The sequence below is a fragment of the Paenibacillus sp. NPDC101420 genome (genome assembly GCF_050277435.1).
Lineage (GTDB): Bacteria > Bacillota > Bacilli > Paenibacillales > Paenibacillaceae > Paenibacillus_AQ.
Genome location: NZ_JBNNSE010000005.1, coordinates 57,672 through 107,572, shown reverse-complemented (window position 1 = coordinate 107,572; position 49,901 = coordinate 57,672). Strand labels below are relative to the sequence as shown.

Here is a 49,901-nt window from a genome sequence, read left to right as displayed (position 1 = left end):
ACGCAGGTGTTACAGGAGCAACGGGAAGTGCAGGTGCAACAGGAGCAACGGGAAGCGCAGGAGTTACCGGAGCAACGGGAAGCGCAGGTGTAACAGGAGCAACAGGAAGCGCAGGTGTTACAGGAGCAACGGGAAGTGCAGGTGCAACAGGAGCAACGGGAAGCGCAGGTGTAACTGGAGCAACAGGAAGCGCAGGTGTAACTGGAGCGACAGGAAGCGCAGGTGCAACAGGAGCGACAGGAAGCGCAGGTGTAACTGGAGCAACGGGAAGTGGAGGCGCAACTGGAGCGACTGGAGTGACAGGAACAACCGGAGCAACGGGACCTGCTGGTTCAGGTGCAATCATTCCTTATGCTTCTGGTCTTCCTGTAGCTATGACAACTGTATTAGGAGGCTTGCTGAATACTTCAAGTATCGTAGGATTCGGAAGTAGTGCGACGAATATTAGTGCTGCTGGCGGTACGATAGATCTCACCGGAGCGGCTGGAACCTTGCTGAACTTTGCATTCTCAGTTCCACGCACCGGAACAATTACCTCTTTGGCGGCCTATTTCAGCACAACAGCAGCGCTTAGTTTATTAGGTTCTACAGTAACAATCACTGCTCAATTATACAGTTCTTCTACCCCTAACAATACCTTTACTGCAGTCCCTGGTGCTGTAGTCACATTAAATCCTCCATTTACAGGTGTCCTTTCACTTGGCACAATTAGCAGTGGTATTACTACAGGCTTGAGTATTCCTGTAACCACTGGAGAGCGGTTGCTGTTGGTCTTCACTTCAACAGTAACGGCCGGAGTCGACGTTGCGACAACCATTGCTGGATACGCTAGTGCAGGAGTTACAATCACTTAATACGATGAATTTGTAAAAGGGATATCCCAAAAGCCATTTGGCTGAAGGATATCCCTATTTTTCTCCAAACATCATTACACCTAGATCATCAGAATTTCTCGGATGTCTTGTTCTGTAAGGGTAGATAACCCTTCCTGACCTGGCTGGATCACTTCATCGATTAAGTTCCTTTTCTTCTGTTGTAGCTCATACATCTTGTCCTCCACAGTGCCTTGGGTGACGAGTCTGATCACTTGCACTACTTTTTTCTGTCCGATTCGGTGAGCCCGATCTGCAGCTTGCTGTTCGACGGCAGGGTTCCACCATAGATCGTATAGAATGACAGTGTCTGCCCCTGTTAAATTGAGTCCGGTTCCGCCAGCTTTTAAGGAGATCAGGAAAATATCCCGCTCTCCTTCATTAAATTGATTACATAAATCTACGCGCTGAGACACAGGCGTTTGACCGTCTAGGTAAAAATATGGAATACCTTGATAGCCGAGTTCACGTCCAATCAAACCGAGCATTTCTGTGAACTGGGAGAATACTAGCATTCGTTTACCTGAACTGCGGCATTCCTCTATGATTTCAAACAGCTGCTCGAACTTGGCAGAGCTTCCTTCATACCCATCCACAAATAGAGCCGGGTGACAGCATAGCTGGCGCAGACGGGTGAGACCAGCAAGGATTTTAATCCGATTATTATTACCGAAGCTATCCTGGGTCAGATGCTTAAGCGCCTCTTTTTTCAAACGGGCGAGATAAGCGACATATAACTTCTTCTGCTCAGGGAACAGCTCACAGGCTTGGAGTGATTCGATTTTCTCAGGCAATTCTTTTAACACATCACTCTTTAAGCGCCGCAGCAAAAAAGGACGTGCCCGTTTAGCGATAGTTTCCCTCGGCAAATCGTGAAAAGCCTTCTTACCTGGAAATAACCCGGGAAACACAGTGCCGAAGATGGACCATAGATCTTCTAGCGCATTCTCAACAGGAGTCCCAGTAAGTGCAAAACGATGCCGGGCTTGAAGAGCCATAACTGCTTGAGCGGTCTGCGTCGTATGGTTCTTTATGGTTTGCGCTTCATCGAGAATCAGGGTGTGAAAAGATTTCTTAGCATACAACTGAACATCTCTTCGAAGCAGCGGGTAAGAGGTGATAATTACATCCGCCTTCGCTGCATTTTTTAAAATTCGACCGCGTTCCGTTAAGCTTCCATCTGCAATAACAGCCTTAATCTCAGGCGTGAACTTTTTAAGCTCATTATGCCAGTTGTAGGTGAGAGAGGCAGGAGCGACAATAAGAGCGGGCAGACCACTCTGACGAATATCCGGAAGCTCAGAGAGCAGAAAAGCGATACTCTGCAGCGTTTTGCCAAGACCCATATCATCCGCTAAAATTCCCCCGAAACGGTAATGGGCCAGCGTCTTCAGCCACTGAAATCCATACTGCTGATAATCCCGGAGCACAGGAGCCAGACTATCTGGTATAGGGAAATCAAGGTTCTCAGGATTGTGCATATTCGCAAGTAATCGTTTAAAGGATCTGCTTAGCTTGACTGAGTCACTTTGAGAATCGGAAGAGGTTAAGTGTAACCCACGAACGACTGGTAAAGAAAATTGCACACCTTTAATCTCACCTTCTCGAATGCCCATCTCGTTCATAAAGGTGATGATTTCTTGGAGCTCCTCGCTCTCCAGAGGTAGCAGTGCCCCTTCGGGCAATCGGTAGTATTTACGTTTATCCTGAAGTGATTTTAAGACCATCACAATCTCAGATTCTGGAATACCACCCATGTCGAATTTAAAATCAAGCCAGTCGGTTTTCTCATTCCAACTAATACTCACTTTTGGTGGCGTAGTTCCCGTGAATAGTCTTTCTTTGACAGCGGTGGTCGCATAGACCGTCAATAGTGGTTCAAGCAACGGAATCGTGTGGTATAAAAAATCGTACTCACCGTCCTCATCCGTCATAATATACCCGCCTTCGGTTTTGGCGAAGGATTCATGCTCCATCAGCTCCAGAATTCGGGCCTCTCCTTCACCGTCGCGTATAAGAATCAAGTCCGTACCGCGAACATGGGCTTTTTCATCCAAAGGATTGATGATAATGTCACCATACTGAAACTCTAGCCCGGCGAGCAGTCGATCTCGCACACGGTCCAGATAGAGCCTCGCTATAAGCTTATGTTGCACAATTCGATCAGCAATAGAGTCGGCGATATGCACGTTTCCCAGTTTTTTCAGACCAGGAATAACCTTGTCCATAAAAGGCTCCATTTGTTCGGGGGCAATATCGATGCCATCTCGACGAGAGGATTCCAGCATTTTCTTCATCTCAGATAGGCGCATGCATTCCTGAGCAGTTAGCTTCAACAGCTTACCTTCAGACAGCACGAGTCCGTAATCTTCCAGAACTGAGATCTGCTCCAGTCCTTGAATATCCAGATGGTAGCCTTCGCCTTCGGCTTGCTCGAACGCAAAGCTAAGGGGCGGTGCTTCATTAGGCATATGAATGCCTTCGTACAACACCTCTTCTTGTTGCAGATATACCGACGGAACCTCTGAAAGTGCGGGCTGAAGCGTCTCCCAGAAAAAAGGAGGGATAGCCAGCAGGCGATCTCCCCCCAGGCTGCCACCATATGGAGAGTAGTTAGTGATGTTATCGCGATACATTTTTTCATTTAAGACAATTTCAATTAGCTTCTGAAGAACGATGTTATCTTCCTTCCGAAAGCTGTGAATGGCAGGGTCATAGACGAAATGCTTGGAGAATTCGAAGGTTTCTCCACGATGTACACGTTCCAGAAAACCTCTTATTCTATGAACGACATATAGTCGTTTCGAGCCGATTTTCATTTCTATTCCAAGCATGGTAGTGCTATAGCTGTAAGTGAATGGCTTGCAGATGAACTCGACATTTAAAGGGATTCTATTATCTACAAAAGCCCCAGTACCGCTCGGACGCGGCTTATGGTTGGTGAACATGCCTAGCAGGCTGCTCACAAGATGCTGGTCTCTGGACCTTCCTCCCATGTCTCGCGTAGAATCCGTAACATTACGTGGGGTTAAGACTCCAGTATCTTCAATAGTAGAATGACTGGAAGTTCCGGTACGGTCTGGCCGTTCTCCAGCAGTTTCAAGGGCATCAATGCTGATCAGTACGGCTGCGATATGTTTGCAGAAAGGCCCTCCATGCGTGTAAGCAGGACAAGTACATTCTGCCGTGACATCACCGTCGATATCGATGACAACCATGACTTCGTAGCCAATGCCCCCTTGAACGAGCGCTTCATAACGAGAGCGGGGAAGATCTGGGATGGATTCATTACGTTCTTCAACATCTATTATATCGACGCTTCCTGACTGGTAATAAGCCAATCCTTTTTCAAAAATAGACTTGCCGCACAGCAGCTTAATTACCCGTTCTGTCACACTAAAGCCCATAACATAATTCCTTCCTCGTAACTTGTTCTTCGAAAAGTCCGATTATTATATAGTCCTTATGATAACAGAACGGGCGTGCGCATCAAATAGGGGCTGCTACTCCACTAATCCCGTGCATAATAAAACGGATCGTCAGGTCAATCTCTTCCTCATCGTTCCAGTCCTTCTCCGGTTGTAGCAGCAGGCGATTAAGCAGATACCCACCAATGGATGAAATAGTGAAACGTAGAATAGCGGGTGTGGGTAATTCAATGACTTCACCTTTTGCCTTGAAGTGTTCAACAATTTCGATGACGCGCTCCAGCACCTTGCTTAGAATATTTTCTGCGAACTGTTCTCTGAGCAATGGTTGGAAAGGAATCTCCTGTATCAGAATCTTTAGCATTTTAAAATTTCTACGGGCGAACTCCAGACGATTGACGATAAATGACCGTAGGAATTCTTCGAAGCTGTCATAGGGAACATCGAGTACCCCGTTGAAATTCCGCAGTACAAAAGGAGCGAGCATACGACTCATGGTGGGGCCAATGATGGAGAGCAGTAAATCTTTTTTGGTTTTGTAATATCGGAAAATCGTCCCCTCTGCTACGCCTGCCTTTTGAGCAATTTCACTAGTCGCAGCAGCAGCGTAACCTTTTTCGGAGAACACCTCAATCGCCGCATGCAAAATGGAAATCTGCTTCGGTGTCAGTTTATCCTCTTCACTTATGGCCAGCAGCTCTTCAATCCACTGCTCTTCTATATTTCGTTCCGCAGAATCATGTTTTTTCATTACAATTATCCTCCAAACTTGGTTCATTCCGTTCAACCGATGAAAGTTCTTAGTGAGGCTACATTTTCCGGTGTTTGCGTAGTGCCAATACATTCAGCACCATGAATAATAGTGAAAACCCGATCAGCACATAGACATCCAGAGCGATTGAATTCCATCCTTTGCCACGGATCATGATGTTCATAAGCGCTTCTGATCCATAATAAATTGGGGTTGCGTAGCCGATGCGCTGTAGCCATAGCGGTAGGGTGTCGAGTGGGAACAGTCCGCTGAGGAAGACTTGTGGCACGATAATAAGCGGGATGAACTGAATCATCTGTAGCTCGTTGGCTGCAAAAGCAGATAGTAGCGTGCCCAGCGTCAAAGCTGTCATCGACAGGAGTAATGTGATCAGCATTACGTAACCAAAGCTTCCCGTCATCATAATGCCAAGAATCTGAATGGAAAACCACGAGATCAATAGCGCTTGGAATACGGTAAAAATTCCGAAACCACATACATACCCGAGTACAATCTCCCATCTTTTTAAAGGAGTGGAAAGTAAACGTTCAAGGGTGCCTGTGGTCCGCTCTCGCAGGAATGAAACACCGGCAATCAGGAATACGAAAAAGAAAACAAATACGCCAATCATAATCGGGCCGAAGCGGTCAATCGTCTTCATATTCTCAGAACCGTATAAGTAGCTGATCTGGGGCTGTAATTGCAGCTGTTTCTCTGTACTTGGAAGAAGCTTCTGAGAAAGCTTTTGAAGCGTCATAATTACTGCCTTGTTGGCTGTAGGATTGCTACCCTCTAACAACACTTGAGGGATGACTCCTGAATTCCCAACGTTTCCGTCCAAAGTGATTAAAGCGTCAATCTTTCCTTCTACTAGAGCACTTTTCCCTAGCTCTTCGCTGGCATACTCTTTAATTGTGGTATTTTCTTCTTTTAACGCAGCTGAGATATTTAGTGGCACACCGGATACTCCGATTTTTGGCTCATAGGCGTCCCCGTTGAAGACCAAGCTCATTAAACTTAGAACGATAAGCGGTGCAATGAACATTAAGGCCATCGTTCTTTTATCATGAATAAATTGTCGCAAAATCCGTAAGGTGATCGCTCGGATTCTCATGAACGGACACCTCCATAATATAGAAAGGCTTCTTCAATAGAAGCTGAGCCAGTGGCTTCAAGCAGTCCGGCAGGTGTGTCGGCGGCAAGCAGCTTGCCATCACGGATCATTCCAAGGCGATCACATTTCTCAGCTTCATCCATGACATGCGTAGTGAGTACAATCGTGGTACCTTTCTCGTTCAGAGCCTTTAGTTCTTTCCAGATGGATAGTCGGAGTACAGGATCGATACCTACTGTTGGTTCATCAAGAAGAAGTAGCGGAGGCTCATGGAGCAGCGCAATCGCCAGGGATAGGCGGCGTTTCATTCCGCCAGAGTATTGATCTACTCTTTTGCGCAGATGCTCCTGAAGATCTACTAGTTCCATAACAGCTTTGATGCGTTTTCCGCGCTCCGCACCTTTTAGTCCATATAGCGCAGCGAAGAACTCCAGATTTTCTTTTGCGCTGAGTTCCGTATATAGGGCATCAGATTGAGCCATGTATCCAATTTGCTGCAGCATGGATAACTTAGGCATGGTGACACCAAGCACCTTTACCTCACCTGAGGTCACCTCATCGATACCTGTAAGCAGCTTTACTAGCGTTGTTTTTCCGGAGCCAGAGGGCCCTAATATGCCGAAGGTTTCCGCACGCTCCACTTGAAGTGAAATATCTTCGAGCACCTGTTTGTCTCCAAAGGCTTTACTAACATGGCTCACTGAAATGACTGGAGCTTCCGAACCCATATTCATCTCCTCGATTCTGAATAGTCTGGGATACAAAGTGGTGTTACTGAGTGCTCTGCACAACAATAATGAGTGAGCGCTCACTCATTATTGTGCTCCGGAATCCAGTAAATGTAAAGTGTTAGATTTCCGCTACTGAAACTAACTTACAATTAGGTGTAAATCGCAAAGTAGCGGCATTTTTGCACAAGATGCGAATACCTGCTCACGAACCAACTTGATATGATGTTAATAAGGAATACAGCTGGGATGATGTTCGACAACTCAATGATGCAAATGCCATTGCTTCCGAAATTGATTAGGCGTTGTGCCGAAATGGGTTTTGAACAATTTGCAAAAATGAGAGCAATTTGTAATCCCCACTTCCTCGGCGATGTGTGCAACCGTGTATTTGCTTGAAGTCAGAAGATGAACGGCTTCCTGCATTCTTTTGACCGTTAAATAATCGGAAATACTGCTGCCTGTACATTCCTTGAACAAGTGGGATAAATGATGGGGTGAAAGATGCAGATCCTTGCTCATTTGATCAAGCCGCAAAGGTTCCTTGTAATGCAACTGCAGCCATTCCATAATACGTTCTGCCTGATGTGGTTTACGAAGCAATTGTTCCATGGAGGCCGGCTTCTGCTGTGTATCCCAAAGCGGCTTTAAAGTACGTAGGAACGTGATGAGAAACAATGAGACCTCTTCCATGAAATCATTTTTGTGCAAAGTTGGAAGCGCTTTATCCAGATCCTTCAGAAGAGCTATCAGGGATTGCAGGTCCTGCTGTTCATACCATCGAGGTGAGGCAGAATTGCCGCTGTGAATATGATTGAAAAAGCTCTGTAGGATGGGCCACTTTTCAAAATAAGCTTTAAATATGCTGGGCTCATAATGCACGATCGAACGCACGAACGGAACCGCCTCATTAATTTCAATTTGAATATGATGCAGTTGATACGGCTGGAAAATACAAATCATCCCTGGCTTTATTTCATAGCTATTTTGATCAATAATCAGCGTCCCTTTACCTTCATGAACAATAAGAATTTCAACACCCTGATGAGCATGGAATGTACCTTGATAGTCGTCTGTATTTGTACTTGTTCTTTTATATACAAAATAGAGATGGAACGGTTGTAAGTCCTGCTGCTCATGGTACGTCACATTCGTGTTCCTCCTATTAGTAGGGATGCGGATAACCTATCGTTTACAAAAGTATAAGAGAACCATTGCACAGCTAGCAACATCTAGATTAAAAAGTCTTACTCACTAATGGAGGACACCGAATTATGGCAGAACAAAAGACAGAATTACATAACGCAGGGTATAAAGCTTGGCTCGAATATCCATATATTCAATCGAGTGCAGTAAGAGAGTGCTATTCTCCTTGGTGCTATAACATTTTGACAGTCAAACAAGATCATCCAGTGATCAAAAGTGCTGTGCAAGAACTAACACGTGGCATACTAGGAATGCTCGATATAGAAGCTACCATTGCTGAATCTCAGGATAAAGATAAACAAGCTTGTATTGCAATCGGTACGTTTGATAGTAATCATCCGTTGATTACACATACCTTTAGCGAGGCTACAAGGACAGCAATTGGATCAGAAGGATATGCCATTCGAACAAACACGGAGAAAGACTGTATTGCAATAGGTGCTTCCACACCCGTGGGATTACTGTACGGTGTATTTGCATTCTTACGCTTGCTTGGAACGGGTCAATCGATTAAGGCGTTGGATATGTTGGAACAGCCGGTAAATACGCTCCGCATGATGAATCAATGGGATAACATCGATGGAAGCATCGAACGTGGTTACGCAGGGAAGTCCATATTCTACTCAGACAACGAAATCACTAAGGACTTTGCTCGATTGGAAGATTATGCGAGAATGCTCGCTTCGATAGGAATCAATGCGATTGCTATTAACAATGTCAATGTACATCGGTTTGAAACGATGTTTATTACGGAGCGCTATCTGCCTGACATCGCGAGGATTGCCGATATCTTCCGTACCTACGGGGTGAAGCTATTCCTAAGTATTAACTATGCTAGCCCGATCGAAATCGGTGGATTGAATACAGCTGATCCGTTAGATTCTGATGTACGCCAATGGTGGAAGGCAAAGGCGGTAGTAATTTATAAATTGATTCCAGATTTCGGCGGTTTCCTCGTAAAAGCTGATTCAGAGAATCGTCCAGGTCCATTCACTTATGATCGTGATCATGCAGAAGGTTCGAACATGCTGGCTGAAGCTTTATTGCCTTTAGGGGGAATCGTCATCTGGCGCTGCTTCGTTTACAATTGCAAACAGGATTGGCGTGATCGCTCCACCGATCGTGCACGAGCGGCATATGATCACTTTAAACCGCTAGATGGTCGATTCATGGATAATGTTATTTTGCAGGTGAAGAATGGACCGATGGATTTTCAAGTACGGGAAGGTGTGTCTCCGTTGTTCGGTGCCATGAAGCATACGAATATGATGATAGAATTTCAGGTTACACAGGAATACACAGGCCAACAGCGCCATGTCTGCTACCTCATTCCTCAATGGAAGGAAGTTCTTGATTTTAATACTTACGCAACGAATTCGGAGTCATCGGTGAAACGGGTCGTCGATGGATCCATGTACGGTTATAAATATAGCGGCTTCGCTGCTGTTTCAAATATTGGCAATGATCATAACTGGACGGGGCATTTGTTAGCGCAGGCCAATCTATATGGTTACGGGCGTCTCGCTTGGAATCCGGAATTAAGTGCAGCGCAAATCGCGAAGGAATGGACAATGCTCACGTTCAGTGCAGAGGATGAGCAGTTAATAGATACGATTCGTGAGATCTTGTTAACCTCCTGGAATATCTATGAATCTTATACTTCGCCGCTTGGCGTAGGCTGGATGGTCAATCCAGATCATCATTACGGTCCAAATGTGGATGGATATGAATATTCGAAATGGGGAACGTATCATTTTGCAGACTTACAAGGGATTGGCGTAGACCGGACAACAAAGACGGGTACGGGATATGTTGCTCAGTATCAAGGAGCGAATGTAGATTTTTATGAATCGGTAGCTACTTGTCCAGATGAGCTATTACTGTTCTTTCATCATGTACCGTATACGCATACTCTTAAATCTGGTAAAACGGTCATCCAGCATATTTATGATACGCATTTTGATGGCGTGGATCGCGCAGCAGGGCTGAAAGAGAAGTGGCAATCCCTTGAGGGGAAAATGGATGGCAGCAGGTTTGGACAGGTGGCAGACCGTCTGCACGAACAGGTACTACATGCCCGCGAGTGGAGAGATATCATCAATACGTATTTCTATCGAAAAAGCGGTATCTCAGACCAGCATCAACGTACAATATACTAAATATTAGCAATAGGAGGAGTGTGTCCAGCAGGGCTACTCCTTCTATTGCTCCATCCCTTTGTTTCATAATCCTATGAGAAGAAAGGAAGATACACCTTGAATCAGAAAAGATTATTTAATGAGGGCTGGGAATTCGCCAAGAGTACTTTAGAAGTGACGAATGCTGAGTCCTTGGATTTCCATCCCGTCGATCTCCCACATGATTGGTTGATTTATAACACGTTAGACTTATATGAGAATAGTATTGGCTGGTATCGAAAGTGTTTTATAAATACGAAGAACGATGAGCAGCTATTGCTGTGTTTTGATGGTATTTATATGGACTCCACGATTTATGTGAATCATCAAAGGGCTGGGGAGTGGAAATACGGTTATTCTTCCTTTGAATATGAGATTACAGATATGCTCATAGACGGGGAAAATGAAATTCTAGTGAAGGTTGTGCATCAGAGTCCGAATAGTAGATGGTATTCAGGAGCGGGTATCTACCGGAATGTATGGCTCAAGACAAGAGATTGCAATCATATCGTGACAGATGGAATTTACATTCATACGGTACAAAAAAATGACGTTTGGCGAGTGGAGATCGACACCGATGTGAGCATTACAGGAGATATGCGGCTTTCCCAAACCGTTCTACACAAGGATCGAGAGATAAAGACCAGTGTTGAGAAGATCTCCGCAGTAGGATTAACACAAGTTACCTCACGTGTAAGTCAGGTGCTAACTGTAGAGAATCCTTTATTATGGAGCCCCGGTGAGCCGCATTTATATCAGCTAAAAACGGAATTGCAGCATAAGGCACCTGATCAGGGCTCTGATGAAGTGTGGACAACAATAGAAGAAGTAATACAGTGTATAGGCTTTCGAACGATTGTACTGGATCCGCAAGAGGGAATGCTTCTGAATGGGGTAAAGATCAAGCTTAACGGAGTTTGTGAGCATCATGATCTTGGAGCATTGGGTTCGGCGTTTCATACAGCAGCATTGCAAAGAAGACTTGAAATCTTAAAGGACATGGGCGTAAATGCAATACGCACCGCTCATAATATGCCTGCTGCAGAGCTTATGAATCTGGCGGACGAAATGGGGCTGCTTGTGGTTTCAGAAGCCTTTGATATGTGGGAGCGATCGAAGACCACATATGATTACGCAAGATTTTTCAAGGACTGGGCGTTAAAAGATGTGAGAAGCTGGGTCATGCGAGATCGTAATCATCCAAGCTTGTTCATGTGGAGTATGGGCAATGAAATTTATGATACGCATGCTGACAAGCGAGGGCAAGAATTGACGAGCATGTTGATGGAATCCGTGCTTCAATATGATCCGAAAGGCAACGGGAAAGTGAGCATTGGATCGAACTATATGCCATGGGAGAATGCTCAAAAATGTGCGGACATCGTAAAGGTGGCAGGTTACAATTATGCGGAAAAATATTACCATCAGCATCACGCGGAACATCCTGACTGGATTATCTATGGTAGTGAAACCGCCTCTATTGTGCAGAGCAGGGGAATATATCATTTCCCATTCGAGCAATCCATCCTGGCTGATGACGATGAGCAGTGCTCTGCACTAGGTAATAGCTCTACAAGCTGGGGAGCGAAGTCAGCAGAAGCGTGTATTATCGCGGAGCGAGATGCAGCGTTCTCATTAGGGCAATTTATATGGACGGGTTTTGACTATATTGGTGAACCTACACCGTATCACACGAAGAATTCGTATTTTGGGCAGATTGATACAGCGACCTTTAAAAAGGATTCATATTACATCTATCAATCGGCTTGGACAAATTACAAGGAGAATCCCATGGTGCATATTTTTCCCTGTTGGGATTTCAATCCCGGTCAAAAGATCGATGTTCGAGTCTGCTCGAATGCTCCCAAGATAGAATTGCAGTTCAATGGTGAGACTGTTGGGACCTATGAAATCGATCATGTGCATGGAACGCAGCTAGCGGGCTGGTGGAAGATTCCTTATGAACCAGGCGAGCTCAAGGCAATCGCTTATGATGAGGCTGGCCAAATCATTGCAGTAGACATTAGGAAATCGTTCGGGGATGCGAGTCGAATCTGCTTAAAGGCTGATAAGGGTACACTCCTTGCGAACGGCACAGATTTAATCTTCGTCGAAATTACGATGAAGGATGAGCGCGGGAATGCCGTTGAGAATGCAAACAATCGCGTTCAGGTTCAGGTGGGCGGAGCAGGCCGTTTGATCGGTTTAGATAATGGAGACAGCACGGACTATGATCCATACAAAGGAACGAGTAGACGCTTGTTCAGCGGCAAGCTTATGGCGATTGTTGCTGCGAGTTTAGAAGCGGGTACGATAACAGTTGAGGTTACCTCGAAAGGTGTAGTAGGTAGTAAGCTACAGCTTCAATCGCTCCCTGTGGCAGATCGTGGAATAGGCATTTCAGCTAACACTAGAAATCTAGCGTTGCCCTGTGTGATGGGAAATGTAGAAGAAATTCCTTTACGAAAGATAGAAATTATAAGTCATTCTGGACAACAGTTTAATGAAAATAGAAGAGAAATGAATGTACACGCCATCCTTTACCCTAAAGACACTTCCTATACTGAAGTGGAGTGGAGTATTGTAAATGATGCAGGGATTGAGTCTAATCTAGCGCGTATCGAACAATCGGGACAAGAAGCCAAGATCACGGCGTTAGGAGATGGGAGTTTCCGCGTTCGCTGTATGAGTAAGAACGGTACGGAAAAGACAAAGCTGATTTCACAGTTGGAATTTACAGCGAGCGGTCTGGGGACGGCTTACAAGGATCCGTATGGATTTATATCTGGCGGTCTATATGACGAGGTTAAAGGCGAAGTCGGGAACGGAAATGAACGAGGCGTAGCAACGAGTCGAGATGGTGAGACGCAGGTTGCTTATCGCGAGATTGACTTTGGAACTTACGGCTCGGATTTGATAACGATTCCCCTATTCGCATTGTCTAGCGAAGCCTACGAGCTCCAGATTTGGGAAGGCATGCCGGACGAAGAGAACAGTGAGCTTTTGGCAGACGTTATTTATCAGAAGGAATCGCAATGGAATGTTTATCAGGAGGCAACCTATCTATTATCCAAGAGACTCACGGGTATCAGCTCTATTTGTTTCGTATTACAGAAGAAGGTGCACATTAAAGGCTTCTCATTTGTGAAAAAGAACCGAGCGTTCGAACAGAATAGGGCTGTGGATTGTGATCGCATTTATGGTGATACGTTCACCATCGCGGAACAGGGTGTTGAAGGAATCGGGAATAACGTATCTCTCGTGTTCGAGCAGATGGATTTTACGATGGAAGGTACTTCAAAGCTTGTCATTTGTGGGAGATCTCCGATCGATAAGAATACCATTCATCTTCGCTTCGAAGAGGGTGAAGCATCTAACAATCAACTGATCGAATTTACACAGTCAGATGGATATGTAGAGCGAGTATTTGAGTTGGAGAAAGTGACAGGGGAGCAGAAGGTAACGTTTATCTTCTTGCCTGGAAGTCAGTTCGATTTCGGTTGGTTTCGGTTTGAATGATCGAATGTCCTTTCAACTACTACGATAAATGAGGTGCGTGTACATGTTAACAGGTAAGATGAATGCTGCAATAATGGATGAGCAATTATCGATTTCTGTGAAGCAAATAGATATTCCTGTTCCTAAGGATAATGAAGCGCTAATTAAGGTGTATTGTATCGGAATTTGCGGGTCAGATGTTCATTACTATGAGCATGGAAGAATCGGTCGTTATGTAGTAAAGGAACCGATCATATTAGGCCATGAGCTGGCTGGTGAAGTCGTTGAGGTTGGTAAGCAGGTATCAAATATAGCTGTAGGTGACCGAGTAGCGGTTGAGCCAGGCGTGACCTGTGGACAATGCGACTATTGTAAATCAGGACGTTATAATTTGTGCCCAGATGTGGTCTTTCTTGCAACACCCCCAGTAAATGGGGCTTGGGCAGAATACATTGTCATGCCAAGCGATTATCTATTTAAACTTCCGGATTCTATGAGTTATGAGGAAGGTGCAATGCTGGAGCCATTGTCGGTTGGTTTTCACGCAATGATGCGTGGTAAGGTTCAACCGTTTGATCGAGTGCTAATAACGGGTCTTGGTCCGATCGGACTGCTTGCAGGACAAGCAGCAAAGCTATTTGGCGTTTCTGAAATTTATGGTACGGATGTCGTACCTTTTCGGCGTCAACTTGCAATGGAGATGGGCTTCACTGCAGCATTAGATCCAGTAAAAGAGAATGTTGGACAGCGACTCAATGAGTTAACGAACGGATTTGGAGTTACACTCGTCGTAGAATCATCGGGTAACGCAAGGGCGATGGCGGATACAATTAAGTGGGTTCGCCGTGGCGGGAGAATTGTATTTGTCGGTTTACCAGCCGATAGTGCTATTCCGATGGACATGGGACAATTTATCGATGGTGAGATCGATGCTTATGGTGTTTTTCGTTACGCGAATACCTATCCGGCTGCGATCCAAGCGTTGCAGCATTCTTCATTAGATATTGAGAAAATAGTTACGCATCGCTTTGCGCTTACAGATACTCAAGAGGCTCTTGAAGTAGCACGTAAAGAGAAGGATACAAGTATTAAGGTAATGATCTATCCGAATATGCCTTAATGCGTGTTATATAAAAAGAGACCGTCCCAAAAGCCATGAAAATGGCTGCTTGAGGCGGTCTTTTTGTGTTTACGTAGGAGCAACTATTGCTTTTTATATGGACGCTCCGCGAACGGACCGTTGTTCCAATCGCTGTGGTCTCCAGATTTAATTTATTTTCCCTACGCGGTAAAAATCCGGAGACCAAGGCGAACGCTATCGCTTTTCCACAATCAGTCCGTCCTCTCCGCTGTTTTAGAGGGGGAAGTTTCAACAAAAACAACGAGTCCGAAGACACATAGATATGCCAAGTTGGACAAATCTTTCTACAGTAGGACAGCCTCTTCGCGTATTACGCTTTAATATAATCTGCAAAATTCTCCAGTAAGTATAAGGAGTTCATATCTTCACGCAAATGATGCTGGACTAGCTCATCCACTTTGTCTGGTTCATGGTTTGTCATACAATCCAGGATCATGTGATGCTCGCTCAAAATTTTCTTCAGCTTTTCTTGCTTTAGCGTATGCAGGCGTCGATATCTTTCATAATGCACATGGGAGAACTTAATTTGCTCCCACAAAAATTCATGTCCTGCTAAGGTGAATAACGTCTTATGATAGGCGTCATCCAAAGCAAAAAAGTGCTCAATGGCATGTTCTTGATGTATAGCATTTCTTTGTTCTTCTAGGTTCTTCTTAAGTTCTATAATTCCTTTAAGAGTAAGGCTGCCGCATAGACCTTTGATAATGTCTTTTTCCAAAACGCTTCTTAAATAGATCATTTGCTCGACAGATTCCAAATCAATGTATGAAACCAGATTCCCTTTCTTCGGATACACATCAATATAGGACTCGAGGGATAGCTGCTTTAGTACATCGCGCAAAGGTGTTCTGGATATCTGAAACCGTTCGGATAACACGGTCTCACTTAGAATGGTTCCAGGCTTTAGCGTTAAATTAAGAATTTCGTGCTTTAATAGGTTCAAAATATCATTTTTGGTGGACATGAGGTTGCGTCTCCATTGCCGTTGAATTTGTAATGCGGATATCTGAAACGGGATCCTGAAATAAGATAGTGATTTCATTATATAATTTTTTAATCTTGTATACAAGATCGGTGAATATTGATTTTATGTCATTGACAAAAGGTGTTATTTAAATCTAATATTTGAGTATATTATCTTGTATACAAGATCTCGACATATGAAGTTATAGGAGGTTTTATCTAGATGAACATGACATGGAGATGGTATGGAGAAGGCAATGACAACATTACGCTTGATCATATCCGGCAAATTCCGGGGGTAATGGGTATTGTCTGGTCACTACATCATAAGGTAGCGGGTGAAGTGTGGGAAATGGATGACATTCAAAAGGTTGCGGATCAAATTACGAGCAAAGGGTTTAGCACTGCCGTAGTAGAGAGTGTGAACGTTCATGATGATATCAAGATTGGACTCCCGACGCGTGATAAATATATCGATATTTACATAGACACCATACGGAAGCTAGCCAAGGTCGGTACTAAAGTGATCTGTTACAATTTCATGCCTATCTTTGACTGGACTCGGACGGAGCTGTACAAGGAATTGCCAGATGGCTCGAATGCTCTTTTTTATGAAAATGCGGCCATTAATGAGAACCCGCGCGACATGGTGAATCGTATTCTCGAGGGGGCAGGTGAATTTACGATGCCTGGCTGGGAGCCGGAGCGTCTTGCGAAGCTCGATGAGCTATTCGCCGCTTATGCAGATGTAACGGAAGAGAAGCTGTTCGAGAACTTGGTCTATTTTCTGAAGCGCATTATTCCTGTCTGTGAAGAAGTCGATATCAAAATGGCTATTCATCCCGATGATCCTGCTTGGCCGATCTTTGGCTTGCCCCGCATTGTCCGCAGCCGTGATACGATCCGTCGTTTACTTGACGCAGTAGATAGTCCGTATAATGGATTAACCTTCTGCACTGGGTCGCTCGGTACGAATCCGAAGAACGATCTGCCGGCTATGATTCGGGAATTCTGTAATCGTATTCATTTTGCTCATATTCGAAATGTTAAGGTTTTTGAGAACGGAGATTTTATTGAGGTCTCTCATCGTGGACGGGATGGCAGTGTGGATGTGGCAGAGGTTGTTAAAGCGTATCATGAGAATGGATATACGGGGTATGTGCGTCCAGATCATGGTCGACATTTGTGGGGGGAAGAGAAGACTTGCCGCCCGGGGTACGGGCTGTACGATAGAGCAATGGGGATCATGTATTTACTTGGTGTGTGGGATAGTCTCGACAATACGATGGGGGTGAAGTGAATGCTGCTTCTGACAAGAGAGAGTATTCAATCATATGCAGAGGCGTGGAAGGACGCTGACGTGGAGCTTCCTCAGTTTGATTATGAGCAGGTGGCGGAGAATACGCGCGTTAGGCCGGAATGGGTTCATTTTGGAGCGGGAAATATTTTTCGGGGATTTGTTGCGAATGTTCACCAGAAGCTGTTGGAGCTTGGAAAAGCAGATACAGGTATTATTGCCGCTACCTCCTCTGACTACGAGCTGATTGACAAAATTTATAAACCGCATGATCATTTAACACTTCTCGTACTAATGAATGCGAGTGGCGAGTTTACGAAAAAGGTCATTAGCAGCATTACCGAAGCTATTATGGCAAACAAGAATCGAGCGCAGGATTACTGCCGTTTGGTTGAAATTTTTGAAAACCCGAGCCTGCAGATGGCCAGCTTCACCGTTACAGAGAAAGGTTATACCTTGACCGGTCCTGATGGAATGTACCTTGATATCGTGAAGAAGGATATGGAGCAAGGGCCAGAGCAGCCATCCCACAGCATGAGTGTGATCGCTTCTCTAGCGTACCGTCGATATCTAAAAGGCCAGTATCCGATGACTTTTGTCAGTATGGATAACTGTTCGCACAATGGGGATATGTTGAAAAATAGCGTGATTACAATCGCCAAGGCATGGGCTGTGAAAGGGATTGTGGAGGAAGGTTTTGTTGCGTACCTCGAAGACGAGAGTCGCATAACATTCCCCTTGTCGATGATCGATAAAATCACACCACGTCCATCCGAGGTAGTACGTAATGCTTTACAGGAGCAAGGGATTGGCGGCATGGATATACTTATTACCTCGAGGAACGCTCATACCGCGCCTTTTGTTAACGCAGAAGTTAGTGAATATCTGGTCATTGAGGATAAGTTTACGAATGGGCGACCTTTATTAGAAGAAGCCGGCATTATATTCACAGATCGTGAGACCGTGAACAGGGTAGAAACGATGAAAGTTACCACCTGTCTAAACCCCTTACATACTGCGTTAGCGGTCACTGGCTGTCTACTAGGCTACACACAAATTTCGGATGAGATGCAGGATCAGACTCTTCGTACATTAGTCGAGCGGATTGGGTATAAGGAAGGATTGCCTGTAGTTGTAGATCCTATCATTCTACGTCCACAGCAGTTTTTGGATGAAGTGCTGCAAGAGCGCTTGGCGAATCCATTTATTCCGGACACCCCGCAGCGAATTGCGACAGATACGTCGCAGAAGATAGGCATACGTTATGGGGAAACGATTAAATCCTATGTACAACGCGAAGATCTTCATCCAGCTGAATTGACGGCGATTCCACTAGCAATTGCTGCTTGGTGCCGCTATTTGATCGGAGTGGATGATGAAGGAAATTCATTTGAGCTAAGTCCCGATCCGTTAATGGAGTCGCTTCAAGCGCATCTGCAGGGAGTGACTTTGGGAGATTCGACCTCTAATGTGCATAGGATTCTAGATAATGAGAAGATCTTTGGTGTACCGTTATATGAAATCGGTCTGGGTAGCAAGATTGAAAGCTACTTCTATGAGATGCTGAAAGGCCCGGGAGCTGTACGGAGAACGTTGGAAAAGCATTTAAATGAAGAGTTAGTGTAGATCACATTTACAAAAAGCCTCATGGAGTAAAAGCTACTGCACCCCGCAGAGCTATCCCCCATGAGGCTTTTTCGTGTCTAGTCCATTTGGTTTATCTGAATTTAGCAGTCTAGTACGCTAATATACCTACTTTTTCAAAAAAATAATTATAGTTAATATTTCCATAACATTCCTCTGCAACAGAGTTGACAATTGTAGACGAAAATGACATTAGCAGTTACCTATACGAAAAGGGTGAATCTAATTGAAAAACAGTAAATGGATTAGCGCAACGTTGGCTTCAGCACTTCTTGCAACAGTAGGCGTTGGGAGTGTATCTGCAGCTAGCATCGGCAGTAATGTAAAATCTGTGGCTACCAATCAAACCGCTGCAAAAACAGCAGTTAAAGAAGGTACAGCTACTTGGAATGTAAATGGTACGCCGATTGTGTTTAACACCATTAATAGCAGTGGTTACAAGCTGTACTCGCTGAATCAGGTAGCTGGTGAAATTGGAGCTAAGTTAGTACTTGGAGCTGGCGGGTTTGAACTTAATGACAGCAAAGGATTACATAATGTGAAGCTCAAAACAGGCTCAAAGAGCTATCAAGTAGATGGTAATTCCGAGACATTCACAGTTGCTCCAGTATTTTATAACGGTAAAACCTATGTAGAGCTTTCTAAGTTAGTTTATGCATTAGGTGGAGAACTGGATGCTGACGCTAGCACGATTCTAAGCTTTGCTCGTCCTGAAGGATTGTTTGATACTTTGCACTGGACAGCAGCTGGAAGTCTGATTGCGAACAAAAGTGATGCTGAATCTGCTCAACTTATCAAGTTCAGCACAGAGCCAGGTAACTACGAAGTATTTTCATCAAATGACAGTGCAGTGGATTTTGCAGTATCGCCGGATGGGCAGTGGGGAGCTTTCAATGATGAGACTGGTTTGTTGAACCTGATTAACCTGTCTAGCGGAGCTACTAAGACACTTGGTACTGACAATAGTGTAAAAACGGATCTGGTGTGGTCGAACGATGGTAAAAGTATTTACTTCGTCCAAGGTGACAAGCAAGAGAAAATCGCAAAAATCGCTGTAGACACTGGTGAAGTTAAATCCGTATTGGCAGACAAAGTAGAAAACAAATCCGAACTGCGCATTTCCGCTGATGAAAAGAGCGCCGTTTATATCGTTAACTTGACGGGTGTTGCTAAAAACGATGCGGACAGCACAGAAGATTCTCTTACTGTAGACTTCAGCTCTGCTGGAGAGCAGCTTTATAAGCTTGACCTGGCTACGAAAGATGCTAAACCAGCTGCACTGACAACTACACCGGATAACAAGCTGTACCCTGAAATTTCTGCTGATGGTAGCGTCATTTACCTGAGTGCAGATGCTGAAGGTAACGCAGCTAACACATTGAAGGTTGTAAAAGCAGATGGAACAAGCAGCAACATTACACTTGATGTTGAAGTAACTTGGTCTACTGGCGTTAAAAACGGCTTAGTTGTAGCAGGTTCAGCGGCAGATGGAAGCACAGTAGTCTATTCCGTTGATAACAATGGAGCTAAGACTGAGCTGTTCCGTTCCACTGAAGATGTATCTGAAGTAGCTGTTTCGAATGATGGAAGCAAGCTTGCTATCGTAAGTGATGGCGGTGTATGGGTAGTTCAAGGCGGCAAAGCATTGCAACTGTCGAAATAATAAATATCCCTAATCATATTTTAACGGCGTAGAGCCGAGAGGAGAAATAATACAAATGAAGATTTTCAAAAAGCTAACAGTAACGGCTCTAACGGCTGTAATTGCGGTAACCGCATCTTTCGCAGGGGTTGCAGCAGCAGCCGATTCACTTAAAGGTAAAATCACAGTTAACGGTTCAACCGCACTTCTTCCATTGACGCTTCAAGCGGCAAAAGAATTCCAAAAGCTGCACCCTAAAGTGAAAATCGCAGCCTCAGGTAAAGGTTCAGTAACTGGACCTCAAGCTGTTAAAAAAGGCATCGCTGATATCGGCGCTTGCGACTGGGATGCTAGCATCGACGTACCAGGCTTCAAAGCTTTTGACGGTCAAGTAGCAAACAAAGTAGCAGTTATTCCTTTTGCTACAATCGTTAACAAAAATGTTGGTGTAGATAACCTTACAACTGAACAGCTTAAAGGTATTTTCGCAGGTAAAATCACGAACTGGAAAGAAGTAGGCGGTGCAGATGCTGACATCGTGGTTATCACTCGCTCTTTCGGTTCCGGTACACGCGTTAACTATCAAGCTAAAGCTTTGGATGGCGGAGATATCGTTAAAAAAGCTAAGAACTACAAAGAAACAGGTTCATCCGGTGACATGAAGACTGCCGTAGGAACAACTCCTAACTCTATCGGTTATATCGACCTTGTATATGTAAGTGGTGACGTAAAAGCTGTTAAACACAACGGTATAGCTGCTACTACAGATAACGTAATCAATGGATCTTATAAGATCTGGGCTTATGGTTACTACATGACTAAAGGCCAACCTACTGGCGCTACAAAAGAATTCATCGAATACGTACAAAGCAAGAAGTTCCAACAAGGTTCCCTGAAAAAGCTTAAATTTATTCCGATCGCAGCAATGAAGGGCTAATAACATCTAAAGATCATATTGAACGGTAACAGCGGCCAGCTCCGATCTTGATACGGGGGTGGCCGCTTACAGGAGGGAAAGTATGGGGGCACCAGTCCAAGGCTTGGCAACTAGGGGAAAAGAGAGCGTAACGCAGGTTAGCGCTAATCCCAAACGTCATGGTAGACATTTGTTTAGCAACAAATTGTTTAAGTTTTATTTTTTATTCAGCATTCTTGCGCTTTGCTTCGTGCTTGGACTTGTAATTCTATTTATCGGCAAAACGGCTATGCTTCTGTTCGGCCATCTCTCGCCTGCGGACTTTTTCTTTTCCTTTAACTGGACGCCGGAAGAGGATTCTTTTGGAGCGGCTGCCTTCATTGTAAATACACTTTCACTAACTGCATTAACGCTGCTGATCGCAGTTCCTATTTCGGTAGGGATGGCAGTACTTTGTGCAGAGATTGCTCCAAAATGGATGAAGACTTTTATCCGTCCAGTGCTAGATTTATTGGTAGGTATTCCTTCAATTGTTTACGGATATATAGGCTTAACGGTATTACTTCCATTCTTGCGCAGAATTAGTGGGGAGAGCTTAGGCGATGGCTTGTTAGCTGCTGCGCTTGTGCTCGCATTAATGGTGCTGCCAACGATTTGCCGAATCAGTGATGATGCCATTGTCTCTGTGCCGCGCAAATATCGGGATGCTGCATATGCTCTTGGATCTACCCGTTTACAGGTTATCATGCGTGTAGTACTGCCTGCGGCTAGCCGGGGAATTATCTCTGCGGTTATTCTAGGTATGACTCGTGCTGTGGGTGAGACGATGGCTGTAGTTATGGTTATCGGGAATACACCGCAATTGGCGAAGACGTTATTCACGCCAGCATCGGTGCTGACTAGTAACATCGTTATGCAAATCTCCAATGTAGAGTTTGACTCTACATGGAACTATGCGCTACATATGATGGCATTTCTCCTGCTAGTAATATCATTTGTATTAATTCTGATCATCCGCGTGCTGGGTAGAAAAAGGAGGGATGCAGCGTGAACGGATTCGCAAGTACAAAGCATACAGCGCGTGCTCAAAGAAACAATAAAATTGCAACCATAGGGTTTTATACGCTTGGGGCTTTAGTCATGCTGCTGATCTTCTGGCTGCTCTTCACGATTCTTAGTAAAGGTTTACCGGCACTTCGGCCCGATTTCTTGATTAAACAGCCTGAAGAGATTGACGCAGGTGGTGGGATTGGCCCGGTGCTGTTTAACTCCTTTTACATTTTGTTCATCTCGCTGTTTATTTCCGTTCCAATTGGTTTGGGTGCGGGAATCTATATGGCTGAATATGCACCAGACAATAAATTTACAGGCGCACTACGTATTTGCGTAGAATCTCTGTCATCAGTACCATCGATTGTGTTCGGTATGCTCGGACTCGCGATTTTTGCGGAATATTTCGATATCGGTCTGACGATTCTTGGCGGAGGCGTCAGCTTGGCGCTGCTGAATCTACCTATGCTTGCGCGAGTGACAGAGGAAGCGGTACGTGCTGTCCCCGGGGAGATCCGCGAGGCTGGTTATGCGCTTGGGATGACTAAATTCCACGTGATCCGCACGGTAGTCCTGCCTGTTGCAATGTCTGCCATTGTTACTGGGATTTGTCTCGTTGCTGGACGCGCCTTCGGGGAGTCTGCGGTTATTATCCTTACCGCTGGTCTCAGTACCTCGGGCGAAATGTGGGATTTCAATCTGTTCTCGCCGGGTGAAACACTGGCCGTACACCTTTGGTATGTACAATCCGAGGCGATTGTAGAAGATGCGCGTCAAATTGCTGATAAGTCGGCAGCCGTACTTGTATTTGTAGTTTTGTTTATCAATTTTGTATTTCGATTTCCGCTGTGGCTTAGCAATCGCCGCAAAGGACACTAATTCGTTCAATAGGTACGTAAAAACGGTCACCCGGCAATGGATATCGGTGGGTGGCCGTTTTTTTGTTTTCTTATGATGAATTATTTAATGTAGCATTCCCTCCGGATACGGCCAAAGGAATAACCTCGCGAAACACTCGTGGCAGGGCTGAGACAATATCGCACATTTCACTTTCAGTCTAAATTGATAATATTCGCACAAACACATCCTGCACTATTTCTTCCGCGTGCTCCTGCTTCCCAGCATACGAATAGTAAAAACACTTTTTCGTAATGTGCCTCGATTTCCTCAAAGGATAAAGGATAATGTGGTGAGTAAAGAGTAAAGAGTAAAGAGTAGTGAGTAGTGAGTAGTGAGTAGTGAGTAGTGAGTAGTGAGTAGTGAGTAATGAGTAATGAGTAATGGTGTTAGGGGTGGCTTTAGTTGCACTTTATGCAGCTATTTATCATGGTGTAGGGTTTATTTAGGATTAATTGTACTTTGTGCAACTAAAAATGGAGAAAATGACAATCTAGGAGTAAATCAGAGAATATAAGTGTACGGAATGCAGTTAAACCGAGTTGTTGAGGTCAAAGGGAACCTTTTAGTTGCACAAAATACAATTAAAGTGTTCGAGTTAGGTGGAACCTAAGATTGAACGTTGCCTAATAATCTGACTGCTACGTGGGTGTAAAACGTAGTAGGGGACTTGACGAAGCTTGAACTCCACAGAAGCTTGAGCTCTATAGAAGCCTGAACTCCATTAAAGAGTGAGCTACATCAAAGCCTGAGCCTCATGGAACCCTAAGCCCTAGGCTCTGCTCCTAGCTTTGGTCCTAGCTCTGTCCCTAGGGCTAGGCCCTCCCACTGGTTCGCATCCCCTGAACGCAAAAACAGCCTCCCCGAAGGAAGGCTGTTACTCTGACGTCCCGGAAGGGATTCGAACCCCTGACCGTGCGCTTAGAAGGCGCATGCTCTATCCAGCTGAGCTACCGGGACATGATTGCTGGCTGAAAAGCAAGCAGTAGTTATCATATCATGTACGCCGATGTTTTTCAAGCTGTTTTTTAAAAAGAGTACGGGGTATGCTATAATCTACAATTATTAAGTTTCGGAAGAAGCTTAAGGTCTTAATAACATTTATGACGTTTTAGAATTCAATTCACATAATTAGCTATAAGGAGGTGCCCTCATTAAAGATTCAGATTCCCCCGCCACAAAAGAGAATATCGTCCTGTTTCCCAAGACACTGGACTATTATCAAATCCAGCTTACGGTGATGCTGGAGAGTGAACGATACGGGGAAGCGATGGAGCTGCTGCGTTTTTTGTTGCAGTGTCAAGGACAGGAAGAACGAAATTACGAGGAATGGCGGTCTCTGCTGGAATGGCTCGAAACAGCTTTCCCTTACGCCTCTCAGAATGGAGATGCGGAAGGAGCCGTTCACCCCGAAGACGAAGATTTAAGGGAAGAAGATATGGCCCGTTTCTTGGCCAAATCAAAAATGACTGAGGATGCGGGGTATCCTCAAAAGCTGCTGCAGCGGATAATGAATGAGCCGCTGTCAGAGGCGACAATCCTAGCACTAGAGCAGCTTTCATATCTGGAAGGCGGCGGAGTCGATGAGGCGCTGACGGCATGGCTGCAGGGGGATAATGTTCACCCGCTGCTGCAATTTCGGACCCTTCAGACCCTTCGGCGGCGTGGGATGCAGGGAACAGTGAATCTGATTCGTGGTCACGAAACAGCAATTGTAGAGATTGAAAGTGTACCGCTGCAGACAGAGGATTTTCCGCCGCAGGTGAGTCAGGTGCTCGAGCGGGTAGCCGAGCAGGCAGAGGTACATGAGCCTACGCTGTATTATTTTGCACAGGAGCTCTGGGGCCAGTTCGTCATGTCGATTTATGGATCGGAAGAGTATCGGAAAATACTGGATGGGGAAGACGCGCTACTAGATATTTGGGCGGGGGCGTTACACCAGTTTGTATCTGAGAGCTTAAACGGTACACGGCAAGAGGAGGAGACTCGTGGAATGTACGGCATTACAGACGGCATGCGCTTTCAATTTGAGGGGGCATATCGTGCGCTCAAGGGTTTTGTAAAGACTTCTCTACTTGATAAATAAAGTAATGTTGTATATAATATAATGGTTATTCTGTGCGTGGATTGTATCATTTTTTGAAGTAAACTTGTGAACCTATATTTTGGAGGGAAAAGTATAATATGAAAGCAACATGGGAAAAAATAGAGAAGAACCTTGGAGTTCTTGAAGTAGAAGTTGACGCAGAACGCGTTGCAGCAGCACTTGATAAAGCTTTTAACAAAGTCGTTAAGAAAGCTAACGTACCAGGCTTCCGTAAAGGTAAAGTGCCACGCCCGATCTTTGAATCCCGTTTTGGTGTAGAAAGCTTGTACCAAGATGCAATCGACATTCTTCTTCCTGAAGCTTACGGTGAAGCAGTTGAACAAACTGACATCTTCCCTGTAGACCGTCCTGAAGTTGATATTGAGCAATTTGCTAAAGGTCAATCCTTTATCTTCAAAGCGAAGATCACGGTTAAACCTGAAGTGAAGCTCGGCGATTACAAAGGTCTGGAAGTTCCAGTACAAAAAGCTGAAGTGACTGAAGAAGAGCTGAGCGCTGAGCTTGCTCGTCTGCAAGAGCGTCATGCTGAACTCGTAGTAGTTGAAGAAGAAGCAGCAGCTAACGGCGACATCGCTGTGATCGATTTTGACGGATATGTTGATGACGTACCGTTCGAAGGCGGAAAAGCTGAGCGTCATTCTCTTGAACTTGGTAGCAACTCCTTCATTCCTGGATTTGAAGAGCAAGTAGTGGGAATGTCCACTGGAGATTTCAAAGATGTTGAAGTTACTTTCCCTGAAGAATACCATGCAGAGAACCTTGCGGGTAAGAAAGCAGTATTCAAAGTGAAACTGCACGAAATCAAACGCAAACAACTTCCTGCACTTGATGATGAGTTCGCTAAAGATGTAAGTGAATTCGAAACTTTGGAAGAGTACAAAGCAGATCTGAAAACTCAGCTCGAATCCCGTAAACAGGATGAACTGAAAGGCCTTCGCGAGAACGCAGTTGTTGATAAAGCAGCAGCAAACGCTGAAGTTGAAATCCCAGAAGCAATGATCAACAGCGAAGTTGAGAACATGGTTCGTGACTTCGACACTCGTCTTCGTCAACAAGGTATGAACATGGATATGTTCCTTAGCTTCTCGGGTCAAACTCGTGAAGACTTGCAGAACCAAATGAAAGGCGATGCTGAAAAACGCGTTCGCAACAACCTGGTACTGGAAGTTATCGCTAAACAAGAGAACATTGAAGTTTCCGAAGAAGAAGTTAACGAAGAGTTGGCTACTATGGCTGAAGCTTACAAACGTACTCCAGAAGAAATTCGCAGCATCTTGGCTGCTAACGGTTCACTGGGCAGTTTGAGCGAAGAACTTTCTTTGCGCAAAACCATTGATTTCCTTGTTAGCAATAGTGTAGAAGTTGAAGCAGTAGAAGAAGCAGCTGCTGAAGATACTAAAGCTGAGTAAGATTTTTAAAACTACCTAGAACGGCCGAGCAATCGGCCTCCATACAGATATGATAAGGCACGTAAGTTTCGTTACGTGCCTTATTTTTATCCTCGGGCACAGATATATGTGATTACATAGGTATCCGTATGAGCGTATGGTATTAAGGAAATTGGCATGATGACGTCACTATCACAAGCAGTGGACAGGTCCGCTGTAGTGAAAAAATGACATCGGGCCGTGAACGTGTTAAAATATTTTTGAAACGATAAGACTAATCTGTATAGAGAAAAGAGGTTGGTGGCATGAGTCTGGTACCAATGGTTGTGGAATCAACAAGTCGTGGGGAACGTTCATACGATATCTATTCCAGATTGCTCAAGGATCGCATTATTTTCTTAAGCAGTGCGATTGACGATGATGTCGCCAATCTGGTTATTGCTCAACTGCTGTTCCTTGCAGCAGATGATCCCGAGAAGGACATTCACTTGTACCTCAACTCACCCGGTGGTTCAGTAACAGCCGGCATGGGTATATACGATACGATGCAATATATCAAACCGGATGTTTCAACCATTTGTGTAGGGATGGCGGCAAGCATGGGATCGCTCCTTTTAACAGCTGGGGCTCCGGGCAAAAGATACGCGCTGACTAACAGCGAAGTTATGATTCATCAACCGCTCGGTGGTGTTCAAGGTCAAGCGTCCGACATTTGGATTCATACCGACTGGATCCTCAAGACGAAACAGAAGTTGAATCAAATTTATGTAGATCGCACAGGTCAGCCCCTTGAAAAAATCGAACGGGACACAGACCGCGATAACTTCATGAGCGCGGAAGAAGCCAAGGAATATGGGCTTATTGACCAGGTTCTTTCTTCACCGATGAAATCTTAAAGGGGTGGTTAGATGTTTAAATTTAATGATGAAAAAGGGCAATTGAAATGTTCTTTTTGCGGCAAATCACAAGAGCAGGTTCGTAAGCTTGTAGCAGGACCGGGCGTTTATATATGTGACGAATGTATCGAGCTTTGCACGGAAATCGTGGAAGAAGAGCTCGGTCATGAGGAAGAGCTTGATCTGAAGGATATTCCGAAACCAAAGGAAATCCGCGATATTTTGGATCAATATGTAATCGGTCAAGAGCAAGCGAAGAAATCGCTGTCTGTTGCGGTTTACAATCACTATAAGCGTGTGAACAGCCAAAGCAAAATCGAAGATGTTGAACTGACGAAGAGTAATATTCTTTTGCTTGGTCCAACAGGTTCGGGTAAAACTTTGCTCGCACAGACGATGGCGAAGATTATCAACGTTCCATTTGCGATTGCTGATGCTACTTCCCTAACGGAAGCTGGTTATGTCGGCGAGGATGTTGAGAACATTCTGCTTAAGCTGATTCAAGCGGCAGATTATGATGTGGAGAAAGCCGAACGCGGCATTATCTATATTGATGAGATTGATAAAGTGGCACGTAAATCCGAGAACCCGTCCATTACTCGTGACGTATCCGGTGAAGGTGTACAGCAGGCACTTCTGAAGATTCTCGAAGGAACGGTTGCTTCCGTACCTCCACAAGGTGGTCGTAAGCATCCTCATCAAGAGTTTATTCAAATTGATACGACGAACATCTTGTTCATCGTAGGCGGTGCCTTTGACGGTCTGGAGCAAATGATTAAACGCCGTATCGGTAAAAAAGTCATTGGCTTCAACGCAGCAGTTGAAGGACAAAAGGATCTCAAGCCTGGCGAATATTTGTCGATGGTATTGCCTGAAGACTTGCTCAAATTCGGATTAATCCCTGAATTTGTAGGCCGTCTACCGGTCATCTCGACTTTGGAGCCGCTTGATGAGAATACGCTGGTGCGTATCCTTTCCGAGCCTAAGAATGCACTCACGAAACAATACATCAAGCTGCTGGAAATGGATAACGTAGCGCTGAAGTTCGAACCGTTGGCACTCGAAGCAATTGCCAAGGAAGCGATCAAACGCAATACGGGAGCCCGTGGACTGCGCGCGATTATTGAGAGCATCATGCTTGATGTGATGTATGAAGTTCCTTCACGCGATGATATTAAGGATTGTGTGATCACGGAGCAGGTCGTTCAAGAGAAGGCTTTGCCTGAATTGAACCTTAAGAAAGACAAAAAGAAAGAGGAAAGCGCGTAAGTCGCTTACCTTAACAATACATGTCACTGTCTCCACCTTTCTTCCGCTTATCCCGCTTCACTAGCGGTTGCGAAGGGGTGGAGCTTTGGCGTTATGGGGGAGAAAAATCATGTTCTTGAGACACCAAACCCGTCCTGTCAATGTTGGCGGGCTCATTATTGGGGGAAACAACGAGGTTGCGATTCAAAGCATGTGTACAACCAAAACAGCTGATGTGGAGGCTACTGTAGCCGAAATTTTACGGCTTGAGGAAGCAGGCTGCCAACTGGTACGCGTTACTGTCAACAATGAAGAGGCAGCCGCCGCGATTAAGGAGATCAAGAAGCAGATTCATATCCCACTCGTAGCGGATATTCATTTTAACTATAAGCTCGCGCTGATGGCTATTGAGAACGGCATCGATAAAGTACGGATTAATCCGGGCAATATCGGTCGTCGGGAGAAGGTAGAAGCAGTAGTTAAAGCGTGTAAAGAAAAAGGAATTCCGATTCGGATTGGTGTAAACGCCGGTTCTTTGGAGAATCATCTCTTGGAGAAATACGGATATCCGACTCCAGAAGCTATGGTAGAAAGTGCACTGTACCATATTGGGATTTTGGAAGAGCTGGATTTCCACGACATTATCGTATCTTTAAAAGCATCCGATGTGCCCATGGCCATCGAAGCTTACCGTCAGGCTGCGGAAGTTATTCCTTATCCGCTGCACCTTGGGATTACAGAATCCGGCACCTTGTTTGCCGGTACAGTAAAGAGCTCTGCGGGTATCGGTGCACTGCTCTCTATGGGCATCGGCAGCACCCTGCGTATCTCGCTTAGCGCAGATCCAGTGGAAGAAGTTAAAGTGGCACGCGAGCTGCTGAAGACCTTCGGTCTGATCTCTAACGCGGCTACACTCATTTCCTGTCCGACTTGCGGACGACTTGATATTGATCTCTTCTCCATCGCTAATGAGGTGGAAGAGTACATTTCGAAGCTTAAGGTGCCTATTAAAGTATCTGTGCTGGGATGTGCTGTTAATGGTCCTGGTGAGGCGCGTGAAGCGGATATTGGTATTGCTGGTGCCCGTGGGGAAGGTTTGTTGTTCCGTTACGGTCAGATGATTCGTAAGGTGCCTGAAGCGGAACTCGTGAACGAGCTGAAGAAGGAAATCGATGCGATTGTTGTAGCGTATGAGGAAACTGGTGAAATTCCAGGGCGTGCTCACGCTAATCTTGCACCTCCGGTGCAATCAAAGTAATTGGTCTTTTACGAATTAATGATTCAATTCATAATAAGTGGCGAAGAACGCCCTGTTACACTCCGGTATATCCGGTGGTGGGAACGGGGCGTTTTTTTGCGTGGAATAAATTAATCAGGGGGAACATCGTATGAACTATGAACAAGCCCATGAAGTATTTATTGAGAAACATTTAGCAAGCAGGACGGGAGAACGACGAGGGAGGCTGGAGAGAGGGCATCGTCATGCCGAAGAAATGTTTTTACAGAATGTATGGTGGCCGCTTCGTGGAGATTTCAATGATCTACATCCGGAGTATGAAGTGCTGGATTGGCGCGGACGATCTTATTTCGCGGATTATGCTTTTTTGCCGGGGCCTATCAAGCTCTTGTTCGAGATCAAAGGGTATGCAGCGCATGTGAGGGATATGGATAGACTGAAGTATTGTAATGAGCTAAATCGTGAGACGTTTCTGTACGGAATGGGTTACCAAGTAATTTCATTTGCCTACGATGATGTGGAACAGCGCCCAGAGCTATGCATTACACTGCTGCGTGTGGTGCTAAGCCGTTACTTAATTGTAGATGCACCGCATGGAAAATTACTATTTGCTGAGAAGGAAATTATGCGATTAGTGGTTCGCCAAGCGGGGACAGTTCGTCCCAAAGATGTAGCAGAGTATTTTGCTATAGACCCCAAAACGGTACGTTTGATGTTGATGAAGTTGTGTGAAAAGGGCTGGTTGAAGCCTGTGAGAAGAGGGATCGGTGTTAAAAATGTTGAGTATAGGCTGGCTCGTGATGTCCTTTATTACTGGGATTAACATAGTAAGTTTAATGGTTGATGGGCTAATGTTTAAGGAATTACCTGCAGATGGGATGCTGGAAGTGCGAATGACTTGATTAGAAGGAGTGGGGTATGGAGTATGGAGTATGGTAAGGAAGTTGGTATGTTATATGTAGTTAGTATGGAATGTGATAAGGAATGTGGTGAGGAGTGCCGTAAGATGTGTACTATGGAGCGAAATTTGAAGCATTAATAAATAATTAGGGAAAACCTCCCTGAAAAAAGCCTAAAATCGCTCCAAATCGAGCTTTTTACGGAAAACCTCCCTAATAAATGAGCGATTCACCTTATTTATAACCATTTTGGCTGATAATCAGGGAGGAATTCCCTAATTATCAGCCTAGAGTCCATAAACAACATATAATCAGGGAGGAATTCCCTAATTATCCGCTTAGAGATCATAAACAACGAATAATCAAGTGGATTTTCCCGGATTATCGCTTGAAGACCATCTTAAGCTTCTTCCATAGATGACTTAACGCCATTGAGCAGCACAGTCGACAGAACTAGGTGCCTACTGAACGTGAATGTAGCACCAAGTTCTATGACTGTTCATACTCATCTTCCGCTAGAGGGGGTGGTGAAGAATCTGAGGTGTCTCTAGCACTCCTTAGAACTTTCAACCCCCCATTTATAAATTCCTGCTACTTGTCCTACACCAACAATTCAACAAATCCTCAATTGTGCGTTTACTAATTACCGAAACGGCTATACTACCTAATAGTAGCCAAAGGTGGAAAGGTAGACTGAACGAAACAGGAGGATGACCTATGGAATTAAGTATAGTTGTGATGATCGTGCAGCTCTTTTTCGCGCTGGTTATCGGCGTATACTTTTGGAATCTGCTGCGGGGTCAGAAGACAAACAAGACGGCGGTAGACCGAGAGTCGCGTAAGGAACTGGATAAACTACGGAAGATGCGTATGATTTCACTAACCAAACCATTGTCGGAGAAAACTAGGCCGGCTTCTATTGGAGATATTGTTGGGCAAAAAGATGGGCTCCGCGCCCTGAAGGCCGCACTATGTAGTGCTAATCCGCAGCATGTGATTATTTATGGTCCGCCAGGAGTCGGCAAGACTGCAGCGGCGCGCGTGGTCATGGAAGAGGCGAAAAAAAATGTCCTTTCCCCTTTTAAAAGTGACGCCAAATTCACTGAAATTGATGCGACGACCGCTCGTTTTGATGAGCGTGGTATTGCCGACCCGTTAATCGGATCGGTGCATGATCCTATTTATCAAGGTGCTGGAGCCATGGGCGTAGCAGGTGTGCCGCAGCCAAAGCCAGGAGCGGTGACGAAGGCGCATGGCGGGATTCTTTTTCTGGATGAGATCGGTGAGCTTCACCCCATTCAGATGAATAAGCTGCTAAAGGTGCTGGAGGACCGGAAGGTTCTGCTAGAGAGCGCGTATTATAATTCGGAGGATAATAATACTCCGGCTTATATTCATGATATTTTTCAAAATGGCTTACCCGCTGATTTCCGGTTAGTAGGCGCGACTACGCGTTCCCCGGATGAGATTTCTCCCGCGCTGCGTTCACGCTGCATGGAGATTTATTTCCGTCCGCTATTGCCGGATGAGATTGCGGTCATCGCGCGTGACGCGATACAGAAGATCGGACTGAAGCCAAGCCCTGAAGCAGTCACTGTTGTGCAGCAATATGCAACAAATGGCCGGGAGGCAGTCAATATGATTCAGCTCGCAGCTGGATTAGCGCTAACGGAGCAGAGAGATACGCTAAGTGCTGCTGATGTAGAATGGGTGGCAGGCAGTAGCCAGCTGCCACTTCGAACAGAGCGCAAGATTCCTTCCGCGCCGCAGATTGGATTGGTTAACGGACTTGCAGTGTATGGACCAGGAATGGGCACCTTGCTCGAGATCGAAGTATCCGCAGCACCTGCGCAGAACGGTCAAGGTAGATTGAACGTAACCGGAGTAGTAGATGAGGAAGAGATTGGTGGAGGTTCTCGCACGATTCGGAGAAAGAGCATGGCTAAAGGCTCCGTTGAGAACGTATTGACCGTACTACGTACCATGAATCTGGAACCAGACCGTTATGATCTGCATGTGAACTTTCCAGGTGGAACACCCATTGACGGACCCTCAGCAGGGGTTGCGATGGCAGTTGCTATCGTCTCCGCTATTCGTGGTCTTCCAGTGGATAATACCGTAGCGATCACTGGTGAGATAGGTATTCATGGGCGTGTGAAGCCTGTTGGTGGTGTAATTGCGAAGGTGGAGGCTGCTTTTCAGGCAGGAGCTACTACGGTGCTTATTCCAAAAGAAAACTGGCAGTCCCTATTCGCTGACCTCGCCCCATTACGCGTCATTCCAATGGAAACGGTGGAAGAAGTATTCCGTCATCTGTTTGGCGCCGATACAGCAGATGTAAGGCTTCCAGCAGTAGCTGGAGAGCTATTCTCAGCAGCACCTTCACTTCTGAAGGCTGATGCCGCTGGCGAGTCTGCAAAGGGTTGAGCTTGAATTATTACCTAAAATGTAAGCTAGGGTGTGTTATGGTTTCGATAAGTAAATCGTGACTTGCCACTGTGAAATAAAGGGAGCCGCAGGCGTGTCTGCTGCTTCCTTTTTTAAAGTATAGATTCACACTTTCCATAATCCTTACATTTCTTGGAGAAACGTTGCCGTTTTTTAAGGATAATAAGGTTGTTTATTCTTAAATTGCAAGTACTTTGTTGGTGTTTTGGGGCTGCTTTTGTTAGAATGAATTCATATGAGATTAATTGAGAGCCATGGGAGGTGCGAAAGCGATGATGACAAATAAAACAAAAGGTCGTCGTTTTCCTTTATTACCGCTAAGAGGTCTTCTTGTGTACCCAAGCATGGTTCTTCACTTGGATGTGGGCCGTGAGAAGTCAGTTCGGGCACTAGAAAAAGCTATGGTTGAAGATAATTTAATTCTTCTGTGTTCACAGTCGGAAGTGAATATTGAAGAGCCTGGTCAGGACGATATTTTTCGGGTCGGTACTGTCGCGAATGTGCGGCAAATGCTGAAGCTGCCAAACGGTACGATTCGTGTACTGGTTGAGGGTGTAGAACGAGCCGAAATTATTAATTATATCGATAATGATGAGTATTATGAGGTTATGGCGCGCGAGCTACCAGAAGAGGAAGATGGCGATCAAGAGTGTGACGCGCTGATGCGTACAGTACTTAATCAGTTCGAACACTATATAACGTTATCCAAAAAAGTGACACCAGAGACACTGGCTGCTGTATCCGATATTGAGGAGCCTGGTCGTCTTGCGGATGTTATTACGAGTCATTTATCGCTAAAGATTAAGGATAAGCAAGAAATTCTTGAGACGATTGATGTAAGTAAACGGCTAGAGAAGCTTCTTGATATTCTGAATAATGAGCGTGAAGTGCTGGAGCTTGAACGTAAGATCAATCAACGTGTGAAGAAGCAGATGGAGAAGACGCAGAAGGAATATTATTTGCGCGAGCAAATGAAAGCGATCCAGAAAGAACTCGGCGAGAAGGAAGGTCGGGTGGGAGAAGCGGAAGAGCTGCGGAATCTCATGGAAGAGAAGAATTTGCCGGAACGCGTGAAAGAGAAGATGGAGAAGGAAATCGATCGTCTGGAAAAAATGCCAGTGAGCTCAGCGGAAGGTGGCGTAATTCGCAACTATGTGGATTGGCTGCTGGGTCTTCCTTGGAATGAACAGACAGAAGATGACCTTGATATCAAGAAGGCAGAACAGGTACTTGATGAGGACCACTACGGTTTGGAAAAACCAAAGGAACGGGTATTGGAATATTTAGCTGTTCAGCAGTTGGTGAAGAAGCTAAAAGGTCCGATCCTATGCCTTGTAGGGCCTCCAGGTGTAGGAAAAACCTCACTCGCTCGCTCCATCGCACGTTCACTTAATCGTAAGTTCGTTCGCATTTCGCTTGGCGGTGTGCGTGATGAAGCGGAGATCCGTGGTCATCGCCGGACTTATGTGGGTGCGATGCCAGGCCGAATCATTCAAGGGATGAAGACGGCGGGAACGATTAATCCGGTTATCCTGCTAGATGAGATTGATAAAATGGCTGCAGATTTCCGTGGCGACCCATCCTCAGCATTGCTTGAGGTATTGGACCCAGAACAGAATAATACGTTCAGTGACCATTTTGTCGAGTTGCCGTTTGATTTATCAAACGTTATGTTTGTTACAACAGCGAATGTAGTGCATAACATTCCGCGTCCGCTACTCGATCGGATGGAAATGCTGTTCATTCCGGGTTATACGGAACTGGAGAAATTGCAGATCGGTAGCCGTTATCTTTTGCCGAAACAGAAGAAGAATCATGGTCTTGCAGAAGACCAGCTGATCATCGAAGACGACAGTTTATTGCGTATCGTGCGTGAATATACTCGTGAATCCGGTGTGCGTAATTTGGAGCAGCAGATTGCAGCGTTATGCCGCAAAGCCGCGAAACAGATTGTGTCCAAGGAAAAAGAAAGTGTAGTCATTCTACCGGATGACATCAAGGATTACTTAGGTGCATCGAAATACCGTTACGGTATGGCGGAGCTTGAAGATCAGATTGGCACAGTAACTGGACTGGCCTGGACTGAGGTTGGTGGCGATACGCTGTTGATCGAAGTGACTGTTGTGCAGGGAACGGGCAAGCTGACACTTACTGGACAACTGGGCGATGTAATGAAGGAGTCGGCGCAGGCCGCTTTCAGTTATACACGTTCGAAGGCGGAGGAGCTGGGACTCCAGCCCGATTTTTATGAGAAGATTGATATTCATATCCACATTCCTGAAGGTGCGATTCCGAAGGATGGCCCGTCTGCAGGGATTACGATTGCTACCGCTTTGATCTCTGCACTCACGAAGCGTTATGTTTCGAAAGATGTGGCTATGACCGGTGAGATCACCCTACGTGGACGTGTATTGCCGATCGGTGGACTGAAAGAGAAGTCTTTAGCTGCACACCGTGCTGGATATAAAAAGATCCTTCTTCCCAAAGACAATGAACGTGATCTGAAAGAAATTCCAGAGAGCGTACGCAATGATGTGGAGTTCATACCAGTATCTAACATGGATCAGGTCTTGCATCATGCGTTAGTTGAGCATCATAATGAAATTAGCAGTGAGCCACCGAGTAGTGTGCATTAGAAAGGAAGTCCTATGAAAGTTAATATTGCCGAATTTATAATCAGTGCCGTTGGCCCTGATCAATACCCTGATGATGCTTTGCCAGAGGTTGCTCTGGCAGGGCGCTCCAATGTAGGGAAGTCATCCCTCATTAACCGAATGATTAACCGCAAGAATCTGGCTCGGACAAGCTCCACTCCAGGTAAGACCCAGCATATGAACTATTACCGTATCAATGAAGACAGCATGTATTTTGTTGACTTTCCAGGTTACGGATATGCTAAAGTGTCGAAGACGCAACGTGCAACATGGGGCAAGATGGTAGAAAAATATCTATCTGAGCGCGATACGTTGAAGCTTGTTCTGCTCATCGTGGATCTGCGTCATCCGCCGACCAGCAATGATAAGATGATGTTCGACTGGTTGAAGCATTATGATCTTCCTATGTGTGTAGTAGCGACTAAGGCGGATAAGATTCCGAAGACTCGCTGGCAAAAGCATATCAAGATCATGAAGCAGGAGCTTGGCGTGCTGCCAGGGGATAATTTCATTCCATTCTCTTCAGAGATTGGCCTTGGTAAAGAAGAACTTTGGGGATTGATCGATGGGTATGTTCTCTCCTCTCCAGATTCTGAGGATGCTGAAATAGATGGAAATGAATTTCAGCAAGAGGAACCTACTGAAGCATAAGACAAGAACTCATTTACAATCAAGCAACCATTCCATTTGGGAATGGTTGTATTTTTTTTGTGGGTAAAACTAAATTTTCTATGTGAAGGGACCGATAGATAACATATGAAAGATATCCATTGCCACATCTTACCCTTTATGGATGACGGAGCTACTGATTGGGAATCCGCTCTCGCCATGGCGCAAGACGCCTATAGGGACGGGACTACATCCGTCATTGCCACACCACATCACGCCAACGGTCAATATATGAATAACTCCGCTAGTATAAGAGAAGCAGTGGATCTGATGAATGAGAAACTTCGTCAGCATGGCAATCCACTGCTTGTTCTTCCAGGTCAGGAAATCAGAGTGTACGGAGATTTACTGGATGATCTGGAGCGGGGGCAACTGCTAAGTCTTGCAGACTCGCGGTATATTTTGCTAGAAATGCCTTCTTCACGAGTCCCACGCAACATGGAAGAAATCTGTCACGAGTTGATCATTCAAGGGTTCGTTCCGGTCATCGCCCATCCGGAGCGTAATGCTGAAGTAGCTGCCGATCCTTCTAAGTTAGAAAGATTGATAGAGCTGGGATCACTCGGTCAGGTAACCGCACAAAGTCTTGCAGGCGTCTTCGGGAATAAACTTCAGAAGCTATCTCTGGAGTTATGTCGTAGAAATGCAGTACATGTGTTGGCCTCTGATGCACATGACAGTGTTCATCGTCCTTTTGGATTAAATGCTGCTTATGTGGTTTTAGAGAAAGAATTAGGTCCTGAGATGCGCGACTATATGCGCGAGAACTCTCAGCAAATTGTGGTAAATGGAGAGGTTATTCGTGGTAATCACGTACAAAAAAGGAGGAATCGACACAAATTGTTTGGGATTTTTTCCCGAAAGGGCTGACTAATCTACCTAATAGTGGTAGAATGGGTTTTATTGGGTGAATCGTTGATATACGTAATAGTGTAGACATAAGGTGTAATATTCTAGGACTATAGTAACAAAAGGAATTTAAATACATATAAAGAGGTGGATATTTAGTGACTTTGAAAAAGAAACTAGTAGTATCAACATTGGCAGCAAGTATGGTAGCAGCATCCGTAGCGGGTCTTCCGTTGGGTAATCTTGGAGCAGTGGGTACAGCATCTGCAGCTACAGTTAGCAGCAGTACAGCAGTTAAGGAGAAAGTTCTTAATGTTTACAAGCAACTCTCTGCAACAGATGTAGTTTACCTCTATAATTTGAAAAATGAGGTTGCTGCGCTGGACGAGGCAACTTTCGCAGAGATTTTTGCTCCAGTCTTGAACAAGCTTTCATTGGATGAAGTAGAAACAAAGACATCACTTAAATTGTTCCAAAGCGTTACTAGTGTAGTATATGATGTTTATGGGAACGATTTCTCCGGAATTCAAATTATCCGTAACGACGACAAAAATATTGCCCTGTTGAGCAAAATTGCAACTAAAGCGGGTGTGTCTGGTCTTACTGTAGATAGTGTTTCTGAATTCTTAATCAGTGTAGAAACAGAACTTCGTACACTGGTTAGCAGCAAGACAACTGCAGAGTTGTTGGAAATTCTCACATCTGAATCTGGTTACGATACTTTGTTGGATGAGGCTATTGCGAAAGTATTGAGCCACACTACAGGAGCAGGAGCTCTTACAGTAAGCCAAGCGTTGCAAAATCTTGGAGTTACTGCTAGTGATGTGAAGCAAACATTGAAGAACCTGAATAATACGATTAAATCTGCGAAGCCTGCGGCGAAATCACTTGCACTTGCTTACGTTAAAGCGTATGGATTGGGCGATAATGGCAACGGCAACGGTAACGGTAATGGTGGTAGCAATGGTGGAAATGGAAATGTTACAACTCCTGTAACTCCTGCTCCAACTCCAGGAATCTACGACGTATCCAAGCTAGTAAGTGTTGTTGACGGTAAAGCAACATTGAAATTGGTAGATGCCGATGTAATTAAAGAGTTGGATAAGCTAGTTGCAGCGAATTCTGGCAAAACAGGTCTTACTTTGACCCTGAATCTGGGAACAGTAAGCGCTACTACAGTTGAAGTTCCGCTTTCCCAAGCAATTATTGAAGCTGCAAAAGCTAAAGGTGTTGCAAATATCGCGGTTACTTTCAATGGTGTAACAGTAACGATTCCTGTAAGTCAGTTCAGCACAGCTATTGCATTGACAGTAACTACCGCTAAACCAGAAGTGGTAACTTCTGTTACCAAACTGAAATTGGCTTCGGATGTGTACGAATTTGCACTTAGCGTGAACGGTGTAGCAACAAGTACATTCAAACAACCAATTACCATTAAACTTCCGCTTAAGAATACTGATGGTCTTGATAAAGAATTGCTGTCCGTAGCGAAGCTTGTATACGGCAGCCTGCAATTCCAAGGTGGTGTGCTTGACGGAGAGTTCATCGTAGAACCACGTGATACTTTCTCATCCTATGCAGTGCTTGAGAATAAAGTCAACTTTACGGATATTGCTAGTGTACAAGCTTGGGCTGGCAAACAAATTCAAGTCGTAGCTGCAAAAGGCGCGATTGAAGGCGTAGGCGAAGGTAAATTCGCACCGAAGAGCAATGTAACTCGTGCAGAGTTCGCTAAAATGCTGATTCGTGCGCTTAACCTGGAGAACAATTCAGCTGTACAAAGCTTTAGTGATGTAAGTTCAACTGCTTGGTATGCACCATATGTAGCAGTTGCAGCAGAAAAAGGAATCATTACTGGACGCAGTGCGGCTAAGTTCGATCCTAATGCAACCATCACACGTGCAGAGATGGCAACAATGATCTCCCGCGCAGTGAAATCTATCAATCCAGCTGCAACAACGAATGCAACGGCAATTAGCCAATTCTCCGATGCTGCTAAGATCAGCGCATCCCTAAGAGATGGCGTAGCGTTTGCAGCAAGCCACAACCTGGTTATCGGAAATGCTGGCAAGTTCAACCCGAACGATACAGCTACCCGTGCTGAAGCAGCAGTAATTATTTACCGTACTATTAACTTCAAGTAAGTAAATTAAAAGTATAGTATACAGCCTCCTCTCATGTAGGTGAGAGGAGGCAATTTTTTGCCAATAGGGAAGTGCTGTAATTTAGTAACGAAATATTTCAGAAATAGCTTGGAGGTAATTACACTTGTCATCACAAGAATTGGATCTTCGCGATTATTTTCAGATCGTCAGGAAGAGACTATGGCTGATTGTTAGCATAGTTGTTTTGGTGTGCGGTGTTGCTGGTGTGTACAGTCTGTATATTAAGAATCCGGTGTATGAAGCATCTACTAAGATTATTGTTAACCAGACACCGACTCAATCGGCAGCAGCTCAGCTTGATTTGAACCAGATTAATACTAATATTCAATTGATTAATACGTATAAGGAAATTATTAAGACTCCGGCCATCCTTGATATTGTTACGAGAGATTATCCGCAGTTCAATATTACTGCAGAAGAACTATTGAAGAAAGTTAATGTGAGCTCCGTCAATAATACGCAGGTGATGACACTTGTCGTTCGAGATAATTCGTATCAGCGAGCCGCTGAAATCGTGAATGCCATTTCACTTGTATTCAAGGATGAGATTCCTAACCTATTTAACGTGGAGAACGTATCGATTCTGAATGAGGCCAAAGTGAATCCACTTAACGAGCAAAGACCGGTAGAACCGAATGTCTTAATGAATATGGCTATAGCTTTCATCGTTTCCTTGATGATTGGTTTAGGGATTGCTTTCTTGCTGGAATACATGGACGATACGCTGAAGACTGAAGCCGATATTGAGAAATATCTTGGTTTACCAACGATAGCTATGATTACAAGATTGGGTTCAGAAGAGAGCAAACAAGGCGCAACACAGGCACAGCCGCAAACATCCAGAAAGGCGGGCGAACTTGAACATGTCACAGCTGCCAAATAAACAAAGACATCTGATTACCGTTACGAACCCTCGCTCCCCTGTATCTGAAGCGTTTCGCGCGCTACGCACGAATATTGATTTTTCCTCTGTGGATGAGACTATTCAAGTAATCATGGTAACTTCGTCCGGACCGGAGGAAGGTAAATCAACAGTTTCTGCTAATTTAGCTGCGGCTTACGCACAGGCAGATAAGAAGGTATTGTTGATTGACGGTGATTTGCGGAAACCGACAGCACATAAGACTTTTTCGCTTAGTAACCGATTTGGGCTATCTTCACTGCTGTCGCAGCAGGCGGTTCTTGAGGATACTGTCCAAGATTCTGGTGTTTCCAATCTTTCCATTATGACCTCAGGACCGATTCCTCCGAACCCAGCAGAAATGATGGCTTCTAATCGGATGAGTACTCTTTTGCAGGACTTGCGCCAGCGTTATGATGTCATTCTTATTGATACTCCACCGTTATTAGCGGTTACAGATGCGCAGATCATGGCTTCCAAGAGTGATGGTGTCATTATGGTTGTCAGCTATGGCAAGGTGAAACGCGATATTGCTGTAAAAGCTAAAGCTAACCTTGATCGTGTAGGTGCGAAAATGCTTGGTGTGGTTCTCAATAATGTAAAACGTAAAGCCAGCGAAGGTTACTATTACTACTACTATGGAAATTGATTTGTTCTTTAACAATAATGTTGTTTTTGGAGGCACTGAAAATGACAGCGAAATCTAGAGTGATTCTTTTATTCTTCATTGATCTTGCGATCATTTGGTTCAGTATTGTGACATCTTATTTGTTTCGGTACCCTAACCATGCTCTTCAGGAATACGTTGTACAGATGCTGCAATTTGGTGTGATTGCAACATTTGCATTCGGTGGAAGCCTGATATACTTCGGTCTTTACCGAAGAATGTGGCAATATGCCAGTATCGGTGAGATTATATCGGTTTCTAAAGCTATTGTAGTAGGGTCTTTATTTTCATTTGCACTGGCGTATCTAATTTTGCCGGATAGAGTACCTCTTGCCATAGAAGTTCGGTCGATGGAGACTATTCTTTTATTAGTAGGTGGAGTTCGATTTTTGTGGAGAGTACTTCATAATGATCGAATCAATTACAAAGACACTAAGACCCATACACTAGTTGTAGGTGCAGGCGATTGTGGAATATTAATTGCTAGGGAAATGATGGGGCCTTCTTTTGCTCATACCAAGCTAGTAGGTTTCATTGATGATAGTATCAATAAATATCATTTGTCTATATTGGGTGTGCCAGTGTTGGGCAATCGTTACGCGATTCCCGCTATTGTGAAAGAACGGGAAATTCATGAGATTATTATCGCTATGCCTTCCGTTTCACGTACTGAAATCTCTGAAATTATTAATCTTGCGAAGAAGACAGGGGCCAAGCTAAAGATTATACCGGCGCTTAACGATCTGATCGCGGGGAAAATATCAGTGAAGAAATTGCGAGATGTTAGCGTTGAAGATTTACTAGGCCGTGAGCCGATTATAGCCGATTTGAACAGCATTCTAGGTTATGTACACCACAAGACTGTGTTAGTTACGGGGGCTGGTGGATCTATTGGTTCAGAGCTCTGTCGGCAGATTGCCCCATTTGGTCCCGACAAGTTAATGTTACTTGGACACGGAGAGAACAGCATTTATATGATTGAAATGGAGCTTCGTAAGAAGTTTCCTGATCTGAATATTGTTACCGTAATCGCGGATGTACAGGACCGCAGTCGGATAATGGACGTATTCAGCAGCCATAAGCCACATGTTGTCTTTCATGCGGCAGCACATAAACACGTTCCATTGATGGAACGGAATCCTTCCGAAGCCATTAAGAATAATGTTTTTGGAACAAGGAATGTTGCGGATTGTGCAGATAAATATGGTGCGGAGAGATTTGTGATGATCTCTTCGGATAAAGCGGTTAACCCAACGAGTGTGATGGGTGCAACTAAGCGTATTGCTGAAATGTATGTGCAAAGTCTGCATACCACAAGTAGAACGAAGTTCTCAGCCGTTCGTTTTGGGAACGTTCTTGGCAGTCGTGGAAGTGTAATCCCGGCCTTTAAAGAGCAGATTGCTGCTGGTGGACCAGTCACTGTTACTCATCCAGAAATGGTGCGTTATTTCATGACGATTCCGGAAGCTGTTCAGCTTGTCATCCAATCTGGTTCTTTTGCTAAAGGTGGAGAAGTGTTCATTCTGGATATGGGTGAACCGGTTAAGATTCTAACCTTAGCCGAAGATTTGATTACACTCTCTGGTTATGAGCCCTATAAGGATATTGATATTCAGTTCTCCGGTATTCGTGAGGGCGAGAAGTTATATGAAGAACTGTTAACAGATGAAGAGAATTTAGGTTCTACAGATCATGGGAGAATCTTTATCGGTAGACCTAATGTGATAAGTCTGAATCAGCTAGAACTGGAATTCAAACGTTTGGAACGTGTTCTCGCTGAAGAACCTGAAGTTATTCGCGAAATAATCAATCAGATTGTGCCGATGCAGCCCGTTGCCCAAGTTGCTATCAGCTAATTTATTCATAAAGGGGATACTTAAATGTTCAACAAACGATGGAAAAAGATCCTTTTATGGACGCTGTCAATCATTGTAGTTCTGGGTGTAGGTGGTCTGTTCGCTGCTAATTATGCTGTGGATAAGCTGATGAATTCAATGGCAGATGGTTTTGATCTGGAGTCTGAGGATCAAGTTAATGGTGGTCAAGATCAAGGAACTGCACCTGAAGATACAGTAGCAGATGGGAAGGTCGAACCTGTAGCTTTTGCAACACCTGCTCCATCAAAAGATGATGGAAGTAAAGATACTGATGAAACTGGCAAAGATACAACAGCTTCTTCTACTAGTGAACCTACAAAAGCTCCATCAACAGCTCAAAAAGATACCTCTTCAGATGGATATACGGCACAGGTCTCAACAGATAAAGCTAAAGAAATTCAAGAAAATGTAACAATGAAGGATAAAGCAGATGTAGCTGCTATTGTACTCGGTCAACTAAGTGTATCTGATATTAATCGGTTAAAAGATCTAGCCAAAGGTGGCTTAACCATTGAAGAGAAGCGTGAAGCACGGAGTATCATCCTCGGTAAAGTTTCCGAAGAACAATACAATGAGCTTTCACAGGTTGCTAAGAAATATGGCGTGAGTCAAGGGAAGACACGAGATCAAGTCCTTAAAGAAGAACAATCAAAAGCGAAAGAAAAGGGAAGTGAATAAGGATGTCTAAAGCAACAATACCAGTCATAGCTCTATCGTTAATAGCTTCAATAGGGTTGGCACCCTTAACAGCATCGGCTCCTATATATGTTTCGGCAGCAGCTGCAACTAGTACAACGAGTAAGACAGCAACAGCTACAGTCAAAGTACAAAGCATGAATGTGAAGATGATTTTTGACGGTGTTAGTATTCAACCGCCAACAGATCAGTACGTCTTCATGTACAATGATACAACCTATGTTCCATTGCGGTTTATGTCATATGCCATACAGAAGAGTGTGAGCTGGGATGCTAAGAACGTTAAGGTTACCGTAGCAGAGCCTAACAGTTCAGAGCTAGTAGTGATTAAAGAGTATTTAATGAATGCAACAAACGGTACTAGTGCTTCAGCAGTATCTAAGAATCTTTTACTCAATCAAGTTAAGGCGAGTTATGTATTTAATGGTGCAACCAAGGCACTGCCTGCAGGCCAATCCAGTTTCATCTTGAATGGCTCTTTATATGTACCTATACGTTTTTTATCGGAATCTGTAGGTCATAACATTAGCTGGGATCAGAAGACGAAGACTATTACTGCCGCTTCAAAGGCTTATCAAGAACAAGGTGGCACTAAGGACCCATCTCCAGTAGCGACACCAGCACCAACCGGTACAACAGGTGGTGCAGCAGGAGGTGGTGCTGCGGGGACTGGAAAGGTATCTTATGAAACTATTACTAGTGAAACGGAAGCCAAGCTTACTGTGCTTAGAAATCAAAGCGAATCGACTTTAACAAGCATTTTGGTTGAGTATCTTGGAGCAAAAGATGAGGCGAGTAAGAAAAGCATTAAGGCTAAAGGGGCACAACAATTATCCTCATTTTCTGCTAGCTTCAATAGTATAGTAGCTGATACTGAACAAAAACTGAACAGTAACGGATATAGTACCGCAATTATTAGTCAATATAGAAGTGAATTTGAAGCACAGCTTGAGTTAGGAAAAAAATGGGCAGAGGGAATGGCGAATTAATATTCGCTGTTTCTTCATTAATACATATGCGAGGTTGAGGAATGGATGAAGCCTTACTTGGTTGTGAAAAAAGGAATTGATTGGGGCATTGCATTTTTATTGATTTTTTTAGCTTCTCCTATCATGTTAGCAGCAGCAATAGCTATAAAAATAAATTCTAAAGGACCGATTCTGTTTCGTCAAAAGCGGCCTGGTAAGAATGAAAAGATATTTACCGTTTACAAGTTTAGAACAATGTCATTAGAGACCGATCAAGAAGGTAATCTCTTACCTGACATACTGAGAATGACTAAAGTAGGTTCCTTTTTAAGAAAATGTAGTATAGATGAATTACCACAACTTTTTAATATTTTAAAGGGGGATATGAGCTTCATTGGCCCACGTCCATTATTAGTGCAATATCTTGAACATTACACGCAAGAACAAAATCGCAGACATGAAGTTGTTCCTGGTATTTCTGGCTGGGCGCAAGTGAACGGTAGAAATACAATCAGTTGGGAAGAAAAATTTAAATATGATGTTTGGTACGTTGATCATATTAGTTTCATGCTAGATGTGAAGATCGTTTTTAGAACGATTAAAAATGTTCTTGTAAGAGAGGGAATTAATAATTCTCAAAATGACACAATGCCGATGTTCTCTGGAAGTACTCTAGATGTCTAGTAGAAAGAGTGGAAGCTGGTGAATATAGGTTGTCTAAGTTATTGATTTTAGGAGCCGGTGGGCATGGTAAGGTAGTTGCTGATGCAGCGATGAGTACTGGGAATTGGGAAGAAATAGCCTTCTTAGATAATAATAAAGAGCTTACTGATGTATTAGGAAAGTCTATATTGGGTGGGTTTGACAGTTATATGGATCATAAAGAAGATTATCCAGCAGCATTCGTGGCCATAGGAAACAATATAACAAGAATGATTTGGCTAGATAGGTTAGAGCGTGCAGGCTTTGAAATTCCGAGTATCATTCATCCATCTTGTACCATAAGCAGATTCAGTCAGATAGAAAGAGGCAGTGTCATTATGGCTGGAGTAGTAGTCAATGCTAGTGCTAGAATTGGAAAAGGTTGCATTTTAAATACTTCATCTTCAATTGACCATGATTGTATATTAGAAAATGGGGTGCACATCTCTCCCGGTGTTAACGTGTGTGGAACTGTTCATGTGAAAAGCTGTAGTTGGCTGGGTGTAGGTTCTAAAGTGTTAAATAATTTAACTATCGGATTTAACGTAATCGTAGCTGCTGGAACTATAGTAATTAAGGATATACCGGATAATGTAATGGTGGCAGGAGTGCCTGCAAAAATAAAGAAAAACTTGGAGATGAAAAGCGATGTCGGAAAGGATTTTTTTATCCCCTCCTCACATGAGTGGGAACGAAATGAGGTACATACAAGAAGCATTTGATACTAATTGGATTGCTCCCCTGGGGACAAATGTAGATAAATTTGAAGAAGAATTATGCGAGTACGTGGGCGTAGACCATGGACTGGCTTTATCCTCTGGCACAGCAGGAATTCATTTGGCACTGAAGTATTTTGGCGTTGGTCCAGGTGACTATGTATTTTGCTCTGATCTAACCTTTGCGGGAAGCTGTAACCCTATTCTATATCAATATGCTAATCCTGTATTTATTGACTCTGAACCGGAAACTTGGAATATGTCTCCTATCGCTTTAGAGAAAGCATTTGAGTGGGCTAAAAAAGAAAATATAATGCCTAAGGCAGTTATTATAGTAGATTTGTATGGTCAAAGTGCGGATTATGATTCGCTACTTCCAATTTGTGAACACTATGGTGTTCCTGTCATAGAAGACGCTGCTGAAGCTCTTGGTGCAACATACAAAGGTAAGAAATGCGGTTCATTTGGACATATTGGTATTTTTTCATTCAATGGTAACAAGATTATTACCACATCAGGTGGCGGTATGGTGGTTTCCAATGATGAAGAAGCTATAAAGAAAATGCGTTTTTGGGCTACTCAATCAAGAGAGCCAGTAAAACATTATGAGCATAAAGAAGTTGGATATAATTATAGAATGTCAAATATTTGTGCTGGGGTAGGAAGAGGGCAGTTAGAAGCACTAGATTCCTTTATTCAAAAGCGTAAAAGTATAAATGATTTATATAGGGAATTATTATCTGATGTCCCTGTATTTTTCATGCCGATATCTACCGATGGTAGCCCTAACTATTGGTTATCTGTTATAACAATTACTCAAAATTCAAAATTTAATTTTAGTGATATTATTGATGCGCTTGAAAAGGAAAATATAGAATCTCGTCCTGTGTGGAAGCCAATGCATTTACAACCGATTTTTGAGGAGTATCTATTTTTTACACATGATGATAATACATCTGAATATTTCTTTCAGAATGGAATTTGTTTACCATCCGGAAGTGCAATGGATCAAAAGCAACTTGAGATGATTACTACAACAATTAGAAACACATTCGAAAATATGGCGTTAAAAAGTTAATCTAAACAAAACATAAAATAATTTAAAATTCTGAGGAGTACTCATAATGGTGATATTGTTGAAGATTTTATTTTATGTAAGTGGGTTTATTATTTTTTGGGCTATGATTGGGTATCCAATATCATTAAGATTTATAGGATTTATCTACAAGAATAGAAAATTAGTGAAGGATTATTCTCATCAACCAACAGTAACAGTAATGATCGTTGCTCATAACGAAGAAAAGGTTATTTTTGATAAGATGAAAAATATGTTAGAGCTCGATTATCCAAAAAATAAGATAGAGTTCTTAGTTTCTTCAGATAACAGTACTGATAAGACAAATCAAATTGTAAAAGATTTCATTGAAAATCATAGAACGGAAAATATTAGACTTTTTGAAGTTAATGCTCGGAAAGGGAAAACGAATGCCCAGAATGAGGCTCATAAGACGGTTACAACAGAATATTTGGTTATGACCGATGCCAATTCAATGATGGATAAAAAGGCTATATTAGAACTGATGGCTGCATTCACTTCGAAAGAAATTGCGTATGTTACAGGGAAACTATCAATTGTGAATCATAATGAAAATGATATTAGTAGCTCAGAAGCTAGCTACTGGGATAGTGATTTAGATACTCGTGAAATTGAAGGAAGTATACAAACCATTACTGCAGGAAATGGAGCAATTTACGCTTGTAGAACTTGTGATTATTACGATTTCAATCCTATTCAATGTCATGATAGTGCGATGCCTCCTTTTTATGCATTACAAGGTAAACGGGCAATATGTAACCATGATGCTGTAGCATATGAGAAGGCTGGAGAGGTAATCGAAGATGAATTTGGTAGAAAAGTTCGTATGAACCGGATTCTTCTCAAACACATTTTACCTGATCTAAGAATTCTTAACGTTTGGAAGCATAAGTGGTTTTCATATTTTTACTTTGGGCATAGGACTTGCAGGTATTTATTGTGGAGTTCTCATTTAATAGTATTTTTGTCTAATGCGTTATTAATATCTCAATCATGGTTTTATGCATTTACTTTTATAGGTCAAGTATTGTTTTATTTGTTAGGAACTATTAGAGCTATTACAAATACAAATAATAAACTGCTGACATTAATTTACTATTATTGTGTGACAATAATAGCACAGTGGGTTGGTGTATATAATATTTTGACTGGGAATTCAAAACCATTTTGGGAAAAAGCAGAAAGTACACGATAGAATTTGATTAGAACCTGAGGAGCAGAAAAATGAAGATAGCAGTGGCAGGGACAGGATATGTTGGTCTAGTTACCGCAGTATGTAATGCTGAAATGGGACACGATGTTATTTGTACAGATATTGATAAAAATAAGGTAGATATGCTTAAACGGGGGATTTCCCCTATCTTCGAACAGGATTTGCAAGAATTAATGCAGAAAAATTCAAAGAGACTGACATACACGATTGATTATAAGTTAGCATATAAAGATGCTGAAGTCATTTTTATAGGTGTAGGTACACCGGAGAAAAAGGATGGATCAGCAAACCTTACTTACGTTTATAATGTCGCAAAACAAATAGCAGAATCTATCGAAAATAATTGTATTGTTGTGATCAAATCCACAGTACCAATAGGAACCAATGATAAGGTAGAAAAATTAATACAGGATAATGTTAAACATGATATCGCTGTTCATGTAGTATCGAATCCAGAATTTTTGGCGCAAGGAACTGCAATAAAAGATACTCTTTATGCCAGTCGAATAGTAATTGGTATTGAGTGTGAGTATGCGGAAAAAGTTATGAGAGAAGTATATAAAGATTACGATGTTCCTATTTTGGTTATGGATAGGAAAAGTGCTGAAATGGTGAAGTATGCATCGAATGACTATTTGGCCCTAAAAATATCTTATATTAATGAGATCGCAAATCTCTGTGAATTAGTAGGGGCAAATGTCGAAAATGTAGCATTAGGTATGGGATATGATTCAAGAATTGGAAATAAATTTTTAAACTCTGGGATTGGTTATGGCGGGAGCTGTTTTCCAAAAGATACTAAAGCTCTTCATTGGCTAGCAAATATGAATGATTACGAAATAAAAACCATTAAAGCAGCTATTGAGGTTAATGAACAACAGAAATTAAAACTTATCAAAAAGGCTAAGAAATATTATGATAATTTCGAAGGTTTAACGGTTGCTATTCTTGGCTTAACATTTAAACCGGGTACTGATGATTTGAGAGAAGCACCATCGCTAGTTAACATCCCTATACTTCTTGAAGATGGAGCTATTATTAAGGCTTTTGACCCAGTAGGAGTTGATAACTTTAAAGAGTCAATGAAAAATAGTGACATAGCTGGCTTGGATCGAATTAGTTACTACGATAATATCGATGAGACAGTTAAAGATGCTGATATATGTTTCATCTTTACTGAG

Annotated in this window: 37 protein-coding genes and 1 tRNA gene (1 of these 38 only partly in view); 31 read left to right on the top strand and 7 right to left on the bottom strand. The window is 43.7% G+C overall.

Features of this window, described 5'->3' with window-relative positions:
• A partial coding sequence (locus ACQKMP_RS20845) for an exosporium glycoprotein BclB-related protein (protein WP_427470790.1) occupies positions 1 to 854 on the top strand: 854 nt, incomplete at its 5' end.
• Between the two features lie 80 nt (positions 855 to 934).
• Here ACQKMP_RS20845 and ACQKMP_RS20840 read toward each other — a convergent pair.
• The 5 genes from ACQKMP_RS20840 to ACQKMP_RS20820 all read right to left on the bottom strand — a co-directional run bounded on the left by ACQKMP_RS20840 (position 935) and on the right by ACQKMP_RS20820 (position 8,042).
• Entirely contained in the window at positions 935 to 4,279 is a 3,345-nt protein-coding gene (locus ACQKMP_RS20840) for an SNF2 helicase associated domain-containing protein (protein ID WP_427470788.1), read from the bottom strand.
• Between the two features lie 82 nt (positions 4,280 to 4,361).
• On the bottom strand, positions 4,362 to 5,051 hold the full coding sequence (locus ACQKMP_RS20835; protein WP_427470786.1) for a TetR/AcrR family transcriptional regulator: 690 nt from the start codon (positions 5,049 to 5,051) through the stop codon (positions 4,362 to 4,364).
• A gap of 58 nt (positions 5,052 to 5,109) precedes the next feature.
• Positions 5,110 to 6,165: an ABC transporter permease gene (locus ACQKMP_RS20830; RefSeq protein ID WP_339243331.1), complete on the bottom strand. Its 1,056-nt coding sequence runs from the start codon at positions 6,163 to 6,165 to the stop codon at positions 5,110 to 5,112.
• The gene (locus ACQKMP_RS20825; protein ID WP_427470783.1) at positions 6,162 to 6,893 is read right to left on the bottom strand and encodes an ABC transporter ATP-binding protein; all 732 of its coding nucleotides are present in this window, start codon (positions 6,891 to 6,893) and stop codon (positions 6,162 to 6,164) included. The genes ACQKMP_RS20830 and ACQKMP_RS20825 overlap by 4 nt, the downstream gene beginning before the upstream one ends.
• A gap of 264 nt (positions 6,894 to 7,157) precedes the next feature.
• Complete coding sequence (locus ACQKMP_RS20820; RefSeq protein WP_341146286.1) at positions 7,158 to 8,042, bottom strand: AraC family transcriptional regulator; 885 nt, start codon at positions 8,040 to 8,042, stop codon at positions 7,158 to 7,160.
• 125 nt (positions 8,043 to 8,167) lie between these two features.
• Between ACQKMP_RS20820 and ACQKMP_RS20815 the strand changes: the two genes are divergently transcribed.
• From ACQKMP_RS20815 to ACQKMP_RS20805, 3 genes are all read left to right on the top strand, one after another.
• A complete protein-coding gene (locus ACQKMP_RS20815) occupies positions 8,168 to 10,258 on the top strand; it encodes an alpha-glucuronidase family glycosyl hydrolase (protein WP_427470781.1) in 2,091 nt (696 codons plus the stop codon).
• Positions 10,259 to 10,354: 96 nt separating this feature from the next.
• The gene (locus ACQKMP_RS20810; RefSeq protein ID WP_427470780.1) at positions 10,355 to 13,795 is read left to right on the top strand and encodes a glycoside hydrolase family 2 TIM barrel-domain containing protein; all 3,441 of its coding nucleotides are present in this window, start codon (positions 10,355 to 10,357) and stop codon (positions 13,793 to 13,795) included.
• Positions 13,796 to 13,838: 43 nt separating this feature from the next.
• A complete protein-coding gene (locus ACQKMP_RS20805; RefSeq protein ID WP_076300700.1) occupies positions 13,839 to 14,894 on the top strand; it encodes an NAD(P)-dependent alcohol dehydrogenase in 1,056 nt (351 codons plus the stop codon).
• A 331-nt stretch (positions 14,895 to 15,225) separates the two neighbouring features.
• Here ACQKMP_RS20805 and ACQKMP_RS20800 read toward each other — a convergent pair whose 3' ends face one another.
• Complete coding sequence (locus tag ACQKMP_RS20800; RefSeq protein WP_042191283.1) at positions 15,226 to 15,879, bottom strand: GntR family transcriptional regulator; 654 nt, start codon at positions 15,877 to 15,879, stop codon at positions 15,226 to 15,228.
• 222 nt (positions 15,880 to 16,101) lie between these two features.
• On the opposite strand from ACQKMP_RS20800, the gene uxuA reads away from it, so the two are divergent.
• The 6 genes from uxuA (at position 16,102) to pstA (ending at position 23,306) form a co-directional block, all read left to right on the top strand.
• Positions 16,102 to 17,178, top strand: coding sequence for a mannonate dehydratase (gene uxuA, locus ACQKMP_RS20795; protein WP_076300702.1), 1,077 nt, complete (start codon positions 16,102 to 16,104; stop codon positions 17,176 to 17,178).
• Positions 17,179 to 18,801 carry a mannitol dehydrogenase family protein gene (locus tag ACQKMP_RS20790; RefSeq protein ID WP_427470777.1) on the top strand — a complete coding sequence of 541 codons (1,623 nt, stop codon included), beginning with the start codon at positions 17,179 to 17,181 and terminating at the stop codon, positions 18,799 to 18,801.
• Between the two features lie 244 nt (positions 18,802 to 19,045).
• A complete protein-coding gene (locus ACQKMP_RS20785) occupies positions 19,046 to 20,482 on the top strand; it encodes a stalk domain-containing protein (RefSeq protein WP_427470775.1) in 1,437 nt (478 codons plus the stop codon).
• Positions 20,483 to 20,537: 55 nt separating this feature from the next.
• Complete coding sequence (locus ACQKMP_RS20780; protein WP_042191274.1) at positions 20,538 to 21,398, top strand: phosphate ABC transporter substrate-binding protein; 861 nt, start codon at positions 20,538 to 20,540, stop codon at positions 21,396 to 21,398.
• An 82-nt stretch (positions 21,399 to 21,480) separates the two neighbouring features.
• A complete protein-coding gene (gene pstC, locus ACQKMP_RS20775) occupies positions 21,481 to 22,428 on the top strand; it encodes a phosphate ABC transporter permease subunit PstC (RefSeq protein ID WP_042191272.1) in 948 nt (315 codons plus the stop codon).
• The gene (gene pstA / locus ACQKMP_RS20770) at positions 22,425 to 23,306 is read left to right on the top strand and encodes a phosphate ABC transporter permease PstA (protein ID WP_340972561.1); all 882 of its coding nucleotides are present in this window, start codon (positions 22,425 to 22,427) and stop codon (positions 23,304 to 23,306) included. The genes pstC and pstA overlap by 4 nt, the downstream gene beginning before the upstream one ends.
• A gap of 904 nt (positions 23,307 to 24,210) precedes the next feature.
• Here pstA and ACQKMP_RS20765 read toward each other — a convergent pair.
• Positions 24,211 to 24,284: transfer RNA gene (locus ACQKMP_RS20765), tRNA-Arg, on the bottom strand.
• Positions 24,285 to 24,564: 280 nt separating this feature from the next.
• Between ACQKMP_RS20765 and ACQKMP_RS20760 the strand changes: the two genes are divergently transcribed.
• The 21 genes from ACQKMP_RS20760 to ACQKMP_RS20660 form a co-directional block, all read left to right on the top strand.
• Positions 24,565 to 25,410 (top strand): hypothetical protein, encoded by an 846-nt coding sequence (locus tag ACQKMP_RS20760; protein ID WP_339243322.1) that lies wholly within the window; start codon positions 24,565 to 24,567, stop codon positions 25,408 to 25,410.
• Positions 25,411 to 25,508: 98 nt separating this feature from the next.
• Positions 25,509 to 26,840: a trigger factor gene (gene tig, locus ACQKMP_RS20755; RefSeq protein ID WP_339243321.1), complete on the top strand. Its 1,332-nt coding sequence runs from the start codon at positions 25,509 to 25,511 to the stop codon at positions 26,838 to 26,840.
• 284 nt (positions 26,841 to 27,124) lie between these two features.
• Positions 27,125 to 27,715 carry an ATP-dependent Clp endopeptidase proteolytic subunit ClpP gene (gene clpP, locus ACQKMP_RS20750; RefSeq protein WP_036685049.1) on the top strand — a complete coding sequence of 197 codons (591 nt, stop codon included), beginning with the start codon at positions 27,125 to 27,127 and terminating at the stop codon, positions 27,713 to 27,715.
• A gap of 12 nt (positions 27,716 to 27,727) precedes the next feature.
• Positions 27,728 to 28,984: an ATP-dependent protease ATP-binding subunit ClpX gene (gene clpX / locus ACQKMP_RS20745; RefSeq protein ID WP_042130648.1), complete on the top strand. Its 1,257-nt coding sequence runs from the start codon at positions 27,728 to 27,730 to the stop codon at positions 28,982 to 28,984.
• A gap of 109 nt (positions 28,985 to 29,093) precedes the next feature.
• On the top strand, positions 29,094 to 30,221 hold the full coding sequence (ispG, locus tag ACQKMP_RS20740; protein ID WP_060621818.1) for a flavodoxin-dependent (E)-4-hydroxy-3-methylbut-2-enyl-diphosphate synthase: 1,128 nt from the start codon (positions 29,094 to 29,096) through the stop codon (positions 30,219 to 30,221).
• Between the two features lie 130 nt (positions 30,222 to 30,351).
• Positions 30,352 to 31,023, top strand: coding sequence for a BlaI/MecI/CopY family transcriptional regulator (locus ACQKMP_RS20735; protein WP_427470770.1), 672 nt, complete (start codon positions 30,352 to 30,354; stop codon positions 31,021 to 31,023).
• 793 nt (positions 31,024 to 31,816) lie between these two features.
• Positions 31,817 to 33,526 (top strand): ATP-dependent protease LonB, encoded by a 1,710-nt coding sequence (gene lonB / locus ACQKMP_RS20730; protein ID WP_042191261.1) that lies wholly within the window; start codon positions 31,817 to 31,819, stop codon positions 33,524 to 33,526.
• Between the two features lie 293 nt (positions 33,527 to 33,819).
• Positions 33,820 to 36,183: an endopeptidase La gene (gene lon / locus ACQKMP_RS20725; RefSeq protein WP_042191259.1), complete on the top strand. Its 2,364-nt coding sequence runs from the start codon at positions 33,820 to 33,822 to the stop codon at positions 36,181 to 36,183.
• Positions 36,184 to 36,195: 12 nt separating this feature from the next.
• On the top strand, positions 36,196 to 36,852 hold the full coding sequence (yihA, locus tag ACQKMP_RS20720; protein WP_427470767.1) for a ribosome biogenesis GTP-binding protein YihA/YsxC: 657 nt from the start codon (positions 36,196 to 36,198) through the stop codon (positions 36,850 to 36,852).
• 105 nt (positions 36,853 to 36,957) lie between these two features.
• Positions 36,958 to 37,740, top strand: a complete 783-nt coding sequence (locus tag ACQKMP_RS20715) for a tyrosine-protein phosphatase (protein ID WP_427470765.1) — start codon at positions 36,958 to 36,960, stop codon at positions 37,738 to 37,740.
• Positions 37,741 to 37,877: 137 nt separating this feature from the next.
• Positions 37,878 to 39,863, top strand: a complete 1,986-nt coding sequence (locus tag ACQKMP_RS20710; RefSeq protein ID WP_427470761.1) for an S-layer homology domain-containing protein — start codon at positions 37,878 to 37,880, stop codon at positions 39,861 to 39,863.
• A 124-nt stretch (positions 39,864 to 39,987) separates the two neighbouring features.
• Positions 39,988 to 40,767: a YveK family protein gene (locus ACQKMP_RS20705; protein WP_427470759.1), complete on the top strand. Its 780-nt coding sequence runs from the start codon at positions 39,988 to 39,990 to the stop codon at positions 40,765 to 40,767.
• On the top strand, positions 40,748 to 41,434 hold the full coding sequence (locus tag ACQKMP_RS20700; protein ID WP_042191248.1) for a CpsD/CapB family tyrosine-protein kinase: 687 nt from the start codon (positions 40,748 to 40,750) through the stop codon (positions 41,432 to 41,434). The genes ACQKMP_RS20705 and ACQKMP_RS20700 overlap by 20 nt, the downstream gene beginning before the upstream one ends.
• Before the next feature lie 41 nt (positions 41,435 to 41,475).
• Positions 41,476 to 43,308: a polysaccharide biosynthesis protein gene (locus tag ACQKMP_RS20695; protein ID WP_427470757.1), complete on the top strand. Its 1,833-nt coding sequence runs from the start codon at positions 41,476 to 41,478 to the stop codon at positions 43,306 to 43,308.
• A gap of 24 nt (positions 43,309 to 43,332) precedes the next feature.
• A complete protein-coding gene (locus ACQKMP_RS20690; RefSeq protein ID WP_427470755.1) occupies positions 43,333 to 44,007 on the top strand; it encodes a hypothetical protein in 675 nt (224 codons plus the stop codon).
• Positions 44,008 to 44,009: 2 nt separating this feature from the next.
• A complete protein-coding gene (locus ACQKMP_RS20685; protein WP_427470753.1) occupies positions 44,010 to 45,014 on the top strand; it encodes a copper amine oxidase N-terminal domain-containing protein in 1,005 nt (334 codons plus the stop codon).
• Positions 45,015 to 45,059: 45 nt separating this feature from the next.
• The gene (locus ACQKMP_RS20680; RefSeq protein WP_427470751.1) at positions 45,060 to 45,677 is read left to right on the top strand and encodes a sugar transferase; all 618 of its coding nucleotides are present in this window, start codon (positions 45,060 to 45,062) and stop codon (positions 45,675 to 45,677) included.
• A gap of 29 nt (positions 45,678 to 45,706) precedes the next feature.
• Complete coding sequence (locus tag ACQKMP_RS20675; protein ID WP_427470749.1) at positions 45,707 to 46,417, top strand: acetyltransferase; 711 nt, start codon at positions 45,707 to 45,709, stop codon at positions 46,415 to 46,417.
• The gene (locus tag ACQKMP_RS20670; protein ID WP_427470747.1) at positions 46,392 to 47,489 is read left to right on the top strand and encodes a DegT/DnrJ/EryC1/StrS family aminotransferase; all 1,098 of its coding nucleotides are present in this window, start codon (positions 46,392 to 46,394) and stop codon (positions 47,487 to 47,489) included. Before ACQKMP_RS20675 ends, ACQKMP_RS20670 begins: the two co-directional genes overlap by 26 nt.
• Before the next feature lie 46 nt (positions 47,490 to 47,535).
• Positions 47,536 to 48,702, top strand: coding sequence for a glycosyltransferase (locus ACQKMP_RS20665; protein WP_427470745.1), 1,167 nt, complete (start codon positions 47,536 to 47,538; stop codon positions 48,700 to 48,702).
• Positions 48,703 to 48,731: 29 nt separating this feature from the next.
• Positions 48,732 to 49,901: the 5' portion of a UDP-glucose dehydrogenase family protein gene (locus ACQKMP_RS20660; RefSeq protein WP_427470743.1), read on the top strand. The gene runs 141 nt beyond the window's last position; only the first 1,170 of its 1,311 coding nucleotides appear in the window; the start codon lies at positions 48,732 to 48,734; its stop codon lies beyond the right edge, outside the window.

What these genes read in the sequence shown, in the direction of transcription:
- ACQKMP_RS20840 (WP_427470788.1), bottom strand. Translation starts at nt 4,279, where the DNA reads ATGGGCTTTAGTGTGACAGAACGGGTAATTAAGCTGCTGTGCGGCAAG.
- ACQKMP_RS20835 (WP_427470786.1), bottom strand. Translation starts at nt 5,051, where the DNA reads ATGAAAAAACATGATTCTGCGGAACGAAATATAGAAGAGCAGTGGATT.
- ACQKMP_RS20830 (WP_339243331.1), bottom strand. Translation starts at nt 6,165, where the DNA reads ATGAGAATCCGAGCGATCACCTTACGGATTTTGCGACAATTTATTCAT.
- ACQKMP_RS20825 (WP_427470783.1), bottom strand. Translation starts at nt 6,893, where the DNA reads ATGGGTTCGGAAGCTCCAGTCATTTCAGTGAGCCATGTTAGTAAAGCC.
- ACQKMP_RS20815 (WP_427470781.1), top strand. Translation starts at nt 8,168, where the DNA reads ATGGCAGAACAAAAGACAGAATTACATAACGCAGGGTATAAAGCTTGG.
- ACQKMP_RS20805 (WP_076300700.1), top strand. Translation starts at nt 13,839, where the DNA reads ATGTTAACAGGTAAGATGAATGCTGCAATAATGGATGAGCAATTATCG.
- ACQKMP_RS20800 (WP_042191283.1), bottom strand. Translation starts at nt 15,879, where the DNA reads ATGTCCACCAAAAATGATATTTTGAACCTATTAAAGCACGAAATTCTT.
- uxuA (WP_076300702.1), top strand. Translation starts at nt 16,102, where the DNA reads ATGAACATGACATGGAGATGGTATGGAGAAGGCAATGACAACATTACG.
- ACQKMP_RS20790 (WP_427470777.1), top strand. Translation starts at nt 17,179, where the DNA reads ATGCTGCTTCTGACAAGAGAGAGTATTCAATCATATGCAGAGGCGTGG.
- ACQKMP_RS20780 (WP_042191274.1), top strand. Translation starts at nt 20,538, where the DNA reads ATGAAGATTTTCAAAAAGCTAACAGTAACGGCTCTAACGGCTGTAATT.
- pstC (WP_042191272.1), top strand. Translation starts at nt 21,481, where the DNA reads ATGGGGGCACCAGTCCAAGGCTTGGCAACTAGGGGAAAAGAGAGCGTA.
- ACQKMP_RS20760 (WP_339243322.1), top strand. Translation starts at nt 24,565, where the DNA reads ATGCTGGAGAGTGAACGATACGGGGAAGCGATGGAGCTGCTGCGTTTT.
- tig (WP_339243321.1), top strand. Translation starts at nt 25,509, where the DNA reads ATGAAAGCAACATGGGAAAAAATAGAGAAGAACCTTGGAGTTCTTGAA.
- clpP (WP_036685049.1), top strand. Translation starts at nt 27,125, where the DNA reads ATGAGTCTGGTACCAATGGTTGTGGAATCAACAAGTCGTGGGGAACGT.
- clpX (WP_042130648.1), top strand. Translation starts at nt 27,728, where the DNA reads ATGTTTAAATTTAATGATGAAAAAGGGCAATTGAAATGTTCTTTTTGC.
- ispG (WP_060621818.1), top strand. Translation starts at nt 29,094, where the DNA reads ATGTTCTTGAGACACCAAACCCGTCCTGTCAATGTTGGCGGGCTCATT.
- ACQKMP_RS20735 (WP_427470770.1), top strand. Translation starts at nt 30,352, where the DNA reads ATGAACTATGAACAAGCCCATGAAGTATTTATTGAGAAACATTTAGCA.
- lonB (WP_042191261.1), top strand. Translation starts at nt 31,817, where the DNA reads ATGGAATTAAGTATAGTTGTGATGATCGTGCAGCTCTTTTTCGCGCTG.
- lon (WP_042191259.1), top strand. Translation starts at nt 33,820, where the DNA reads ATGATGACAAATAAAACAAAAGGTCGTCGTTTTCCTTTATTACCGCTA.
- yihA (WP_427470767.1), top strand. Translation starts at nt 36,196, where the DNA reads ATGAAAGTTAATATTGCCGAATTTATAATCAGTGCCGTTGGCCCTGAT.
- ACQKMP_RS20715 (WP_427470765.1), top strand. Translation starts at nt 36,958, where the DNA reads ATGAAAGATATCCATTGCCACATCTTACCCTTTATGGATGACGGAGCT.
- ACQKMP_RS20700 (WP_042191248.1), top strand. Translation starts at nt 40,748, where the DNA reads ATGTCACAGCTGCCAAATAAACAAAGACATCTGATTACCGTTACGAAC.
- ACQKMP_RS20695 (WP_427470757.1), top strand. Translation starts at nt 41,476, where the DNA reads ATGACAGCGAAATCTAGAGTGATTCTTTTATTCTTCATTGATCTTGCG.
- ACQKMP_RS20690 (WP_427470755.1), top strand. Translation starts at nt 43,333, where the DNA reads ATGTTCAACAAACGATGGAAAAAGATCCTTTTATGGACGCTGTCAATC.
- ACQKMP_RS20685 (WP_427470753.1), top strand. Translation starts at nt 44,010, where the DNA reads ATGTCTAAAGCAACAATACCAGTCATAGCTCTATCGTTAATAGCTTCA.
- ACQKMP_RS20680 (WP_427470751.1), top strand. Translation starts at nt 45,060, where the DNA reads ATGAAGCCTTACTTGGTTGTGAAAAAAGGAATTGATTGGGGCATTGCA.
- ACQKMP_RS20670 (WP_427470747.1), top strand. Translation starts at nt 46,392, where the DNA reads ATGAGGTACATACAAGAAGCATTTGATACTAATTGGATTGCTCCCCTG.
- ACQKMP_RS20665 (WP_427470745.1), top strand. Translation starts at nt 47,536, where the DNA reads ATGGTGATATTGTTGAAGATTTTATTTTATGTAAGTGGGTTTATTATT.